The organism is Arthrobacter oryzae (assembly GCF_030812315.1).
Lineage (GTDB): Bacteria > Actinomycetota > Actinomycetes > Actinomycetales > Micrococcaceae > Arthrobacter > Arthrobacter oryzae_B.
The window spans coordinates 1-55,631 of sequence record NZ_JAUSSM010000007.1 but is presented as its reverse complement, the minus strand read 5'-3'; the positions used below and the strand labels follow the sequence as shown (position 1 = coordinate 55,631).

General features: G+C 65.8%; 50 protein-coding genes (1 of these 50 running past the window's edge). 21 read left to right on the top strand and 29 right to left on the bottom strand.

Annotated elements, in window-relative coordinates; all coding sequences use genetic code 11:
• Positions 1–622, bottom strand: the 5' portion of a protein-coding gene (locus tag J2S97_RS14740) for an SGNH/GDSL hydrolase family protein (protein WP_307050686.1). The gene continues 266 nt to the left of window position 1, outside the view; the window shows 622 of its 888 coding nt (coding positions 1–622); the start codon lies at positions 620–622; its stop codon lies beyond the left edge, outside the window.
• Positions 623–796: 174 nt separating this feature from the next.
• Here J2S97_RS14740 and J2S97_RS14735 point away from each other — a divergent pair, with 174 nt between their 5' ends.
• Both J2S97_RS14735 and J2S97_RS14730 read left to right on the top strand, forming a co-directional pair.
• Positions 797–1,249 carry a DapH/DapD/GlmU-related protein gene (locus tag J2S97_RS14735; RefSeq protein WP_307050684.1) on the top strand — a complete coding sequence of 151 codons (453 nt, stop codon included), beginning with the start codon at positions 797–799 and terminating at the stop codon, positions 1,247–1,249.
• A gap of 247 nt (positions 1,250–1,496) precedes the next feature.
• Positions 1,497–2,306 carry a hypothetical protein gene (locus J2S97_RS14730; protein WP_307050682.1) on the top strand — a complete coding sequence of 270 codons (810 nt, stop codon included), beginning with the start codon at positions 1,497–1,499 and terminating at the stop codon, positions 2,304–2,306.
• Between the two features lie 41 nt (positions 2,307–2,347).
• On the opposite strand, the gene J2S97_RS14725 is transcribed toward J2S97_RS14730, so the two are convergent.
• The 4 genes from J2S97_RS14725 to J2S97_RS14710 form a co-directional block, all read right to left on the bottom strand.
• Positions 2,348–2,932 carry a histidine phosphatase family protein gene (locus J2S97_RS14725; RefSeq protein ID WP_307050679.1) on the bottom strand — a complete coding sequence of 195 codons (585 nt, stop codon included), beginning with the start codon at positions 2,930–2,932 and terminating at the stop codon, positions 2,348–2,350.
• A 163-nt stretch (positions 2,933–3,095) separates the two neighbouring features.
• Entirely contained in the window at positions 3,096–4,604 is a 1,509-nt protein-coding gene (locus tag J2S97_RS14720) for a tripartite tricarboxylate transporter permease (RefSeq protein ID WP_307050678.1), read from the bottom strand.
• A complete protein-coding gene (locus J2S97_RS14715) occupies positions 4,604–5,251 on the bottom strand; it encodes a tripartite tricarboxylate transporter TctB family protein (protein WP_307050676.1) in 648 nt (215 codons plus the stop codon). Before J2S97_RS14715 ends, J2S97_RS14720 begins: the two co-directional genes overlap by 1 nt.
• Positions 5,248–6,228 (bottom strand): Bug family tripartite tricarboxylate transporter substrate binding protein, encoded by a 981-nt coding sequence (locus tag J2S97_RS14710; protein ID WP_307050674.1) that lies wholly within the window; start codon positions 6,226–6,228, stop codon positions 5,248–5,250. Before J2S97_RS14710 ends, J2S97_RS14715 begins: the two co-directional genes overlap by 4 nt.
• Before the next feature lie 194 nt (positions 6,229–6,422).
• Here J2S97_RS14710 and tcuA point away from each other — a divergent pair, with 194 nt between their 5' ends.
• The 3 genes from tcuA to J2S97_RS14695 all read left to right on the top strand — a co-directional run bounded on the left by tcuA (position 6,423) and on the right by J2S97_RS14695 (position 9,655).
• Positions 6,423–7,916, top strand: coding sequence for an FAD-dependent tricarballylate dehydrogenase TcuA (gene tcuA / locus J2S97_RS14705; protein WP_307050672.1), 1,494 nt, complete (start codon positions 6,423–6,425; stop codon positions 7,914–7,916).
• A gap of 57 nt (positions 7,917–7,973) precedes the next feature.
• Positions 7,974–8,663 (top strand): GntR family transcriptional regulator, encoded by a 690-nt coding sequence (locus J2S97_RS14700; RefSeq protein ID WP_307050670.1) that lies wholly within the window; start codon positions 7,974–7,976, stop codon positions 8,661–8,663.
• A 386-nt stretch (positions 8,664–9,049) separates the two neighbouring features.
• Entirely contained in the window at positions 9,050–9,655 is a 606-nt protein-coding gene (locus J2S97_RS14695; protein WP_307050668.1) for a GAF domain-containing protein, read from the top strand.
• 62 nt (positions 9,656–9,717) lie between these two features.
• On the opposite strand, the gene J2S97_RS14690 is transcribed toward J2S97_RS14695, so the two are convergent.
• Genes J2S97_RS14690 through J2S97_RS14675 form a run of 4 tightly spaced genes read right to left on the bottom strand, consistent with a single transcriptional unit; the run spans position 9,718 to position 14,763 of the window.
• Positions 9,718–11,334 carry an ATP-binding cassette domain-containing protein gene (locus J2S97_RS14690; protein WP_307050666.1) on the bottom strand — a complete coding sequence of 539 codons (1,617 nt, stop codon included), beginning with the start codon at positions 11,332–11,334 and terminating at the stop codon, positions 9,718–9,720.
• The gene (locus tag J2S97_RS14685) at positions 11,327–12,172 is read right to left on the bottom strand and encodes an ABC transporter permease (RefSeq protein ID WP_307050664.1); all 846 of its coding nucleotides are present in this window, start codon (positions 12,170–12,172) and stop codon (positions 11,327–11,329) included. Before J2S97_RS14685 ends, J2S97_RS14690 begins: the two co-directional genes overlap by 8 nt.
• Positions 12,165–13,106: an ABC transporter permease gene (locus J2S97_RS14680; protein WP_307050662.1), complete on the bottom strand. Its 942-nt coding sequence runs from the start codon at positions 13,104–13,106 to the stop codon at positions 12,165–12,167. The genes J2S97_RS14685 and J2S97_RS14680 overlap by 8 nt, the downstream gene beginning before the upstream one ends.
• Positions 13,107–13,149: 43 nt before the next feature.
• Positions 13,150–14,763, bottom strand: a complete 1,614-nt coding sequence (locus J2S97_RS14675; protein WP_373460565.1) for an ABC transporter substrate-binding protein — start codon at positions 14,761–14,763, stop codon at positions 13,150–13,152.
• Between the two features lie 389 nt (positions 14,764–15,152).
• Here J2S97_RS14675 and J2S97_RS14670 point away from each other — a divergent pair, with 389 nt between their 5' ends.
• A complete protein-coding gene (locus tag J2S97_RS14670) occupies positions 15,153–16,340 on the top strand; it encodes an ABC transporter substrate-binding protein (protein WP_307050658.1) in 1,188 nt (395 codons plus the stop codon).
• Positions 16,341–16,630: 290 nt separating this feature from the next.
• Here J2S97_RS14670 and J2S97_RS14665 read toward each other — a convergent pair whose 3' ends face one another.
• On the bottom strand, positions 16,631–17,863 hold the full coding sequence (locus J2S97_RS14665; RefSeq protein WP_307050922.1) for an MFS transporter: 1,233 nt from the start codon (positions 17,861–17,863) through the stop codon (positions 16,631–16,633).
• Between the two features lie 200 nt (positions 17,864–18,063).
• On the opposite strand from J2S97_RS14665, the gene trmB reads away from it, so the two are divergent.
• From trmB to J2S97_RS14645, 4 genes are all read left to right on the top strand, one after another.
• Complete coding sequence (gene trmB / locus J2S97_RS14660; RefSeq protein ID WP_307050656.1) at positions 18,064–19,053, top strand: tRNA (guanosine(46)-N7)-methyltransferase TrmB; 990 nt, start codon at positions 18,064–18,066, stop codon at positions 19,051–19,053.
• Between the two features lie 6 nt (positions 19,054–19,059).
• A complete protein-coding gene (locus J2S97_RS14655; protein ID WP_307050654.1) occupies positions 19,060–19,455 on the top strand; it encodes a hypothetical protein in 396 nt (131 codons plus the stop codon).
• 109 nt (positions 19,456–19,564) lie between these two features.
• Positions 19,565–20,455 (top strand): DUF1206 domain-containing protein, encoded by an 891-nt coding sequence (locus tag J2S97_RS14650; RefSeq protein ID WP_307050652.1) that lies wholly within the window; start codon positions 19,565–19,567, stop codon positions 20,453–20,455.
• Between the two features lie 32 nt (positions 20,456–20,487).
• Positions 20,488–20,967 (top strand): SRPBCC family protein, encoded by a 480-nt coding sequence (locus tag J2S97_RS14645; RefSeq protein ID WP_307050650.1) that lies wholly within the window; start codon positions 20,488–20,490, stop codon positions 20,965–20,967.
• Here the strand turns inward: J2S97_RS14645 and J2S97_RS14640 are convergent.
• Genes J2S97_RS14640 through J2S97_RS14630 form a run of 3 tightly spaced genes read right to left on the bottom strand, consistent with a single transcriptional unit; the run spans position 20,957 to position 23,434 of the window.
• Positions 20,957–22,141, bottom strand: coding sequence for a pyridoxal phosphate-dependent aminotransferase (locus J2S97_RS14640; RefSeq protein ID WP_307050648.1), 1,185 nt, complete (start codon positions 22,139–22,141; stop codon positions 20,957–20,959). The two genes, J2S97_RS14645 and J2S97_RS14640, sit on opposite strands and share 11 nt — an antisense overlap.
• A 31-nt stretch (positions 22,142–22,172) precedes the next feature.
• Entirely contained in the window at positions 22,173–22,937 is a 765-nt protein-coding gene (locus J2S97_RS14635; protein WP_307050646.1) for an anti-sigma factor family protein, read from the bottom strand.
• Entirely contained in the window at positions 22,934–23,434 is a 501-nt protein-coding gene (locus J2S97_RS14630; protein WP_307050644.1) for a sigma-70 family RNA polymerase sigma factor, read from the bottom strand. Before J2S97_RS14630 ends, J2S97_RS14635 begins: the two co-directional genes overlap by 4 nt.
• 215 nt (positions 23,435–23,649) lie before the next feature.
• On the opposite strand from J2S97_RS14630, the gene J2S97_RS14625 reads away from it, so the two are divergent.
• Positions 23,650–24,186, top strand: coding sequence for a COG4315 family predicted lipoprotein (locus J2S97_RS14625; protein WP_307050641.1), 537 nt, complete (start codon positions 23,650–23,652; stop codon positions 24,184–24,186).
• Between the two features lie 66 nt (positions 24,187–24,252).
• Here J2S97_RS14625 and J2S97_RS14620 read toward each other — a convergent pair whose 3' ends face one another.
• The 3 genes from J2S97_RS14620 to J2S97_RS14610 form a co-directional block, all read right to left on the bottom strand.
• A complete protein-coding gene (locus J2S97_RS14620) occupies positions 24,253–25,026 on the bottom strand; it encodes a hypothetical protein (protein ID WP_307050639.1) in 774 nt (257 codons plus the stop codon).
• Positions 25,019–25,576, bottom strand: coding sequence for an RNA polymerase sigma factor (locus tag J2S97_RS14615; RefSeq protein WP_307050637.1), 558 nt, complete (start codon positions 25,574–25,576; stop codon positions 25,019–25,021). Before J2S97_RS14615 ends, J2S97_RS14620 begins: the two co-directional genes overlap by 8 nt.
• A 130-nt stretch (positions 25,577–25,706) precedes the next feature.
• Complete coding sequence (locus tag J2S97_RS14610; RefSeq protein WP_307050634.1) at positions 25,707–26,354, bottom strand: protein tyrosine phosphatase; 648 nt, start codon at positions 26,352–26,354, stop codon at positions 25,707–25,709.
• A gap of 177 nt (positions 26,355–26,531) precedes the next feature.
• On the opposite strand from J2S97_RS14610, the gene J2S97_RS14605 reads away from it, so the two are divergent.
• On the top strand, positions 26,532–27,125 hold the full coding sequence (locus J2S97_RS14605) for a DUF5655 domain-containing protein (protein ID WP_307050632.1): 594 nt from the start codon (positions 26,532–26,534) through the stop codon (positions 27,123–27,125).
• 34 nt (positions 27,126–27,159) lie between these two features.
• Here J2S97_RS14605 and J2S97_RS14600 read toward each other — a convergent pair whose 3' ends face one another.
• On the bottom strand, positions 27,160–28,908 hold the full coding sequence (locus tag J2S97_RS14600) for a sensor histidine kinase (RefSeq protein WP_307050629.1): 1,749 nt from the start codon (positions 28,906–28,908) through the stop codon (positions 27,160–27,162).
• 136 nt (positions 28,909–29,044) lie between these two features.
• Here J2S97_RS14600 and J2S97_RS14595 point away from each other — a divergent pair, with 136 nt between their 5' ends.
• Together J2S97_RS14595 and J2S97_RS14590 are read left to right on the top strand one after the other, a co-directional pair.
• On the top strand, positions 29,045–30,271 hold the full coding sequence (locus tag J2S97_RS14595; RefSeq protein ID WP_307050628.1) for a pyridoxal phosphate-dependent aminotransferase: 1,227 nt from the start codon (positions 29,045–29,047) through the stop codon (positions 30,269–30,271).
• Between the two features lie 230 nt (positions 30,272–30,501).
• Entirely contained in the window at positions 30,502–33,117 is a 2,616-nt protein-coding gene (locus J2S97_RS14590; RefSeq protein WP_307050627.1) for a GH32 C-terminal domain-containing protein, read from the top strand.
• A gap of 66 nt (positions 33,118–33,183) precedes the next feature.
• Here the strand turns inward: J2S97_RS14590 and J2S97_RS14585 are convergent, their stop codons facing one another.
• The 3 genes from J2S97_RS14585 to J2S97_RS14575 all read right to left on the bottom strand — a co-directional run bounded on the left by J2S97_RS14585 (position 33,184) and on the right by J2S97_RS14575 (position 35,506).
• Positions 33,184–34,029, bottom strand: coding sequence for a VOC family protein (locus J2S97_RS14585; protein WP_307050626.1), 846 nt, complete (start codon positions 34,027–34,029; stop codon positions 33,184–33,186).
• Between the two features lie 117 nt (positions 34,030–34,146).
• Complete coding sequence (locus J2S97_RS14580; protein ID WP_307050921.1) at positions 34,147–34,440, bottom strand: putative quinol monooxygenase; 294 nt, start codon at positions 34,438–34,440, stop codon at positions 34,147–34,149.
• Positions 34,441–34,510: 70 nt separating this feature from the next.
• On the bottom strand, positions 34,511–35,506 hold the full coding sequence (locus J2S97_RS14575; RefSeq protein ID WP_307050920.1) for a LacI family DNA-binding transcriptional regulator: 996 nt from the start codon (positions 35,504–35,506) through the stop codon (positions 34,511–34,513).
• Between the two features lie 164 nt (positions 35,507–35,670).
• Here J2S97_RS14575 and J2S97_RS14570 point away from each other — a divergent pair, with 164 nt between their 5' ends.
• The 4 genes from J2S97_RS14570 (at position 35,671) to J2S97_RS14555 (ending at position 39,701) form a co-directional block, all read left to right on the top strand.
• Entirely contained in the window at positions 35,671–36,789 is a 1,119-nt protein-coding gene (locus J2S97_RS14570) for a substrate-binding domain-containing protein (protein ID WP_307050625.1), read from the top strand.
• Positions 36,790–36,813: 24 nt separating this feature from the next.
• Positions 36,814–37,860, top strand: coding sequence for an ABC transporter permease (locus J2S97_RS14565; protein ID WP_307050624.1), 1,047 nt, complete (start codon positions 36,814–36,816; stop codon positions 37,858–37,860).
• Positions 37,857–38,651 carry an ATP-binding cassette domain-containing protein gene (locus J2S97_RS14560; protein WP_307050623.1) on the top strand — a complete coding sequence of 265 codons (795 nt, stop codon included), beginning with the start codon at positions 37,857–37,859 and terminating at the stop codon, positions 38,649–38,651. The genes J2S97_RS14565 and J2S97_RS14560 overlap by 4 nt, the downstream gene beginning before the upstream one ends.
• A gap of 75 nt (positions 38,652–38,726) precedes the next feature.
• Entirely contained in the window at positions 38,727–39,701 is a 975-nt protein-coding gene (locus J2S97_RS14555) for a carbohydrate kinase family protein (protein ID WP_307050622.1), read from the top strand.
• On the opposite strand, the gene J2S97_RS14550 is transcribed toward J2S97_RS14555, so the two are convergent.
• The 3 genes from J2S97_RS14550 to J2S97_RS14540 form a co-directional block, all read right to left on the bottom strand.
• Positions 39,674–41,632, bottom strand: coding sequence for a glycoside hydrolase family 32 protein (locus J2S97_RS14550; protein WP_307050621.1), 1,959 nt, complete (start codon positions 41,630–41,632; stop codon positions 39,674–39,676). The two genes, J2S97_RS14555 and J2S97_RS14550, sit on opposite strands and share 28 nt — an antisense overlap.
• Positions 41,633–41,719: 87 nt before the next feature.
• Positions 41,720–43,360 carry a glycoside hydrolase family 68 protein gene (locus J2S97_RS14545; protein WP_307050620.1) on the bottom strand — a complete coding sequence of 547 codons (1,641 nt, stop codon included), beginning with the start codon at positions 43,358–43,360 and terminating at the stop codon, positions 41,720–41,722.
• Positions 43,361–43,725: 365 nt separating this feature from the next.
• Positions 43,726–44,661 (bottom strand): DMP19 family protein, encoded by a 936-nt coding sequence (locus J2S97_RS14540; RefSeq protein ID WP_307050619.1) that lies wholly within the window; start codon positions 44,659–44,661, stop codon positions 43,726–43,728.
• 178 nt (positions 44,662–44,839) lie between these two features.
• Here J2S97_RS14540 and J2S97_RS14535 point away from each other — a divergent pair, with 178 nt between their 5' ends.
• Complete coding sequence (locus J2S97_RS14535; RefSeq protein WP_307050618.1) at positions 44,840–48,328, top strand: DEAD/DEAH box helicase; 3,489 nt, start codon at positions 44,840–44,842, stop codon at positions 48,326–48,328.
• A 47-nt stretch (positions 48,329–48,375) separates the two neighbouring features.
• Here J2S97_RS14535 and J2S97_RS14530 read toward each other — a convergent pair whose 3' ends face one another.
• The 6 genes from J2S97_RS14530 to urtA all read right to left on the bottom strand — a co-directional run bounded on the left by J2S97_RS14530 (position 48,376) and on the right by urtA (position 53,886).
• Positions 48,376–48,762 carry a hypothetical protein gene (locus J2S97_RS14530; protein WP_307050617.1) on the bottom strand — a complete coding sequence of 129 codons (387 nt, stop codon included), beginning with the start codon at positions 48,760–48,762 and terminating at the stop codon, positions 48,376–48,378.
• Positions 48,763–49,028: 266 nt separating this feature from the next.
• The gene (urtE, locus tag J2S97_RS14525) at positions 49,029–49,721 is read right to left on the bottom strand and encodes an urea ABC transporter ATP-binding subunit UrtE (protein WP_307050616.1); all 693 of its coding nucleotides are present in this window, start codon (positions 49,719–49,721) and stop codon (positions 49,029–49,031) included.
• Complete coding sequence (urtD, locus tag J2S97_RS14520) at positions 49,721–50,524, bottom strand: urea ABC transporter ATP-binding protein UrtD (RefSeq protein WP_307050615.1); 804 nt, start codon at positions 50,522–50,524, stop codon at positions 49,721–49,723. Before urtD ends, urtE begins: the two co-directional genes overlap by 1 nt.
• Positions 50,521–51,693, bottom strand: a complete 1,173-nt coding sequence (gene urtC / locus J2S97_RS14515; RefSeq protein WP_307050614.1) for an urea ABC transporter permease subunit UrtC — start codon at positions 51,691–51,693, stop codon at positions 50,521–50,523. The genes urtD and urtC overlap by 4 nt, the downstream gene beginning before the upstream one ends.
• Complete coding sequence (gene urtB, locus J2S97_RS14510; RefSeq protein ID WP_307050613.1) at positions 51,690–52,574, bottom strand: urea ABC transporter permease subunit UrtB; 885 nt, start codon at positions 52,572–52,574, stop codon at positions 51,690–51,692. Before urtB ends, urtC begins: the two co-directional genes overlap by 4 nt.
• A 46-nt stretch (positions 52,575–52,620) precedes the next feature.
• A complete protein-coding gene (urtA, locus tag J2S97_RS14505) occupies positions 52,621–53,886 on the bottom strand; it encodes an urea ABC transporter substrate-binding protein (protein ID WP_307050612.1) in 1,266 nt (421 codons plus the stop codon).
• 277 nt (positions 53,887–54,163) lie between these two features.
• Between urtA and J2S97_RS14500 the strand changes: the two genes are divergently transcribed.
• Both J2S97_RS14500 and J2S97_RS14495 read left to right on the top strand, forming a co-directional pair.
• Positions 54,164–55,099, top strand: coding sequence for a ketopantoate reductase family protein (locus J2S97_RS14500; protein ID WP_307050611.1), 936 nt, complete (start codon positions 54,164–54,166; stop codon positions 55,097–55,099).
• A gap of 110 nt (positions 55,100–55,209) precedes the next feature.
• Positions 55,210–55,631, top strand: a 422-nt coding sequence (locus J2S97_RS14495) for a leucine zipper domain-containing protein (RefSeq protein WP_307050610.1), incomplete at its 3' end; no start/stop codon positions are given.

Sequence of the window (55,631 nt, the reverse complement as noted above, 5' to 3'; positions counted from 1 at the left end):
GGCCCTGCGGGGAGAGATGCAGGCGGTCCTGGTCCCACATCCGTGGGTCCCTGAGCTTTCTCAGTCCCCACAGATCGGCGATCACGGCGTCATGACGGGACGCGATGGAGCGGATGTTTTCGTTGAAGACGGCAATCCTGGTCCGGTTGCGGCCCAGGACGGGGGTTGATCTCCAGTCGGGGCCGGTGAAGAGCACCAGAGTGGCGCCGGAAGAACTCAAAAGCTCCACACCGCCGTCGAGCCTGTCAGCCAACTTGTCCGGATCGCCGCCGCGGAAAACCATGTTGTTGCCTCCCGCTGAAAGCGTGATCAGGTCCGGCTGCAGGGCCAGCGCGGGCCCAACTTGCCGTTCCAGAATCTGCTCCAACAGCAAGCCGCGCACAGCAAGGTTGGCGTACGCGAAGTCCTCATGACCGATGCTGAGTTCCTCTGCCACACGATCGGCCCAACCGCGCACTCCGCCCGGGCTCCGCGGGTCGGGGTCGCCCACTCCCTCCGTGAACGAATCCCCCAAAGCAACATACCGGCGCCACGGGTGAGTGCTGGCACCCGCCACGTATCCGGCGCCAGGAACACCACCGTAGGGCCGGCGTCCTGACAGATCCTTGTCATTCGCGGTCACCCTGCACCTCCTTGTGGGAAGCCTGAGCCCTTTGAATAAATAACCATCGGAACGGCCTGTATGTTCCGCAAAATTGATCCCCCGGCACGAATTTCCGCATGGAATGCACGTCGCGTTTCGGGTGTTAAAAGGAGTGTCCGATGTTATGGGTTGCTCCGGACTGACAGGAAGGTAATGAGCAGGAAAATCGAAACCGTTGAAGACGACGCCGGGAAGGTCATCACCTACCACCGGCACTCAAACGGCGGCGGTCTGATCGGGCGTGGTGCCGACGTGCACGAGACGTCGTTCATCAGTTCAAGCGCCTATGTGGAGGCCGGCGCCCGCGTGGAGTCGGGGTGCCGCGTTGGCGGTGGCAGCTGGATCGACCGGCAGGCGCACATTGGTCACCGGGTGGTGATCGGCGATGCTGTGTACGTCGGGCCGGGAGCCGTGGTTGGCAACAGGGTCCATATCGGCAGCCACTCCCGGATCGGGGCAGGCGCCGTTATTTCCCACGGGGTCCGCCTCCATGGGGATACGACTGTTGCCCAGGGCAGCCACGTGGCGGCCGGAAGCAAGCCGCCGGCGAACGCATCATCACGGTCCCGTTCGAACGGCAACCACAAAGCACGAAAGGCTGCCTGAGACCGGCGTTTTACGCTGAGCCTCCCGTCTATCCGTGTGAAGCGGAGACGAAGTCCAAGTAAGGCCGAAAGCCCCTCGTGGCCGCACCGGGGCGCGACTAATTTGGGTATTACTCACCGGCCGCGCAGCGGAGGTGAGCGCCTGTGGGGCGGCGGCCCGTGAATGACGATGATGGATTCCTGAGCAGTCCGCCGCACTTGCCGGTTCAGCGATCGAGCTGGTTGGACATTGAAAGCGAGGAAGCGTGATGGGCGGCGCAAGGGATCCTGTTGGCGGGCGAGGACGCGACGGAGTTGGGGATGACGTTCCCGAACCGGTGGGCCCACCGGATGCCCGCGCTTCGGACCGCAGTCCTGACGACGGCTACTACGAAGAGTCCGACGGCGTTGTCCCCTATGGCGAAAACGCCGTCCATGAGGACCCCGGGTACGTCGATGCCACCAGCGGCCCAATGGAAGGCTTTTTTACGAAAGACCCGGTCGCCGCTACCCGGGAAACCGTGGTTGCCCGCGAAGAGGAGCGGTTCGGCGGCATCAAGATCGGCTCAGCCTTCTTCGGCTGGCTGACCGCGACGGCAATGGCCGTCTTGCTGGTAGCTGCCGTCACGGCGGCCGGCCGTGCCGGCTTTCTGGCCGGAATGGACCTCATCGCGGAAGCCGGTATGGCATCATCAGGCGGCATGACCGGTGTGATCGTGCTCCTGACGATCCCCTTCCTCGCCTATTTTTCCGGCGGCTACGTCGCTGGACGGATGGCGCGCTTCAACGGCATCGGCCAGGGGCTCATGGTGTGGTTGTGGGCCGTGATAGTGGCCGCAGGTGTGGCCCTCTTGGCGATGTTCAGTGGTGGGCAACTCAATGTGCTGAGCACGCTCAACAGCTTCCTCCGCCTTCCCGTGGGCGAGGGTCAGCTAAGTACGAGCGGCGTCATCGCGGTCATTGCCGTGGCCGCGACAGCCTTGGTGGGCGCCGTGCTGGGCGGCATTGCCGGAGTGCACTACCACCGGAAAGTGGACCGTGCGGGCTTCACGCCGACGGAGGAGTATTACCAGTCCTAGGTTGAGGGACCGTCAACCCCAGTACCAAGGACCGTTGCGGGTCAGACCTGAACGCCAGCCACAACGCGCTCGCCGTTGAAGTATTCCAGCTGCCAGCCATCAACGGCATGGTGGTGGGCCAGGTTGAGCACGGCGTTGTCGATGCTTTGCAGGGTCCGGCCGAGTGCCCGGCTGAGGGTCACGCGGATGAGCGTGCCGTGGGCGACGACCAGGACGCGGCGGCCTCGGAACTCCTCGGCCAGCGCGTCCAGAGCGGCCAGCCCGCGGCTGGCTGCCTCGTCCTCGCTTTCGGCGCCGCGGAAACCGCCGGGGGTACGCAGTGCGTCCAGTTCCGGACCGGCCTGCAGGCCCTCCGCGGGCCCAAAGCTACGCTCGGTAAGTTCCGGCACGCGCCGGGCCACGCTGAGCCCGAGCCCGGCGGCAATCAGGTCGGCGGTTTCCGCGGCACGGCTCAATGGCGAGGACACAATGGCATCCCACTCGTAGCCGGACAGGACCGCGACGGCGTCGCTCGCCTGGCCGCGGCCGACGTCGTTCAACGGAATGTCGGTGGCACCTTGCAGCCGGCGCTGCGCATTCCAGTCCGTCTGGCCGTGGCGGACGAGGGCGAAGGTCGTAAGGGTCATGCTTTCCATTGTGCCCTGACGGCGGGCGGGCGCGGAAAACTGCGGCTACATACAGGCCAGGCGGACGGCCGGTGAGCCACCTCAGAAAACGGGGGCCCCTGCATCTCGACGACCCGTGGAGGCCATGGAGGCGCAGGGGCTCTCATGTGGTTGGGTCAGGTAACTAGACCTTCCGGCTGGCCCGGTGGCGGAGGTGCTGGACGGCGCTGAGCGCTAGGGCGGCGGCCAGGACCAGGTAGAGGGTGACGGTGATCGGGCTGTCCACCAAAATGCCCAGATCCCCCTCGGAGACGGCCAGCGCGCGGCGGAGTTCAGTCTCGGCCATCGGCCCGAGGATCACGGCGATCAGTACTGGTGCTAGCGGGATGTTGTAGCGGCGCATCAGGAATCCGATGAGGCCAATGGCGATCAGTAGCCACAGGTCCAGGACCGCGGAGCTGACCGCATACACGCCGAGCATGGAGAAAACGGTAATGCCGGCGTAGAGGTAGTGCTTGGGGATGCTCAGCAGCTTGGCCCAGACGGAGGCGAACGGGATGTTGATCATCACAAGAATCACCAGGCCGATGAACAGTGAGGCCAGCAGTGCCCAGACAAGGTTGCCGCTTCGTTCGAAGAGCAGGGGTCCTGGCTGCATTCCGTATTGCTGAAATGCGGCCAGCATGATCGCGGCGGTGGCTGATGTGGGCAGCCCCAATGCGAGAAGTGCTCCCATTGCTGTGCCGGCGGTGGCGTTGGCCGCGGCTTCGGGGGCTGCGAGGCCGCGGATGGAGCCGGTGGTGCCGAATTCAGGGTCGTCCCGGCGTTTCGCCAGTTGCTTCTCGGTGCCGTAGGCCAGGAAGGTGGGCACCTCCGCGCCGCCGGCGGGGATCAGCCCGAACGGGGCGCCGAATGCCGTTCCGCGGAGCCAGGCGGGCAGCGCCTTCTTGAAATCAGAGAGATTGAGCCGGGCCCGGCCCTTGGTTTCGATGCGGGTGGCGACGGGATCGCGGTGGATGCGGGAGGCGATGTGGAAAACCTCACCGAGTGCCAGAAGCCCGACTGTGATGACGATGACGGAGATCCCGTCGAAGAGCTGGGGCATGCCGACGGTGAAGCGGGCGGTGCCGCTAGGACCGTCAATTCCGACGAGGGCCAGAGCGAGACCGATCCCCAGCGCCGCGATACCGCGGATCACGGATTCGGAGACGACGGCGGATATGGCAAGGAATGCGAACACTGCCAGGGCGAAGTACTCGGCCGGGCCGAACACCGTGGCCATTTTGACCAGCGTGGGGGCAAAGAAGACCACTAGGGTGGTGGCGATCAGGCCGCCGATGAAGGCTCCGATGGCGCACGTGACAAGCGCTTTGGCCGCCTGTCCGCTCTTGGCCATCCGGTGTCCCTCGAACGTGGACGCGATTGCCGATGAGTGGCCCGGAGTGTTGAGCAGGATTCCTGACGTGGAGTCGCCGAAGAGGCCGCCGAAGTAGATACCGGCGAACATGATGAATGCTGCCGTCGGTTCCAGGGAAAAGGTCACGGGGAGGAGCAGCGCCACCGCCATGGCGGAGCCGAGCCCCGGAAGGACGCCGACGGCGGTGCCCAGCAGGGCGCCGATCAGCACCCAGAGGAGGTTGATGGGGGTCAGAGCGCTGGCGAAACCGCCCATGAGGAGTTCGAGTTGTTCCATTAAAGGATCCCTCCTATGAGACCGGAGGGCAGGCTGAGGCCCAGCCCGGCGCCGAAGGCCAGTTGAATGATTGAGGAAAAGAGCAGGCCCACGCCGATGTCGAAGAATCGTCGGCGGCTGCCGAGGGCGTAGGCGACGGTCCAGAACAGCATTGTCGCGCTGATGATCCAGCCCAGCGGTTCCAGCAGCGCGACGAAGGCCACGACGCCAGCGAACAGCATGCCAACGGTGCGCCAGTCTGAGTAGGTCTTCCAAGTCTTGGCCGGCGCTTGGGCTGCTTCATCGTCACAGACCTCGTCTCCTTCCTTGCCAAGGTGGCCGAGGTCATGCAGCATGTCCGGGGAGAACTGCCCGCGTCCGGGGTGGATGGCGTTGTCCGGGACCTTCGGTGAGCGAAGGATCTGGATGGCCAGGAGGGTGGCCACGAGGTAGAGGACGATGCACACGATGATGGGGAAGAACTGCGGCCCGGGGGATGATTTGCCCTGCACATGCATGGTTGCGGTGCCAATGGTGAGGAAGATGGCCACTGCGTAGAGCACGGCGACGACGACGAATTCGCTGCGGCCTGTTCCAAAGCGAGGCCTGGCCTTTTCCTGCGGCTTTACCACGGGAACTGCTTCTGGCTGGTTCTGGGTGAGGCTCATAGGCCGAGGTCCTTTACGATTTGTTGGGCCGTTGCAACTTCGTTGTTGATATACTGCTCGAATTCTTCGCCGGTGGTGAAGGTGTCCGTCCAGTTGTTGCGCTTCAGGGCTTCCTGCCAGTGGTCACTGCTGCGCATCTCGCCGACGATGCGGATCAATTCCGCCTTCGCCTCGCCCGTGATGCCGGGCGTCGCCACAAATCCTCGCCAGTTGGACATCGCCGCGTCCACGCCCTGCTCCTTGAACGTGGGAACGTCTACTCCTTCCAGCCGCTCGTCCGAAGAGATCGCCAGGGCTCGCAGCGTGCCCGCTTCGATCTGGTCGCTGACTTCGTTGTAACCGGACATTCCGGCCGAGGTGGTGTGGGATAGCAGCGAGGTCAGGGCCTCACCGCCGCCGGAGTAGGCGATGTAGTTGACGTCCCGGGGATCAATGCCGACCGTCTTGGCAACCATGGCGCTCAGAAGGTGGTCGATCGAGCCAAGGGAACCTCCGCCGATTGATGTTCCGCCGGGATTTTGCTTCCAGGCTGCCAGGAAATCGTCGAGGGTCTTGAACTTAGAATCGGCCGGAACCACGAGGGCTGCGTAGTCATCTGCCAGCCGGGCAATGGGGACAACGTCCACCATTGATTCCGGGTTGTCGCCGAGTTCGATGGCCCCCACCATCACGCCACCGGTCGCGAGAAGGGCGTCTTCGCGTCCGGGCATCTGGACAAATTGGCTCAGGCCGATGGTCCCGCCTGCTCCGGGCACGTTGACCACCTGAGCGTTATTGACCACGCCGCCGCTCTTGAGCGCCTGCTGCCCTTCACGGGCAAATCCGTCCCAACCGCCACCAGGTGCTGCCGGGGCGATCAGGGTGAGCTTGTTCCGGGCCGTGCTCGTTCCACCGGCCGTGCCGGCATTCACGAACGCAAGCGCGGCCACCAGGGCCACGACCAGGCCGAACACGGCATTGAGGAGGGGTTTTTTCATGGTTCTCGTTCCGTAACGACGTTGTTGGGCGGTGCGAAAGCACAAGGATCCACTCGGATACTGCTGTACACAATGAAATACATTTATACCTGTGATGGCAGTCACCGGCAACTTTGAACTTGCATGAATCCATCTTGCACCTAATGCATACGTTTGTATACAGTTGGATTCATCAACCAGTGAAAGGACAGCCAATGTCGATCGGTAATGGAGCCGGACCGCGGACAGCGGACAGCGTTGACGTGATTGTGGTGGGCGGCGGGAACGCCGGTTTTACGGCGGCGCACGCTGCAGCGGAGCGCGGACGGCGCGTCATATTGCTGGAAAAAGGCGAGAAGGACATGGCAGGCGGCAACAGCTTCTACACCGCCGGCGCCACCCGGATAGTGCATAACGGGCTCGATGATTTGCAGGGCCTGCTGGAACCGGATGAACGGCACGGCCGCACCGTTGTTCCGCCCTACAGTGCTGAGGAATACGAGTCGGACCTGGAAAAGGTAACAGAAGGCCGGAACGACCCCGCGCTAACCCAAGTCCTGATCGCTGAAAGTCAGTCCACCCTTCGGTGGCTCAACGGGCTTGGCCTGAAGTACCGGCTGATGTACGAGCGCCAGGCCTATGAGCGCCCGGACGGTTCCTACCTCTTCTGGGGCGGCCTGCACGTGGGTAACGTGGGCGGCGGTGAGGGCCTGATCGAGGACCACACGCGGGTAGCTGCGGAGCTCGGCATCGATGTCCGCTATGGCCACGCGGCGCAAAGCCTCGTCGTCGAGAACGGCCGCGTTGCCGGCGTCGTAGTCAAAACCGCTGAAGGCGAGCAGCGCCTTATGGCCGAATCCGTGATCCTTACTGCCGGCGGCTTTGAGTCCGACCCCCAGTGGCGGCGGGAGCACCTGGGCGAAGGCTGGCAGAACGCCAAGGTCCGGGGTACTCCGTACAACACCGGTGACATGATCGCCGCAGCCCTGGCGATCGGTGCCGCAAAGGGCGGCGACTGGAGCACCTGCCACAGCGTCCAGTGGGATGCCTTCACGGCCACGAACGAGAGCAACCGCGAACTGACCAACCGGCTGACCCGGCAGAGCTACCCGTTTGGCATCATCGTGAACACGGATGGCAAGCGTTTCCTAGACGAAGGCGCGGACTTCAGGAACTACACCTACGCCAAATACGGCAAGGAAATCCTCAAGCAGCCCGGGTCAGTGGCCTACCAGATCTTCGACGCAACCCTGCGTCCGATGCTGCGCAGTGAGGAATACGACATGCCCGGCATCTCGGTGGAGGTCGCGGACACCATCGAGGACCTGGCCGCCAAAATCGGCCTGAACCCGGAGAGCCTGTCCAAAACCGTGACGGATTTTAACAACTCGATCGACCGCTCCGTCCCGTTCGACCCCACCATCAAGGACGGCCGGAAGGCCACCACCGAACCGGTCAAGAGCAACTGGGGCGCCCCCCTCGAAACCGGACCCTTCTACGCCTACGGGGTCACCTGCGGGATTACCTTCACGTTCGGCGGCATCAAGTCGGACACCCACGGTCGCGTCATGGACGCCGACGGAAAGCACATCGAAGGCCTCTTCGTGGCCGGTGAAATGCTCGGCGGACTCTTCAGCATCAACTACCCCGGCGGCACCGGACTTGCTGCAGGCTGCGTCTTCGGACGGCGCGCAGGCGTTCTGGCGTAAAGTTCCTTTGGAATAAGCACCCTGCGTAACCACTCCAAATCCTCAAGGACCAGCCACGTGACGGACTCAGCAACTCCACGTATCGATGGAGAGAGCATCTTCCAGACCCTGCGCAGCGAAATCCTGTCCGGAGTGCATCAGCCTGGCACCGCCATTCGAGAAACTTCACTTGCCACCCGCTTTGGCGTCTCCCGGACACCTGTCCGGGAGGCGCTCTCGCGCCTGCAGCAGGAACGGCTCCTCGAGCGCGTGGCCAGGGGCCTGCAGGTTCCCCAAGTGGACCCCCAGCAGGTTATCCAAATCTATGACATGCGGATTCTCCTCGAAGAGGAAGCGGCGCGCCAGGCAGCCCGTGCCAGGCAGTTCCCCGACCTGATGCGGCTTGAAGCGTTGCTGCAGCGGGACCGGGAACTTCAGGAACCGGATGACCACACGAGGATCACCACCAACCTGGAGTTCCACGCCGCCGTGTGGAACTGTGCCCACAACTCTGTCCTCCAGGACCTGCTGGATAGGTTGTCCACCCACCTCATCCATGCACCGCGTTCCACACTCTCCACGGCTAACCGCTGGGAGGCGGCGCTGGACGAGCACGAGGCCCTAATACACGCTATTGAGCAGCAGGACAGCGACGCCGCCGGAAAAATCGCCCGAGAGCACATGGAGACAGCGCGTACCCTTCGTCTGCAGCTTCTCCGAGAAACAGCACTGCAAAATCCGCTGACCAGCCAGGGTTCCCGCCGCTAAATCCGTTGCAGACTTCGGGCGACTACCGCCCCAAAGCCCGCTGACCGCCGGACCCAGTTCCGGCATGCGTGAACCCTCGTCCTGCTTTCCATCGCAACAGGTAGCCCGAAAGACGGGCGCAGGGATAGGGCGAGCGCGTGGAGGCGGGGCGGCTCCAATGCCACCCTGCCTCCTCCACCCAAAACGTCGGAATTCCAAAATGAGAAGGCCGAAGCGGGAGACCAAGTACGGGGTTAATTGCCCGGGACGGTCATATGCTTTTCATACAGGGTTTTGCAGTGAGCCGGAGCGTCCTAATGTGAGCGTGGAACATGGCGGTAGCTATCCCATCGAACAGTCAACCGGAACCACCGGCTTTCCCGTCCGCCGTTTTGGACAGTCCCGATGTGCAGACATTCCTCAGCGAGGCAGCGCAGGAGTTCGTTGAAGACCTCGGCGGCGCAGCCCGGGGTTTCCTGTGGGCCATCACCCATGTGGGCCCTGGTGAAGTCCGGAACTGGGCCTCCGGCTCCGCCAGGGCACGGGAGGTCGACGGCGTTCAAAACTCCTTCGCGGACGGTCCTGCCCTGACCGCGGCGGCAAGCCGCGAATTCGTCCACATCCCCGATGCCGCCGTCGACCGCCTGTGGCCTGGGTTCTCCGCCGCCGTCGTCGGCCAAGGCGTGAGATCGGTGCTGTCCGTCCCCATTCTTGTGGAGGGGGAGCTCAGCGCCGCGCTGACACTTTACGCAGCCGCTCCGCACGCCTTCTCCAGCGGGGATGTCATCCACGCGGTCGCCTGCGCGCGACGCCTGTCCAGGGTGTGCCGGCTGCTGCTGGATCTGGCACGGAATGCCGGGGCGGCCATCACCCAACCGCCTCTGTCCGTGACCGAATTGGCGGTATGGTCCCTGATCCGCGACTACGGCCTCACCAAGGAATCGGCCATGCAGTACCTGCAGGCAGTGGTACGTGATGGGACCGTGACTTCCCCATACCCCCGGACCGGGTGAGGTCAGCGCCGCTGGGAGCGAGCTGGGTGCTGAGCAGGGTCCGCGTTTCAGTTCGTTAGCCACTAAACGGCATGGATTTCTTCCACGTGCTGACCTGCCGGGGCCGCCTTGGGGGCGGGGAGCACCGCTGCCACGAGTTCCTTGCTGTGCCGGTGCCGGGGATCGGCGAAGAACTCTGCGGTGGGCGCCACTTCCACCAGGGCGCCCTGAAAGAGCACGGCCACGCGGTGGCTCATGTAGCGCAGGACGTTCATGTCATGGGAAATCATGATCAGGGAAAGCCGGCGGTCGCGGTGCAGGCGCAGCAACAGGTCCAGGACCTTCCGTTGTGTCACCGCGTCCAGGGCCGACGTGGCTTCGTCGCAGATGAGGACTGCCGGTTCCAGCAGGAGTGCCCTGGCGATGGTGAGCCGTTGGAGCTGCCCGCCTGAGCACTGGCTCGGGTACCTATCCAGCAGCGCAGGGTCGAGTTCAACCTCGCGAACCACCCCTTCGATGAGCACAGCGCGGTCCTCCGCGTTGCAGTCCCGCCGCTGCAGCAGGGGCGCCTCCAGGCTGGTGCGCAGCTTCATCCTGGGGTCGAACACATCGTGCGGTTCCTGGAAGACGAGCTGCACATCAGTGCCCGCGGTTCCGGACGGGTTGTCCTTCCCACCGAGGGACCGGGTGATGCTTCCGCTGTCCGGGGTTTCGAGTCCGAGGATCAGCCTCGCAAGGGTGCTCTTTCCGGATCCTGACTGCCCCAGGACCCCGAGGATCTCGCCTTCCCTCAGATCAAGCGACACGTCCTCCAACGCGGGCCGGGCGCCGCGCCGGGTGGACCGGAACCGCTTGGTGACCCTGTGCAGGTCCAGGATGGTGCGCGACGAGGTGGCCGCGGACGCCGGCGCCGCGGGAAAAGCCGATGCTCTCACGAGGTCCTTGGTGCAGGTGGCCAGAGGCGTGTCCAGCACCCTTCTGACCGGTCCCGACTCCCGGACGCGGCCGGCTTCCATCACCACCACCCTGTCCGCGAAGGCGGAAACTGTGGCGAGGTCATGGGTGATGTACAGGACGCCCAGCCGACGGCTATGCCTCTGCCGGTCGATCAGCACCAGGATCTGCCGCTCGAGCACCTTGTCCAGGGCCGAGGTCGGCTCGTCCGCGAGCAGCAGTTCGGGCCGCCCGGCCATGGCGACGGCGAGCATGGCCCGCTGGGCCATTCCTCCCGACAGCTGGTGCGGATAAGCCCGGGCGCACCAAGCCGGATCCTCGAATCCTGCGCCGGCCAACAGATCCAGCGCCTCCCTCCTGGCAGCGCTCCCCCGAAGCCCGCGGTGAAGCTTCAGCGGCTCGGCCAGATGGTTCCCAACGGTCTTCCGGGGGTTGAACATGCGCTTGGGCTGCTGATACAGCATGCCGATCCGGCCTCCGCGCACGCGGTTGAGCTCCGCTTCGCCGGCCGCCCGCAAATCCGTCCCGCCCAGCCGGATGGAGCCGGTCTCAACATGGATCCTTGGCGGCAGCAGGCCCATGACGCTGAGGGCCGTCATCGTCTTGCCGCTTCCCGACGTTCCCACCAGGGCTACAAACTCCCCCGGGGCTACAGTGAGGTCCAGCTCGGACAGGATCGACGGGTGACCTCCCGGGCTCGAGCCGGTGCCCACGCTCAGCTTTTCGATAACCAGCCCCTCAGGCATCCGCCACCGCCCGGGAAGGAGCAGCTGACAGCAGCAGGCGGCTTCCGGTCATGCGCGACACATGCTGCCCGATCAAGGTGACGCAAAGAGCGACGACGAAGATCACCAGACCAGGGGCAAGGATGGTCATCGGCGCCCTCACCGCATACGGCTGGGCAGTTGCAAGCATCGATCCCCAGTCCGACTGCGGCGGCTGCACCCCGAGCCCCAGGTAGGAAAGCGCGCCAACGTTGATAAGGAACTGCCCGAACCGCAGGGCGGCCTGTCCGAGCAGCGGCCCGGCCAGGTGGGGCAGGATGTGCTTGAGGACGATGAAGGAAGGCGGGCAGCCCACCACGCGGGCTGCCTCGATGAACCCGCGGGCCGAAACGTCATAGGCGAGCGAGCGGGCGAGCCGGGCAAACGGTGTCCAGCCGGTCACGGTAAGGGCCAGCAGCAGCGAGTGATAGCCGGTACCCATTGCGGCCACCAGGAAGAGGGCCACCACCATCTCCGGCATGGCCAGCAGCACGTCGTTGGTGCGGGTGAAGAACTCGTCGAGCCAGCCGCGCCGACGCGCACTGAGCACGCCCACCGCGGTGCCCGTTACGGCCGTGAGCACCGTGGCCAGGGCGGCGATTGTCAACGAGAACTGGCCGCCGTCGAGCAGCCTGCTCAAGGTGTCCCGGCCCAGGTTGTCAGTGCCGAGCCAGTGGGCGGCACTGGGCGCGGCCAGCCGGGCGGCGAGGTTCTGTTCGGCGGGCGGATAAGGCGCTATCCAGGCGGCCAGGGCCACGGACATCACGATAAGGACCAGCAGCGACCCGGCGGCCAGGACGTGAGGAGGCAGTTTACGCATGGCTCATCCTGATTTGGGGGTTGAGCAGTCCGTGGACCAGGTCCGCCGCTGTGGTCAGCAGGACAGCAAGCCCGACGACGACCACCACCGCGCCCTGTGCCAGGGGAATGTCGCTGTTCAGGACGCCGTCGAAAAGCAAGCGTCCCATGCCCGGGATCGAGAAGATGACCTCGACGATGACGGATCCGCCCAGCAGCCCTGCGAACCACACTGCCACCAAGGTGGTGAGGGGCAGCAGGCCGTTGGGGATTACGTGCTTCCATACGGTCTGAAGGTGGGAGAGTCCCCGGCTCCGCGCGGCCACGACATGCTCCGCGCTCAGCGCCTCGAGGACACCCTCGCGCACCGCCGACGTGAAGTAGCTTGTGGGCCGCAAGGCGAGGACGGCCACTGGAAGGACTGCTGAGTGCGGTCCTTCCCAACCCGCAGAGGGCAGCAGGGAAAGCTGCAAGGCGAAGACCAGCACCAGCATCGGCGCCAGCCAGTACTCGGGAAGGGCAATGAACGCCTGGGTGACGGCCGTGATCACCTTGTCCGCGGGGCGTCCCTCCTGCAGGGCAGCCGTGACCCCGAGGGCCACGGAGATGGTGGCCGCAATGGCCAGGGCCAGGACCACCAGGCTGAGCGTAATCCAGAGCGCCGGCAGCACTTGCTCGGCCACCGGAGTGCGGCTGGTGTAGGACAGGCCCATGTCGCCGCTGCTGAGCCGCCCCAGCCAGCGCAGGTACTGCGCCCACAGGGGATCGTTGAGGCCCAGCTGGAGGCTCAACGCTTGGACGGCGGAGTCGTCGATAACATCGCCGGCCACGCGGGAGCGGATGATTTTCCGAACGGGATCGCCCGGAGTCACGTAGGGGATGAGGAAAACTACAAAGGATGCCAGAAGAACGGCTGCCACCAGGGCAGCCGTTCGCCGGGCGAGGAACGGTATCACTCCGCGCCTCGCTGATCTCGTCTGTTAGCGGGGACGGCCACGGTCAGGATCCGGGCTTGGCTGTTTCCGCCCTGACCACGTAGCGGGACAGCGGGTCCTGGACGTGGTTCTGAACGTCGGCCCGGACGGCATCGATGGCCTGCTCGTTGACGAGCCAGACGTTCACGGCCTGGTCCTGGAGGATCTGCCCGGCCTTGGCGTAGAGCCGGTACCGTTCCTCGGAGTCCGCCGTCGTGGCTGCCTGGGCGATCGTCTTGTCGTAGTCGGCGTTGCAGAAGTGGCTCAGGTTGTAGGTGCCGTCGCAGGTGTAGTCCGCGGTGAGGAAACCGATGGGGTCGGCGATGTCGATCAGGCGGTTGCGCTGGCTCAGCACCATGTCGTAGTTGCCGGACAGCAGGTCCGGTTCAACCGCGGCATACTCCTTGGTCTGGATCTTCACCGGAACGCCCACGGCCTTCAGGTTCTCCTGGATGACGGTTGCCACGTCCGCGAACTCCGCGCGCTCCACGATCGCGATGATCTCCAGCGGCCGGCTGGCGGTGTAGCCGGCGCTGGCGAGCAGCTTTCGGGCGCCTTCAACGTCCTGCTTGGGTGCCTCGGCGCCCTCGATGGCCCACGGCTCGGACGGCGCGAAGGGCCCGTTGGCGGCGATGGCCGCGCCTTCGTAGACGCTGGCGGCCAAGGCCTCCAGATCCAATGCCGAGCTGACTGCCTTCCGGAAGTCGACGTCGTCGAACGGCGCCCTGCCATTGTTCATGTAAAGCGTTGCCGTCCTCGGAGAATCGGCTTTGAGCACCTTGACGTTGCCATCCCCTTCCAGGGCGGGCAACCCGGAAACGGGAATGGACAGGGAAATATCGGCTTCACCCGTCTGAATCTGCGCGGTCCGGGTTGCGCCGTCCGTGATGAAACGGACTTCGGCACCGGCAAGCTTCACGTCCCCGCCCCAGTAAGCCTCATTGCGGTCCAGTGTCAGGGACTGCTTCGGCTTTTCGGATACCGGTTTGAAAGGTCCGGTGCAGTGGCCGAAAGGATCCACCGTCCCGCCCTTGAAAGCGGCCGGGGACAGAACGCCGGTGTTGACGCTTGCTAGGCGGTACGGAACCAGCGGGCTCTCGGTCGGGGTGGTAACCCGTACTGTGCGGTCGTCGAGCGCCTTGACCCCGCTGACCACCTTGGGGTTGAAGGCCCGCGCCGGAACCGCTGCTCCCAGGACGCTCTGCAAGGAGCCCGCAACGGCCTCAGCGGTCAGCTCGCTCCCGTCCTGGAACTTGACCCCTTCGCGGATGGTAAAGTCCCACTCCAGGGGAGAGGACTGCTTCCACTCCGTCGCCAGCAACGGCACGATCTTGCCCTGTGACTCGTCATAGCGGGTCAGGGTCTCGAGACATCCGGACAAGGACAGGATGTAGGCGGCGTCGCTCTCCAGCGCCCAGTTCGCCACCGGGGCCCGGAAGTTGTCCACCACGATCCGCTGATTTGTGTCGGCCGCCTGCTTGTTTCCTGCGGTAGGACCGCTGAAGCCACAGCCCGACAGTGAAAGAAGCGCCACGAGCCCCAAGGAAAGAGATGACGAAAGGGAGAAGCGCACGGAACCACCTAGATTCAAAGTCTCTGCAGACGGGCAGACGGAAATAATGGGGCCGATGACGGCCATAAATAGTTTAGGCTAACCTAACTTCGTACGCCAAAAAGGGCGGGTCCGGGGGCCCGTCACATTGGCGGCTCACGCGAAACGCCACGTGACGTCCCGTTACGTTTCGGGCGCCCCGCACGGCCTTTCCAGGGCCGCAGATGACGCCACGAGTCACCCCGTTACTGCCGATGAACGCAGGAGTCGCGGGGCATTGTTTCCGCCGGATGCCGGACCGTAATCTCAGTCCAAGCGCTGGGACCGGGGCACCGGACAAGCTTCACAAGAGCAACAGGCCCAGGCGCTGGCCCCAACGGAGGGCGGCAGTAGACTGCCGCCGCGAGCCTCCGTTCCCCCGACTTTTGTCCGGCGGCTGCCCTTTACCGGGCTGCCCCGTTCTTGAAGGAATCCCCATGTCATCGCATCAGAACCCCGAAGGATCCACCCGCATCGTTGCGGGCAAAACCCCCAAGCCACAAAACTCCGCAGCAAAGCGCAAGCGCGCCCTCGGAATCGGCATCGCCGCAGGCCTTGTGGCCCTGATCGCCGGCGGAGCGGTTGTGGCCTTGAACCTCAACAGCGGCACCCAGTCACAGCCGGCGGCCGCCGTGGCCGCCGCCCCCGCAGCGGAACTCAAACTCGGCTTCTTTGGCAACGTCACCCATGCCCCTGCCCTGGTGGGGGTCAAGGAGGGTTTCATCGCCGAGAGCCTGGCCGGGACGAAGCTGAGCACGCAGGTGTTCAACGCCGGCCCGGCCGCGATCGAGGCGCTGAACGCCGGAGCGATCGACGCGACCTATATCGGCCCGAACCCGGCTATCAACTCGTTCGTCAAGAGCCAGGGCGAGTCGGTCAGCATCATCGCCGGCGCCGCGGCCGGCGGGGCGCAGCTGGTGGTCAAGCCCGAGATTGCCGCCGCGGCGGATCTGAAGGGCAAGACCCTGTCCACACCGCAGCTGGGCGGGACCCAGGATGTGGCGCTGCGGGCCTGGCTGGCCGGGCAGGGCTACAAGACCACCACGGACGGCGGCGGCGACGTGGCGATTAACCCGACCGAGAACGCGCAGACTTTGAAGCTGTTCCAGGACGGCAAGCTCGACGGCGCGTGGCTGCCTGAGCCGTGGGCGTCCCGCCTTGTTTTGCAGGCCGGGGCGAAGGTGCTGGTGGATGAGAAGGACCTGTGGGACGGTTCGCTGACCGGCAAGCCGGGCGAGTTCCCCACCACCATCCTGATCGTGAACAAGAAGTTCGCCGCCGAACATCCGGACACCGTCAAGGCACTCCTGAAGGGCCACGCCGAGTCCGTGGCCTGGCTCAACTCCGCTGCAGCAGACGAGAAATCCACCGTCATCAACGCCGCCCTGAAGGACGCGTCCGGTGCCGAACTGAAGCCGGACGTCATTGAGCGGTCCCTGAAAAACATTGTCTTCACGGTGGACCCGCTGGCCGGAGCCTACAAGAAGCTGCTGCAGGACGGCGTGGACGCCGGCACCACCAAGCAGGCGGACATCAACGGCATCTTCGACCTCACCGCCCTGAACAGCGTCACCGCCGAAACCGGTGGAGACAAGGTCAGCGCCGCCGGACTGGGCAAGGAATAGCTCAGCCAAGGACTGACGCCCAAGAGCTGAACAAGTGCACCAAACACCAGAGGCGCCCGCCGGAACTTCCCGGCAGGCGCCTCTGGTGTTTCCCTGGCGTGGCGCCGCCCGGTCAGCGCTCAGTACTCGACTTTTTCGGTCCGTCCGCTGTGCAGGGAACGGGTGGTTGCCTCGGCGATGGCCTGAGCCTTGGGCCGTCATCCAGCGAGGGCGTAGGTGCCGCCCGTCCTCCAGGGCGGAAACGAAGTGCGAGAGTGCGGCCGCGTAGGTGGGCTGCCCGCCGTCGAACATCAACCGCCGATGAAACGGTTCCGTCCGGCCCGGTACCCGAACACTGCGGCGAGTGCCCCCACCACGAGGAACAGCACGCCGGCTGCGGCAAAGGATCCCGTGGCCTGGTACAGCTGCCCCACCATGAGCGTTCCCGTGGAGCCGAGGCCGTAGCCCACGCCCTGCATCATGCCGGACAGGTGTGCTGCCGCGTGCCCGTCCCGGGTCCGCAGCATGATCATGGTCAGCGCCACCGCGGTCAGGCTGCCCTGCCCGAGGCCCAGTAGCCCGGTCCACACCCAGACGAAGTCGAGCGGCCCGAAAATGCTCAGCGCGAACCCGCCGCCGGTCATCAGGGCCACCACCGTGTTGATCGCCCGCTGGTCACGGAACCTCGCGGCCAGAGCCGGCGCGAACAGGGAACCCAGCATCTGCAGCACGATGGACGCGGAGACGATCAGCCCGGCCGTTCCGCCGTCCACTCCGCGCTCCCGCAGGATGGGCGCCAGCCAGGCGAACACGCTGAACGACATCATGGCCTGCAGCACCATGAAGATGGTCACCTGCCAGGCGACCGCCGAGCGCCACACGTTGACGCCGCCGGCCACGGCCTGGTGCCGCGGGTGCCGCTGCCTGAGGGCCAGCGGAAGGAACAGGAAAAGTACGACGGCGGCGGGCAGCGCCCAGAACCAGAGCGCCACTGTCCACTCCCCCGACGCGGCGAAAACCGGGTAGGTGAATCCGGCACCCAGGGCCGCCGAGGCGCAGATGGCGGTGGTGTACAGCCCGCCCATCAGCCCCAGCCGGTGCGGGAAGTCGCGCTTCACCAGCCCCGGCAGCAGCACGTTGCAGAGGGCAATGGCGGCGCCGCACGCAGCGGTTCCGGCGAGCAGCGCGGGCAGGTGGCCGGCGCCGGGCAGCTCGACCGGGCGGAGCAAAAGACCCGCGGTAAGCACAGCCATGGCCCCCAGCAGCACGCGTTCGGCGCCGAAGCGCCGGGCGAGCACCGGCGCCAGTGGTGCGAATACCCCGAGCAGGGTCACCGGCGCGGTGGTGAGGACCACCACCGCCCAGCCCGGCAGCCCGGCGTCGGACCGTATTTCCGGCAGCACAGCCGCGAAACTGGAGAACACCGTCCGCAGGTTGAGCCCGATCAGCACCAGGCACACGCCGAGGTAGATCAGCCCCCGGCGTCCGCTGACGCGGGTGGGCTCCGCAGCGGGCAGCTCATCGACTTCGGCATCCACCAGCACGCCGGATGTGCCACTCCGGACGCCGCCGGGTGAGGTTGTTTTCGGGGCAGTGTTCGCGGTGGTCTTCGCGGTAGCGTCCGCGGCTGCGTTGTTGGCTTCGGTCACCGGCCCATTCTCGCAGGAGTTTTTGTCCAGATAACGCGGGTTGGAGCGCTCCCACCCCGCGTTATCTGGACAAAAACTCAACTATTCTGGAAATGATGAGTGAATCCCCAGAAACCCCCGAACCGACGCACGCCCGGACGCCGGATGCAGCACCGGAGTCTTCCCCGTCGCGGGATGCCGCGCCGGAGCAGTCACAGGGCAGCCGCCCAGTGACCCCCGGCAGCCAAGCCTCCTTCGGAACCTACGGCGGCCGGCCCGTCAGCTTCGTGCGCCGCGGAACCCGCCTGCAGGGGCGACGCCAGCAGGCCTGGGAAGAGCACTCGGACCGCTGGGCTGTCGACGTCCCGCGGCACATCGCCAACACTTCGGTGCACCCGGACTACGTTTTCGACGCCGAAGGGGAGTTTGGCCGCACGGCGCCACTGATCGTGGAGATCGGCTCGGGCCTGGGCGACGCCGTCTGCCACGCGGCCGAGGAGAACCCGGACTGGGATTTCCTGGCCGTGGAGGTCTACACCCCGGGCCTCGCCAACACCATGATCAAGATCAACAGCCGCAAGCTCAGCAACGTCCGCGTGGTCGAGGCCAACGCCCCGGAGGTGCTGGCCACCATGCTGCCGGCCGGATCCGTCAGCGAGGTCTGGGTCTTTTTTCCCGACCCCTGGCACAAATCCCGCCACCACAAGCGCCGCCTGATCCAGCCCGAGTTCGCCGCGCTCGTTGCCACGGCGCTCAAGCCCGGCGGCCTGTTCCGCGTTGCGACTGACTGGTCCAACTACGCCGTGCACGTCCGCGATGTCATGGCCGGCTCCGCCGACTTCGTGAACCTACACGACGGCGAGCGGCGGGGCCCCGAAAGTCCCCTGACCCAGGTGTGGCAGTCCGGCGTCGAGTCCCTGGTGGGCGGCGCGCCCGTCAAGGAGGGCCGCGCCCCGGTGAGCACCGAGCACACGGGGCCGAACGAGGGCGTGGATGAGACCGGCGGCTGGGCACCGCGGTTCGAAGGGCGCATCCGGACGAGCTTCGAAAACAAGGCCCACGAGGCCGGCCGCCTCATCTTCGATCTTTGCTACCGGCGGCTATGATGCACCATGGCCTCCGCACAACCCGCGACCCCGCAGCGCCGATCCGCTGATTCGCGCGGGCTGGCGGCCGGCATCACCAGCTTGGCGTCCGCCGTGCTGGCACCGGTTGCGGCCATGTTCAGTCTGTCCACGTTCATCATGGCCGACGCCGAGCCGCTCCTGGCCAACGTCCCCTTGCGGGACACCAGCGGGTACTGGGTCCTGCTCATCGTCCTGGTGGGCATCCTGGCGGCACTGGTCCTGACCTCGGTGGTCACGGGAATCGTGGCCATCAGGCGTTCGCACCGGATGGGCGCCGGGCGGATTACCGGGCTGCTCGGCCTGGGGTTCACCGCTTTCAACCTGGCCGGCGGCCTCTGGACGTGGGCCGGCGCTGCCGGGCCCTGGTTCACTTTCGGCTAACCAGCCCGAGGCCGTCCGTCGCCAGTTTCCGGCCGCGCTGCCGGCAGGGGACGCCGGAGAGGCTGGCTGAAGGGCTGCCGCAAACGGACCTGTTCCCGAACCCGTTCCCATGGCACGATTGGCCTTTAACACCCAGGGCGGGATCAGCCCGCGGCCACGAGAACTGCGCGAGGAACCGGAAATCAAAAGAGAACTGAGATCGGCCGCTGGTACGGCCGAGGAAGTCACCAATTCGCGGCCCATGGAGCTCATGGCCCGCGCCGGGTTCGCAGTAAGCGGCCTTCTTCATTTCCTGGTGGGGTCCATCGCCATCCGCCTGGCCATGGGCGGGCAGGGCCAGGCGGACGTCAGCGGTGCTGTGCAGGAGCTGGCCAGCCAGCCGGCCGGTCCCATCCTGCTGTGGAGCAGCTTCGCAGCCTGCGTGGCCCTGGCCATCTGGCAGGCGAGCGACGCGATTTTCGACTACAGCAACCTGCCGCAGCCCGAGAAACTCAAACGGAAGCTCAAGGCTGCCGGGCAGGCTGTGGTTTTTGCCGCCTTCGCTGTCACACTTGCCTCGTTCGCCATCGGGAGCGGCAAGGACAACAGCCAGTCCACCAGCGACTTCACCGTGGCCCTGATGAAGGCCCCGGGCGGTGTTGCGCTGCTGATCGTCATCGGCGCAGCCGTAGCCGTCACCGGAATCGTGTACGGGATCCGCGGCATCCGGAAGTCGTTTGAAAAGCACCTCAGGCTGCCTGCGCCAGGCACGCAGCGCACCGCCGTCAGTGTGCTGGGGGTAGTGGGCTACGTCGCAAAGGGCTTTGCGCTCCTGCTGGTGGGCCTGCTGATTGTCGTTGCCACCGTCCAGGCGCACCCGGAGGAATCCACCGGGCTCGACGGCGGCCTGAAGGCCCTGCGGGACCAACCGTTCGGACTGTACCTGCTGGCCGCCGTCGGAATCGGCCTGATTGCCTATGGCGTGTTCCAGATGGCAAGGGCAAAACTGGCCAGGATGTGAGCCGGCTGCGCCCGCCCGGCTAGGGTGGACGCATGCCCCAGGTACGCGCCGAGCGCTTCATCCGACTCGATCCGGAGACCGCCTTTGCGTTCTCCCAGACCACAGGCGAGTTCCGGCTGAAATGGGATCCATTCATTTCGGCGCAGGGCTGGCTGGACGGCGCCCGGGCCGCCGGCAAGGGAGTCCGCACCCGGACGGTCTCGAAAATGGGGCTGGTGATGGTGAGCGAATACGTCTCCTACGCCCCGCCCCGGAATGTGGGCATGACCATGGTGTCCGGCCCGTGGTTCTTCGGCAACTTTGGCGGCGGGTGGCGGTTCACCCCGGCCGACGGCGGCACCCGCGCTGTCTGGAAGTACACCTTTTCCTGCCAGCCGGCGTGGCTGCGGCCCGTGGCTGAGCGGGTGGGCGGCTGGCTGCTGGGCCGCGAGATCGAAAAGCGCATCGAAGCGTTCGCCCGGGCATGCGAGGACCCGCAGCTCGTGGCGGAGTTCCGCACCCTTAACGCCTGAGCACCCGCCCGGAGTCTTCAAGGGCAGCCCGGACACGCGCCCCGAGTCCCTGCAGCCGGTCCATCGGTTCCGTGGCGTAGACAAGCCGCACATACCGCGGCGCCACGTCCTGGCCCCACGCCGTCATGGGCGTCGCAGCGATCCGGCCCGCTTCGAGGAGCCGCCGGGACAGGTCCGGCGCCCGCATCCCCAGCGCCTCGGCATCCAGCAGCAGGGACCAGCCGCCCTCGGGAATCACGATAGGAAGGCCGGCCAGTTCATTTGCAACCAGGTCCCGGCGCGACTGCCACTCCCGCACGGCACCGGCAATACCGTCGTCGGTTGTGGTGAGGGCGGCCAGGACACCGGCCTGGCCGAAGCCGCTGGCCACTGCCGTGTTGTAGATCGCGGCGAGGGCAACGTCACCCATGACCTCCGCCGGACCCGCAGCCCAGCCCACGCGCCAGCCGATCATGCGGTAGTTCTTGGAGACGCCGCCCAGGGTGATGGTCCGGTGCGCCAGCTCCGGGAACGATGCCGGATGGCGGTACGGCAGGCCGTCGAACAGGATCCGGTCCATGGCGGCGTCGTACAGCAGCCAGCAGTCCGCGTGCTGGCAGGCGTCGCGGACGGCACCCCATTCGGCGTCGTTGAACACGTGGCCGGAGGGCATGGACGGGCTCATCAGCAGGATGGCGCGGGTGCGGGCGGAAACCGCTGCAGCCAGCCGCCCCGGGTCCAAGCGCCAGCGCCCGTCGGAAACCATCAGCGGGACAAAGACCGGCACCGCCCCGGCAAGCCGGACCCGGTTGATCATTCCCGCATAGGTGGGGTCAGTGAGTATCACTTCGTCGCCGTGGTCCACGGTGGCCAGGAGCACGCTGAGCATTCCCGCCAGCGCCCCTCCGGTGATCACCACCTCGGAGCGCGGATCGTAGGAGAGCCCGGTTTGCTGCCGGAGCCGGTGCGCCACCGCCTGGCGGAGGGCAAACGTCCCGATGAAGGGCAGCCAGCTGTTGGCGGCTTTGTTTCCCACCGCCTCGCGGGTGGCGATGATGGCCGACGGCGGCGGCGCGATGTCCGTGTCCAGGTTTTCCATGCGGAGCACGTCGGGATCACCACCGACGGCGGCTGCCACCCTGTCGATGCCGAAGGGCTGAATCCGGGCGAACCGCCCGGTCCTGCCGCGGACCATGTGCCCAGCGTCCCACCGGGTGCGGACCGCGTCAATGGGCGCCGGACGTGCCGTCCACCATGGAAATGACAGCCACTGTCTGCTGCCCCTCGTTACGCAGTTCCACGCTGCTGATCCGGCCGATCTGGGTGGGCGTCGCGCCAGTGATCCTGGACCGGCCGCCGGGCGTCGCCGACCAGCTGCAGGCGCGGTCCTCGGTGCCGTCCTGGCCCTTGACCCACAGGGACAAGGTTCCCTGCGTGGGCAGGCTGGTCCCGGTGAACGAGACCTCGGTCCCCCACGCCTTCCGCATCAGGGCAAGCTGGACCTGCAGCCCGCCCGGCGCCTCCACCGAATAGCTCGCGTCCGGCTTTGGCGGCTGGTTGAACAGCGGAGCGGCCAGGACTCCCAGCGCCAGGCACGCGGCGGCCACAGCGCTGACGAACGCCGTCCACCGCCGTCGGGATTTCCGCCGCCGCACTGCCACCTCGTCCAGCAGGCCGGCGAGGTCGCCCGCGGGAGCCACCTCCCCCAACGAAGTGGCTTCCACGGATACAGCGGGGGTTGCGGGAGTGCCGTCCCCCTCTGCGCTGCCGGTCCCCAGGGTTGCCGGCGCCGCGGAGGCAGTGCCCGTGAGGGCGACGGCGTCGGCAACGGGCAGTGCGTCCAGCAGCGCAGGCAGGCTGGCGAGTTCGTCCAACTCCCGGCGGCAGTCCGCGCACGCGGCGAGGTGCTGCTCGAAGCGAGACGCTTCAGCCGGCTCCAGCCCGCCCAGCAGGTACGCACCCAGCAGTTTGTGCATTTCCGCGCCGCTCACCGCTGCACCCCCATTTCGTCAAGGATGGTCCGCAGCGCCCGCACCGCGTAGAACGCGCGGGACTTCACCGTCCCCGCTGGGATGTTGAGCTCCACGGCCGTTTCCGTAACAGTGCAGCGGCGGTAGTGCAGGGCTACCAGGACGTCCCGGTGTTCGGCGCTTAGCCGCAGCAGGGCTTCCTCCATCAGGACGCGGTTGAGCAGTTCGTCCACACGTTCGCTGGCTTCCGCCGGATCCGCCACGTCCCGCTCGGTCGCCTCGATGGGACGGCGCTGGGCCTTGCGGTAGTTGTCGATCATGATGTTCCGCGCGGTGCGGAAGAGGTAGCTCCGCAGGCTGCCGGTGATCTCCGGGGCCTGTTGCCAGACGCGGAGCACGGTCTCCTGGACAACATCGTCGGCCAGTTGCGGATCCCGGGAGGCGCTCAGCACAAACCGCCGCAGGGCGGCGCCGTGCTCCCGGTAGATCGCTGCCACCACGTCTTCATCGAGCGGCATCCGTGCCCCTCCCGCTGTGCTGATGGTGCCCTGCATTGTGTGTGCTGCCTCGTGCTGCTGCGGCAGGCCGAACGCCCGCTGTCCACCATTACGACGCCGCGGCGGCGCAAACGGTTCAGGGAGCAGCCGCTGTGAACCATTCTCCGCCCAAGTACGTCGTACCGGATAGCGCCGGACCCACCGTTTTGGCCGGCACGAATCCAAGGGAGCTGGACATGAAAAAGCAACTGGGTGCAGGGCTGTCTGCCGTGGCAATGGCCGTGCTTCTCACAGCCTGCGGCGGCGGTACCGGAACGTCCACGCCAACTACTGCGGAGGGAACGACGACGGCCTCCGCCCCTGCCGAAACGTCCGCACCGGCGTCGTCCCCCGTCCCCGCAGGCGCGGCGGAACTGAAAACGGCATCATCCGGTGCCGGCCAGATCGTGGTGGATGCCAACGGCATGAGCGTCTATTTCTTCACCAAGGACGTCAAGGACTCGGGAACCAGTGCCTGCACGGGCGCGTGCATTGCCGCCTGGCCACCGGTCCTCACGGAATCGGACTCGCCGGCGGTTGACGGCGTGACCGGAACAGTGGGAACCATCGCGACGCCGGAGGGTAAGAAGCAGGTCACCATCAACGGGCTTCCCGTGTACTACTACATCCAGGACAAGACCGCCGGGGATATCACCGGGCAAGGCGTGAACGACGTCTGGTATCTGGTCAGCCCGGCAGGCGAAATGGTGAAGACCGCGGCCAGCGGCTACTAGCCCTGGCCTCCGGGTGGCTAGCGCCGCGCGGACTCAGCCAAACGTGGGCTGAGCTGCCCGGCGTGGCTAGTGCCCCGGCGGCGGACTCGGCAGTTCGGGAGTCGGCACTTCCACGGGTGGCGTGGGAACCAGCCCGGACGGATCGGGGCTCACCGGCGGAGACGGAAGCGGCTTCACGGTGGGCAACTGGCCATGCCGCGGAATGCTGCCCGGGTTCCGGGGATCGGGTTTTGCGGGCAGCGTGAGCCCGGGGGTGCCGGATGCGCCCGGTGAGGGCGTGGCGGGATCTGCAGGCGTTCCCCCGCCGGGGACTGACCCGCCGTCCGCAGGAGATGGGGCCGGCGACGTCGGTGCAGGCGCGGGCGTGCCGGGCACCGTTCCTCCGGTATCCGGCGCGGGCTGCGCGGGTGTCTTTCCCCCGCCACCGGGCGTCATGGTCCCCACGAAGAACGTCACGGCATGACGGACGTTTCCCAGGGTGTGGCGGAAGTCTTCATCCGAAGCCGCAGCGGCGGCCCCGCCGGCGGCCAGGGCAGCCGCGACGGTGAGGGCGGTGAGCGGAAGTCGGCTTTTGCGACGGCGCCGGGCGGCAAGTTCGTCGACGGCGGGGATGGCGGACGTGGCTGCGGCGCTGGCGGCTGCGGCGGGCGCGGTGGGGACCGCAAACATGGCGGCCGGTGCCATCAGAGCCTCCACCGCTGCGGACGGACGGGGGCTGTCGGCTGCCAGGGCACGCAGTTCCAGCAGGACGGGGCGAAGGTCACCGTCGTCGTCCATGCCGGCGTCGGCCAGCAGTTCGTCGATGATCCGCTGGTCCCGGGATGAGGAGATGTCACTCATGATGTGCCTGGCTTCCTATTGAGGCGCGTTCCCTGAGGGCGCTGAGCGCCCGGCGATGCAATTGTTTGACTGCTCCCGGGGTTCGGCCCATGACGTCGGCGGCCTGTTCCACGGAGAGGTCCGCGACCACCCTGAGTGCGAGCACTTCCTGGTGGTCCGGGCTGAGTCCTTCAAGGAGTGCTCCGGCGCCTCCGCCGTCCACTTTCGCGAGCGCCAGTTCCTCGGCGGAGGCCGAACTGCGCCTGTCGAGGTCTGACTCATAGGGACTGAGGGCCGGTGTGCGCTCGTGGCGGCGGTAGTGGTCCACCATGCGTGCGTGGGCAATGGAGAAGATGAGCGACTTGGCACCCTGGAGTCCGCCGGTCAGGCCGTCAAGCTTCGGATAGAAAGCCAGGAACACGTCCTGGGTGACCGCCTCCGGGTCATCCACGCCGCGGGCCCTCAGGTAACCGAGCACGGCACCGGAGAACTTTCGGTAGACAAGGGTGAACAGCACGGCGGGGTCGTCCCCGGCCGTGTGCACGTATTCATCTGCCAAAGTGTCGAGCACCGTCAGGCTCCTCCATCCCACGCAGCGTGGTCACATATCCGGGTTCCGGAAGGCTGTGGACTGGCGCCTGTTGCACCGCGGGACTCCTGCCAAAGCGAAGGAGTCCCGCGATCCACCATAGGCGGCTGTGTTACGGACGGCCAGCTGAGGTGGGCAGCTCGGGGAGCTGCGTGGGGACCTCGGCGGGGAGTTCCGGTGCGGCCGGAACGGCAGCCTGGGTGGGCAGTTCCGGTGCTTCCGGAACCTCCGGGACCTCCGGGACGTTGACGTCGGCCGAGGCGTCGCCCGAGCCGGCACCGTCAACCTTGTGGCTGTCGGACTTGCCTGCGGCAACTACGTCGGCGCAGTAACCTTCGATGTTGGCTGCGCCCTCAGCGGCGATGGCCAGCGATGCGAAACCGGTGGAGGACGCTGCCAGGCCACCGTTGGTGAAGGCAGTGCACAGGCCGTAGGCGGCGGGGCCCGCGGCGTCCGGGCCAACAGCCGTTGCCGAAGCGTCGGCGTTAGCCTTCTCGTCCTCAGCGGCGGCGGTTGCGGCGGCATCAGCGGAAGCGGACGGCGTGGCGGATGCGGAAGCGTCGGCGTCAGCCGTGGCAGTCTCGGAAACGCCGCCTACGTGCGGGGCCGGGGCACCGAGCAGTTCATGGGCGCTCTGCTGAACGTCAGAGGGAAGCGCTCCGGCGAATGCGGCTGCGCCGGTGCCACCGACCGCCAGCGTGCCGGCCGCCAATGCGCTCGCGGCAATCTTGCTAGTGGCAAAAACAGTGAACAAGGACATGGAACCCTCCGAAAACATATACAACAGTGTCAGTAACGGCCAGGTTGGATCCGGCCACTCAAGCGGTGCGGACGCGGTCCGCACTCCCCATACATCGCTGCGGGTTCCGGAAAAGTTACGCGGTTCCCGAATTCTTTTTTCAGGACGTGCCGCAGCGGGCCGCATTAGGATCGGAGCATGGGCAATCCGACCGATCTGAAGAACGCCGCCAAGACCTGGCAGACCATGGTGGAGAACAACCAGTCGCTGCTCCTGCGCAAGTCCGGCCACGACGTCGGATGGTGGGCTGAACGGGGCCGCGAGGCGGGGCTGAAGAACGACGGCGAGCTCCGGGACTGGATGCGGGACGCACACGGGATCACAGGCTACGCGCAGTACGCCGTGTCGTGGGAGATGTTCGGCTACCCCGAGTTCATGCTGCGCGACGCCGATGAACTGATCGACGCCCAGTACGCGAGCCACCCCGCGCTGCGGCCCATTGCGGATGCGTTCCTGGCGTGGGCGGCCGAAACAGCGGGTGTGGAAATCCAGATGCGCAAGGGTTACGTGTCCCTCCACTCTCCACGGCGGAAGTTCGCCCAGGTCACCCGGGCCAACACCACCGCGGTGGACGTCGCACTCCGGCTGGACGCCCCGGCCGGGGGCAGGCTCGAGGCCGTCAAGGTGCGTGCCGGCGATTTCTTCGACCGCAAGGTGCGGATGACGTCGGTGGAGGAAGTGGACGATGAAGTCCTGGGCTTCCTGACGGGGGCTCTCCAGCAGAACAGCTGACCGGAACAGCCGATTGGGCGTCGGCTGGTCGGGGTCAGCGCGGGTCAGCGGGAAGGGTGAAGGTCACGGTGGTGCCCATTCCCGGTGCGCTGGTGAGGCCGATCGACCCGCCGTGTCCTTCGATGATGGTCTTGCTGATGGGAAGGCCAAGACCTGCTCCTGGAATGGCCGTATCGCGGGACCGAGCGGAACGGAAGAACTTGGTAAATGCCTGGTTCTGGTCCTCCTCCGTCATGCCGATACCCGTGTCGGTGATCGAGCAGACCAGCTCTTTGCCGTTCCTGCGGGCGTGGGCAGTGATCCGTCCGCCGTCCGGTGAGTACTTCACCGCGTTCGATATCAGGTTGCCCACCACCTGCCGGATCCTGGCGGGGTCCACCCGTGCGGTCAGGGGTTCCTCCGCGTCGAGCAGCAGGTCCACTCCGCAGAGTGCAGCCCGCGCCTGGTTGGCTGCCACGGCTGCGGCAAGGAGACCGGCAATGTCCGTGTCCTGCAGGACGAGCTCCACGTTTTCAGAAGCGACGGCAATCAGGTCATTAACGAGGCCCAGAAGATGCCCGGCATTCCGCTCCACGATCCTCAGCTCAGCCGCTATGTCCTCGTGGCCGGGCTCGTCCAGGACAAGTTCCAGGTAGCCGAGTATTGATGTCAGCGGCGTGCGCAGCTCATGGGACACGGTGGCGACGAAATTGTCCTTGGCCGCGAGCGCATTGATCAGTGCCGTCACCTCGGCGAAGGTGACGACAGCCCCTCGGCGGCTCCCGTCCAGGGAGCGGATGGCTCCGCCGCTGACGGAAAAGGCACGTTGCTCGGTATCCTCGCCTGCCCAGTAGAGCTCATTGGTGAACGCCTCGCCGCGGGAGGCCCGGGCGGCTGGGAACGCGTCCGGCGGCACGAGGGTAGTCCTGTCGCCGTGGAAGAGCTTCGCAGATCCCCCGGCCGAGGCGACGCGGGCCAACGAAGGATCGCTCCGCAACGCCCTGTTGGTCAGCACGTCCTGGCCGTTTTCGTCCACCACCCAGACGCCCACATCGACCGTTGAAAGCACCGCATCAAGCAACTGCTGCCTTTGCATGCTCTCGGCGAGTGTTACCGCCAGATCGCGGTCCTTGCGGACCAGTGTCATGCGTTGCCGGTAAAGTGCACCTGCCACAACGCGGGCCGTCACGGCGATCGCGCCCATCACCAGCGGCAGGAAGATTGTCCGGATCATCGAGCCCTGGGCCAGGTCCGATCCCAGGGCGGCGGCAGGGATAACGGTGCTGAGCACTGTCGCGAGGACGGCGAGGACAACCCGGTGCCTGTGCCGGCTCACAGACAGCCAGACCACCGGGAACACCAACAGCAGGCTCAGGACGTTGAAACTGGGGCCGCCTGCCTGCCGCGTAAATCCGATGGCCACGCAGTCGAGGATGGGAATCAGCGTGAATGCTTCGGGATGCAGCCTTCCCCAGGGGACAGCCAGGCAGAGCCCGAACAGCGCGGCATGCGCCAGCAAGGCAATCCTGAACGTGTCGTCCGCCAGGGTTGCCGGGCTGAAGATCGCAGCGGCAACCACAACCAGGAACAGGGTGACCGAAAGAGGCAGCTGGCTCATCACCACACGGCCCCGGACTCCGAGCCTGCCGAAAATCCGGTCGATCCCGTCGGCCAGCGGCGCGTTGTCGACTAGGGATGTAACCCCTGCTGGTAATGCGACCCCGGCAGGCGGTCGGTCATTGCCCAGCCCTGCCACCCGCCGCAGCACTCGAAGCGGGCTGTTCGTTCCCTTGATACCGTTCATCGCTCTGTCCCCCGACACAGAAAAAAATCCCCCGGGCTGCTTCAAGGACGCTGCCCACAGTGTAGACCGCCGCGGCAACGGGCCGGGAATGCGACGCAGGCGGTGCCGCTCGTCCGGCGCTGTGAAAAGATCAAGCATGCGTCCGATGCAGCACTCCAGCAAACTCCAGAATGTCCGCTACGAACTCCGCGGGCCCATCCTCCAGGCAGCAAAGGAGATGGAAGCCGAAGGGCACCGGATCCTCAAGATGAACCTTGGCGACACCGCGCCGTTCGGCCTGGAGGCCCCGGAGTCCGTGGTGGTGGACATGATCCACCACCTGCGTGGGGCGCAGGGCTACAGCGATTCCAAAGGGATCTTTTCGGCCCGCACAGCGATCTCCCAGTATTACCAGACCCGGGGCCTGATGCAGATCGGCGTCGAGGACATCTTCATCGGCAACGGCGTGAGCGAGCTCATTTCCATGTGCCTGCAGGCGTTTATGGAAAACGGCGACGAGATCCTCATCCCGGCGCCCGACTACCCCCTCTGGACTGCCGCCGTCACGCTGACCGGCGGCAAGCCCGTGCACTACCTCTGCGATGAGGACGAGCAATGGTGGCCGGACATGGCCGACGTCGAATCAAAGATCACCAGGCGCACCAAGGCAATCGTGATCATCAATCCGAACAACCCCACGGGGGCCGTCTACCCGCGGCACATCCTGGAGCAGTTTGCCGAGTTGGCGCGCAAGCACCACCTGGTGCTGTTCTCGGACGAAATCTACGAAAAGATCCGGTACGAGGACGCCGAACACATCCATACGGCCTCGGTGGCCGAAGACGTCTGCTGCCTCACCTTCAGCGGGCTTTCCAAGGCCTACCGGATGCCTGGATACCGCGCCGGCTGGGTGGCCGTGACTGGTCCGCTCGCCGCCACGCAGGCATACCGGGAAGGGCTGGAGCTGCTGGCCTCCCTCCGCCTGTGCCCCAACGTGCCTGCACAGCACGCGATCCAGACCTGCCTTGGCGGCTACCAGTCCATTGAGGCACTGATCCGGCCCGGCGGCAGGCTGCGCGAGCAGCGCGACCGCGCTCTCAAGCTCCTGACCGCCATTCCCGGCGTGACATGCGTTCCGGCCGCCGGAGCAATGTACCTGTTCCCGCGCCTTGACCCGGAGCTTTACCCGTTCAAGAGCGACGAACAGTTCGTCCTGGACCTGCTGAGGGAACAGAAAATCCTGGTCTCGCACGGCTCTGCGTTCAACTGGCCCCGGCCGGACCACTTCCGCTTCGTCATCCTGCCGTCCGTCGAAGACATCGAGGAAGCCGTGCGCCGGATCGCCACGTTCCTCGCCTCCTACCGGACCAGCGCGGCGGACTAGACGCCAGCACCGCTGAGGCACCACGCTCCCCGGCGCCCCACTCCCCCGCGGTCATCGGTGCGGCGCCCCCTCCCCCGCCGGCCCCGCTGTCCGGGCGGCCCTGCCACTCCCTCGGTCAATTTCTTCGCAGTCCGTTGACTTGTCTCGTGGACTTAATTTAGCGTTCCCTCCACTGACAACGTTGTCTTTCTGGGGGAAAGGCACGCGCGATGAAGGGCGACCTCAGCACTATGCACACAACACGAACCATTGGCTTGCGGGCAGTCACCGCCGTGGCACTGGCGGGCCTGGCCCTTGGCAGCGCCTTGGCCGGGGCCATCCCGGCTGGAGCAGCCACCACTCCGGGCGAAGAGCAGTACCGCCCGGCCGTCCATTTCTCGCCGGAGAAGAACTGGATGAACGATCCCAACGGAATGGTCTTCTACAAGGGCGTCTACCACCTCTACTACCAGCACAACCCGTCCGGAAACACCTGGGGGAACATGTCCTGGGGGCATGCGACGTCCACTGACCTGGTCCATTGGAAGGAGCAGCCGCTGGCGATCCCCACGGATGAACAGCAGGACATCTTCTCCGGCAGCGTGGTGGTGGACAAGAACAACTCCTCCGGCTTCGGCACCGCGACGAATCCTCCCCTGGTGGCGATTTTTACCAGCGCCTACAAGGACGCATCCCCGCACCGCGGGCTGCAGGCGCAGTCCCTGGCGTATAGCCTGGACCAGGGCCAGACCTGGACCAAGTACGGCCAGAACCCTGTCCTCAACCGCAACTCAGCCAACTTCCGCGACCCGAAGGTCTTCTGGTACGACGCCCCCGACGGCGGCGGCTACTGGGTGATGACCGCCGTGGAGGCGCTGGACCACAAGGTGCTCCTGTACAAGTCCGATAACCTCAAGGACTGGACGGAGCTGAGCTCCTTCGGGCCGGCGAACGCAACTGGCGGCCTATGGGAATGCCCTGACCTGTTTCCATTGGCCGTGGACGGAAACCCGGACAACGTCAAGTGGGTCATGGTGGTGAACATCAATCCCGGCGGCGTAGCGGGCGGTTCTGCAGGGCAGTACTTCGTCGGTGACTTTGACGGCACCACGTTCACTGCGGACACCACAGACCCTGTGGATTCCCTCCCGGCCGGAACTCCGCTGGCGGGTTTCAACGACGGAAGTTACGGCGGCTGGACGGTCAACAACGAACCTGGAAACTGGAAGAACGGGCCGTTTGCCGACACACCGGCACAGGGAGCACTGGGAGGACAGAACCAGGTCACCGGCTACGCCGGGGCCGGGCTGGTCAATTCCTTCAACGACGGCGACTGGCCGCTTGGCTCCATGAGTTCACCGGAGTTCACGGTCGGCAGTGACTACATCAACTTCCTCGTGGGCGGCGGACAGCATCCCCGCATCTCGGACAAGCTGGACAACAATGCCCCGGCCGGAGACCTGCTGTTCAACGGCTTCGAAGTTCCGGACGGCAGCACACTGGCCGACGCCGGCTGGACCGGAACCGCGGACCTGGAGCCCGCCTTCCAGCCGGCCACGGCAGGCGGCGACTACTTCATCGGGGCCAAACGGATCAACACCTTCGAAGCAGGCGGCGCCCCAGGCGATGACCGCCAGGGCACCCTCACGTCCCCGGTCTTCACCGTCTCCCGAAACTTCATGAGCATGCTCGTCGGCGGCGGGCAACGCGCCGCTGACTCCGGGGAAGTCCTGGAAGCCCAGCTCCTGATCGATGGCAACGTTGTCAGAACGCTCAGCGGAGACAACGCCGGCGCGCTTAACTGGAAGGGCTGGGACGTTGCGGAGTTCGCCGGCCGGAGCGCCCAGCTGAGGGTCGTGGACCAGGCTGCCGGGGGCTGGGGACACCTCACTCTTGACCACGTCATGCTGACGGACCATGCGGCCGTCCCCCGCTCCGACGAAACCACAGTGAATCTGGTGGTGGACGGGCAGGTTGTCCGTTCCGCCACGGGAACCAACAGCGAAGTCCTGGACTGGGCATCGTGGAATGTCGCTGAGTTCAGGGGCCGCCAGGCCAGCCTGCGAATCGTGGACAACAACCGGTTCGGCTGGGGGCACATCCTGGCCGACGAGTTCGTTGCCTCTGAACGGCCGGCCAAGCCCCGCCTGCAGGGCTATGACTGGCTGGACTACGGCCGCGACTATTACGCCTCGGTGTCGTTCGGCAACATGCCGCAGAACAAGCGCGTCATGCTCGGATGGATGAACAACTGGGACTACGCCAACCTCGTCCCCACCTCCCCCTGGCGCAGCGCAATGTCGCTGCCGCGCGAAGTTGGCCTCACCCAAACGGCCGACGGTCCCCGGCTGACGCAAAAGGCGGCAAGGCAGGTCGACAAGCTCGCCTCCCGCGCTTCCTACAGCGAGAAGTCGGCCCGTAACATCGCCCCGGGAATCCACCCGCTTCCGGCCGCAGCGTGGGGTGATGTCCAGCGGATCGATGTCACGTTCGCGCCCGGATCGGCCACGAAGTCCGGCATCACCGTCCTGGGCGACGGAACAGCATCCACCGAGATCGGCTACGACGCAACGACGGGTGAGGTCTACGTGGACCGGAGCAACTCCGGGAACACCGGCTTCCACCCGCTGTTTCCCTCGGTGGACGCGGCGCCCGTGGTCGCCGACGCCAACGGCAACGTGACTCTTCGGATCTACGTGGACCGGGCATCGGTGGAGGTCTTCGCCCAGGACGGCCTGCGCACTATTACGGATCAGGTGTTCCCGGGTGCCGGAGCGGGCCAGGTGGCGCTCTTCGCCGAGGGCGGCACGGCGAAGGTCAAGGCTCTCACGGTCACTCCCCTGGCAGGGTCGATGTTCACGAGGTAGACCCGGGGTGGTCGAGCCCGTCTGATGTTGACAGGCTCGACCACCGGCAGGGCCCGCTCTCCGGAATCAGCCCGACGGCGGCGTGAACTGGCTCGCTGTGAACTCTGCTCCCCAGGGGTCGCGGATCCGTGCCGAGCGTGTCCAATCGGTGTCGTACCGTTGAAGGACGGTGGCTCCGAGGCGCTCGGCCAGGTCTGCTGTCTGGTCCCGGTCAGCGATCGTGAACGAGACGTGCCAATGCGCCGGTTCATTGGGATCCGCCGGCATGACCCAGGCAACCGCGTCCTCGAAGCCTGCAGGAGTAAAGTCCCCGGCCTGCCGTGCCCTGATGTCAGGGTCCACGGTGGCCTCCAAGTGGTCGCCGTACCCCGGCCTTCGGATCATCGTCCCGTAATCCAGGTTGTCGAACTGCCAGCCGAATGCGGCGGCGTAAAAGCCCGTTGCCGCTGTGATGTCAGCTGTGTGAAGGTCACTGAAATTCCAACTGCCGGGCACGTTGACCGCCTGGGCGCCTGGCCGCGCCCCTGCTTGCCACAACCGGAAGCCGGCGCCTTCAGGGTCGGTCAGCACCGCCCGCACGCCGCCGGCCCCGCTTTCAGCCGGCACCAACTGAAGAGCCGCTCCGAGAGACACAAGGTGCCGCACGGCGGCATCAGCATCATCGACCGCCACATAGGTATTCCACGCGGCGGGCCCATTGCGTGGACCGCCGACCGCTCCGACTTCCTGGCCGTTGAGCGTGGCCACGGCGTACCTGCCATGTCCATCGGGAGCCAGGGCTTCTTCGAATTCCCACCCGAACAGCCCGCCATAAAACCGGATGGCAGCATCTACGTCAGGCTGCTCGGTGTCCACCCAGGACGGGACACCTGGCGGATATGTCCGGCCGGTCACATCAGGAAGTCTTTCCATGCACACGACCCTAGGCATCCCGGCCGGATCCGGCAACGTTCCTCCGGGATAACAACCCGAGGGCTCTCCGAGGCGCTAGTAGCCAGTGGCCGTCAACCGGCGGATGCCAACGGGCTCTCAGCCGACACGCTGGAGCCAGGTCAGGACCGAGCCATCCTCTTCGATGTGGTGCGCCAGCTCCCCGTTGAAGGCCGCACCGTAGTCTGCAGTGATGTGCTGTTGGAACGCGGCATCGTCCCGGTACACCTCGAAGACGAAGTACTCCCTGGGGTTGGACTCCCGCGTGCAGGGCAGGAACAGCTCGTTGCCCGGCTCGGCGCGGACTTTTTCGGTGAGCTCGCGCATCATCTCTGCCACGCGGGCTTCGCTGCCGGGCTTGACCGTGAATTCGGCATAGAGGGTTTTGGTCATCATGATCCCTTTCAAGGATGGGTTGGCTGTGGGACTGCTGTGCGAAAGGCGGCCGGAAGGACGCCGGCTCTCAGGCGGGTGCGATTTCGCCGGACCCCCGAGCGATGAGCTCGGAGGGCACCACGTACGTGGCGGGAGCGGTCCGGTCTCCGTCGATGCGGGCCAGCAGGCGCTCCGCCGCGAGCTTGCCGATCCGCTCAGGGTGCTGGGCAATAACCGTGATTCCCGGCTCCATCATGTCCGCCAGCGTGAAGTCGTCAAACCCCACGAGTGCCACGCGCTTGTTGGCACCGAGCTCCTTGAGCGCCCGCATCACGCCGAAGGTGATCAGGTTCTGGCTGGAGAAGATCGCCGTGGGCGGGTCGTCGGAGGCCAGGAGCTCCCGCGCAGCCAGCCTTGCTGATTCCTCGTCATGCAGCCCTTCACGGACCGGAACGGCCGACGTCGCGACCCCCGCCCGCCCCAGCTCCTCCAGGAATCCCCGCCGCCGCTCCCTTGCGGTCTGGATTTCGGTACGGTCGCCCAGGTAGGCGAGCTTCCGGTGGCCGCGCGCCAGCAGGTGGGCGGCGGCCTTTGCACCGCCCACGGCGTTGTCCGTCACCACGGCATCGGCTTCGATCCCTACTGGTTCGCGGTCAATGAAGACCATCGGCAGGTCGCGTGAATGCTCGGGAATGACGTACGCCTGGCTTTTGGCGATCGGCGTCAGCACCAGGCCGTCCACACGTCGGCCCAGGAACGCTGCGACGAGGGCTTTCTCGCGCTGGGGGTCGTCGTCCAGGCTGGCAGCAAATACTGCGATGCCGCGTGCAGCGAGGGCGTCTTCGAGCGCACGGTGGATTTCTCCGCTGAACGGGTTGGACACGCTGGGCAGTACCAGCCCGATACTCAGCGTTCGCCGGCCTGTCCGCCGCAGGCTGCCCGCTGCCATGTCCAGCTGGTAATTGAGCTGCTGCGAGGCGCCGAGGACGCGGCGCCTCGTGGCCTCGGAAACGCCCGGTTCGTCATTCATGACGCGCGACACCGTCTTGATGCCAACGCCGGCAAGCGCCGCCACATGGCGCATCGTGGGCCGCCCGTTGGCGACTTCTGATTGGTAACGATTAGACATCGTTGTCAAACCTCGTCCTTCATTGTCTATTTATCCCTTGACTGTACGTTGTGAGCTTGGTTACATGTTCCATGACATCGTTGTCAGGCACAACCCGTGCCACGGAAACAGGAGATTCAATGTTGAGTTCCACAGCACCACGGTCCGTCGCAACCCGTTTGTTCGCCCTCGGCGCCGTCCTGACCCTCGGCACGCTCAGCCTGACGGCGTGCGGCGGAAACACCTCCTCCACCGGCTCCACCGGCGGTTCGTCGTCGGACAAGATCGGCGTCTCCCTGATCGTCAAGACCACCTCGAACCCGTTCTTCGTCTCCATGCAGGACGGCGCCAAGAAGGCCGCCGAATCCGGCGGCGTGGACCTCAAGCTGGCAGCCGGCAAGGCCGACGGCGACGAGGACACCCAGATCCAGGCGATTGAAAACGCCATCTCCAAGGGCGACAAGGGCATCCTGATCACCCCCAACGGCCCATCGGTTGTCGACGCGCTCAAGAAGGCGCGCGAAGCCGGCCTGTTCGTCATCGCCCTGGACACCCCGCCGGACCCGGCCGACGCCGTGGACATCACGTTCGCCACGGACAACTTCGCCGCGGGGGAGCTCATCGGCAAGTGGACTGCCGCGCAACTTGACGGCAAGAAGGCCACGATCGCGCTCGTGGACCTCTTCGACGACAAGGTGGTATCCGTGGATTACAACCGCGACCAAGGCTTCCTGACGGGGCTCGGGATCGACACCGCAGACGCCAAGAAGAACGGGGACGAGGCCAAGTCCGGCAAGTACACCGGCGGTAAGGGCGGCGAATACGAAATCGTCGGCAACCAGGCCTCCCAGGGTGCCGAAGACGGCGGCCGCACAGCGATGGAGACGCTGCTGTCCAAGAACCCGAACATCAACGTCATATACACCATCAACGAACCGGCAGCCGCCGGAGCATATGAGGCGCTGAAGGCCGCCGGCAAGGAAAAGGACGTCCTGGTGGTCTCCATCGACGGCGGCTGCACCGGAGTCGACAACGTCAAGTCCGGCGTCATCGGCGCCACTGCCCAGCAGTACCCGGTCAAGATGGCCGAATTGGGCGTGAAGGCCATCGTGGACCTGGCCAAGACCGGCAACAAGCCGTCCAACTCGGAAGGCCTGGACTTCTTCAACACCGGCGTGGAGCTGGTGACGGACAAGGCCGCCTCCGGCGTAAAGAGCATTTCGACGGCGGATGCTTCCCAGATCTGCTGGGGCAAGTAGTCCGGAACCGTGACAGGAGCTACAGTGACACAGCAAAAAACCGCGGGACCGCCCGGCGCGGGGCACGTTGACCTGGCCGAGGAGTTCCTGGACCGCCAGACAACCCTCAGCCGGATCCGCAACGTCCTGCACCGCTACCCCGCCCTCAGCCCGGCCATCGTCCTGCTCGTGGCCGTGGTCGTCTTCGGACTTCTCAACGACCGCTTCCTGCGGGTGGAGAACCTGTCGCTGATTACGCAGCAGGTGGCCGTGGTCGGCACCCTGGCCATCGCGCAGACACTGATCATCCTCACCGCAGGCATCGACCTCTCCGTGGGCGCCGTGATGATCCTGGCCTCCATGGTGGTGGCCCAGCTGGCCGTCGGCAACGGGATCCCCGGGCCGCTGGCCCTGCTGGCCGGACTCGTCATCGGCCTGGCCGCCGGCGCGCTCAACGGTTTCCTGGTGACAAGGTTCAGGCTCCCTCCGTTCATCGTGACGCTGGGAACCCTGAATATCTTCATCGCCCTGACCTTGCTGTATTCCTCCGGGTCCACGGTCCGCGGCTCCAGCATGCCGGCCCTGCTCACCTGGACGGGAAGCACCTTCCCGGTGGGTCCGGTGCGGATCTCCACCGGCGTGGTGATGATGCTGCTGCTGTACGTGGCGGTCGCGTTCATCCTCGGCAAGACAGCCTGGGGACGGCACGTGTACGCCGTGGGCGATGACAAGGAAGCCGCCCGGCTCGCAGGCATCCCGGTTAACCGCGTCCTCATGAGCGTCTATCTTGCTGCCGGGGCCGTCCTGGCCATCGGCGCCTGGATCCAGATCGGCAGGACCAACGCCGCCAGCCCCAACGCCGGCGTTGACCTGAACCTGGACTCCATCACCGCCGTCGTCATCGGCGGGACCAGCCTGTTCGGCGGCCGCGGCTCAGTCTGGGGATCCCTCCTCGGCGCGCTCATTGTGGGCGTGTTCCGCAACGGGCTCTCGCTGGCCGGCCTGGATGTGCTGTACCAGACGCTCGCCGTTGGCATCCTGATCATCATCGCTGTGTCGGTTGACCAGTGGATCCGAAAGGTCAAGTCATGACCGCAACAGACATGCAGCCCGCCAAACCGGAAACCCGCCAGCCGATCCTCCAGGCCCGTAACCTGGTCAAGACATTCGGCCGGGTGGTTGGCCTGGACGGAGTCAGCCTGGACCTCTACCCCGGCGAAGTACTGGCCGTCATCGGCGACAACGGCGCGGGCAAGTCCACACTGATCAAGTGCCTGACGGGCGCCGAGATCCCGGACTCCGGGGAGCTGATGGTTTCCGGACAGCAGGTCCATTTCAAGCGGCCGCAGGACGCCCGGGTGCACGGAATCGAAACCGTGTACCAGAACCTGGCCGTCTCGCCCGCCCTGGACGTGGCCTCTAACCTGTTCCTGGGCCGGGAGGAACGCCTGCCCGGCCCGCTCGGCAAGATCTTCCGCGTCCTCGACACCAAGGGCATGCGCCGCAAGGCCAAGGAAGAACTGAACCGGCTGGGGATTTCCACGCTGCAGGACGTGACGGTACCGGTGGAAAACCTTTCCGGCGGCCAGCGGCAGGCGGTGGCGGTGGCCCGGGCAGCGGCGTTCGGGTCCAAGGTGGTGGTCCTGGACGAGCCGACGGCGGCGCTCGGCGTGCGCGAATCGAACCAGGTCCTGAAGTTAGTCCGCGACCTTCGCGACCGCGGGCTCCCCGTGATCCTGATCAGCCACAACATGCCGCACGTGTTCGACGTCGCGGACCGCATCCACATCCAGCGCCTCGGCAAGTGCGCGGCCACCATCACGCCGCAGTCACACAGCATGACGGACGCGGTGGCCATCATGACCGGCGCGGCCACGGCCTAAACACCCCGCAGTAACCCCCAACTCCGTCCGCGGACCGGATCACCGGTCCGCGGACGCCTTCACGAAAGAGATCCAATGTCCAACCCCGGTTCGCACTCCTCCCCTGCCGAAAGCCTCGACGTCATCGTCGTCGGCGAGGCGCTGATCGACGTCGTCAGCCGTCCCGACGGCGTCGTGGAGCACCCAGGCGGCTCGCCGGCCAACGTCGCCTACGGGCTCGGCCGGCTGGGAGTCAGCACGGGGCTGCTAACGGCGATCGGCAACGACGCCCGCGGGGCTGCGATCGAAGCCCACCTGTCCGGCGCGGGAGTGGTGCTGCTGCCGGGGGCCCGTTCCCTCGAACGCACCGCCTCGGCAACGGCCACGATCGCCGCGGACGGTTCGGCCAGCTACGTCTTCGACATTGACTGGCGGCTCGAGCCGCTGGCGCCGGCCTTTTTCCCGAAGGTCCTGCACACCGGCTCGATCGCCACCTTCCTCTCACCCGGCGCCGCCGCAGTCCGGACCCTGCTGGAGCAGGCACACCGGGACTGCATGGTCACGTATGACCCCAACATCAGGCCGGCGCTGCTCGGCAGCCACAGTGAAGCGAAATCCCTGTTCGAGGAACTCGTCCCCCTGACCGACGTCGTCAAGCTCAGCGACGAAGATGCCCGCTGGTTGTACCCGGGACAGGACCTGGAGCAGACCGCGGAGAGGATCCTGGCCCTGGGCACCGGACTGGCCGTCATCACGGCCGGAGCCGAAGGATCACTGCTCCGCGCGGCTGAGGGCAGCCTCCACATTCCGTCTGTGCGCACCGCCGTGGCGGACACCATCGGCGCCGGCGACTCGTACATGGCCGCCCTGATCCTGGGTCTCCTGATGCGCGGCACCGCCGGCCTGGCCCCATCCGTGCTTGAGTCCATCGGCCGGACAGCATCGGCGGCGGCCGCCATCACGGTGAGCCGCCCCGGCGCCAACCCGCCCACCCTCGACGAGCTTCGGGCGGCCCAGGACCGGGTGGCTCAGGACCGGGTGGCTCAGGACGCGGCGGCCATCGGCGTGTAGCTGAAGGACTTCAGCGTCAGCGTCCCGTCCTTGGTCAATGCCTTCAGGCCCTTGGGAGCGCCCGCGGGAAACGCCAGTGACGTCAGGGTCCTCTCCCCGCCGTTGACGAACACCTCAACGGAGCTGTAGTCCACATAGATGGTCAGCTGGACCTTGCCGTCGCGGGGAGCGGATTCCGCCCGCCGGACCGTGCCGTAGTCGGGTGCGAGTCCGGCGGTTTCCTTGGCTGCGCCGTCCCGGGCGACGAAGGCGGTTTCCGATTCGAAGTCATAACCGACTGTGGCGAAGACCCCGTTATCGGCCAGCAGTTCCACCTTGGCCTCAGAGCCGTCGTCCCCGTCCCCGCGTTCGAGCGTGAGGTCAAGCCGGTACGCCCCGCCGTCGGGCCCGGGAAGATCGGCAGCACCGTCCGGCGTCAGTTTCCGGTCCTGCACGGTGACAGTGTCGCCTTCCAGTGACCGCAGTGCTCCGGTCGGTGTGGAGACCAGCGTGGGCTTTCCGGAGACGGTCTTCAGCCGGATGTCCCTGACCAACGTATCGGTGCCCCCGTGCCAGTCGTCCGTGGGCAGCTTTCGCGCATAGGCCCAGTTATTCAGCCAAGCGATGGCGTGGCGGGAACCCATACGCTGGCTTTCCGTGAGCCGCGGGTCGTCCCAGGTCACGGCGGCGTAGAAATCGGAGCCGTCATCGAGCCACTGGTGCTTCTCTTCCGACGGCGTGAACCGTGTGCCATCCCAGGTCCCGGTCCAGTAGGCAACGCCGGTGGGCTTTCCCTCCTCGGCGCCATTGGCGCTGGCGGCGAGCACCCATGTCCGCTTGGCGGGATCGCCGTCGACGTCGAGCTGGAAGAGTTCGGGGCATTCAAGAATCCCAAGGCCTTCACGCTCAAAACCGGACAGGAAGCGCCATTCCTTCAGGTCGGAGGAGGCGTACAGTCCGATCTTCCCGCCCTCCGCCAGGGCCATGACCCATTGGTCGTTGGCTTCATCGCGGATGATCTTGGGGTCGCGCCAGTGCTGCTCCCCGGGGTTGTCCATCACCGGGTTGCCGTCATAGGCCTTGAACGAATACCCCTTGTCGGTGGAATAGAACAGCGACTGCCGCTGCACGCCCTCGTCCTGCTGGGTCATGACCGCGATGACGGCGTCCTTGCCGAACCCTGCGGAGTTCCCGTGGTCCACCACCGCACTGCCTGTCTCGATGTCGCCGAGGCCGTTCTTGTACTTTTCAATGGCCACGCCCTCGTCCTTCCAGTGCACCATGTCGGTGCTGGTGAGGTGATACCACTCGGTGCCGTTCTCCTCGGGGTAGCCGGAGTTGTAAAGGTAGTAGTAGTGCCACTGGCCATCGAGCCAGAAGGGCCGCTGGGGATCGTTCATCCAGTTTTCCCGGGGCGTGATGTGGTAGCTGGGCCGGTAGCCGGAGGCGCCGTCCGGCCGTTCGAAAGCCGAAGCCGCAGGCCCGGGCAATTGCGGTCCGGCGCCCAGGTCGGCCAGCATGGCGTTCACAGCTTCGGGAGTGATGCAGTCGGGCCGTGGAATATCCGCGGAGCCCGCCAGCGCAACCTGGTCCCGCACGCTGGAACGCGCATAGACGTCCTCCCCCACGCGGGCTGCTGCCACCCAGCCGTCGGAGCACTCGATGGTGCGGAGATCAGAGACGCCGTCGGTCCGCAGCGGATGCGCGAGGCGCTCCAGGCTGCGGTCTCCCCCGGCCAGCCAGAACGAGCCGTAGCGGCCCTTGGACTCCTTCGCTTCCGACTGCGCCTTGGCCACGTCAGCAAGCGCTTCGTCGGCCGGACTCGGCGGGGCCGGCCGGGACCCCACTCCCACCACTATGGCCACGACCACCAGCACCAGGGCAGCGGCAGCGGCCACCGCAGCCCAGAGGGCGCGCGGCGTGAGTTTGTTGGGAAGAAACCTGAGTGACATGTCCACCGATCATCGTGATGCACGAACGCCGGCGCCGGGTTCAAGCCGGCGCCGGCGTTCAGCATGCTGGTCTGATTTCATTCAATTTTACAGGGGACGCACCTCCGTGTTCCCGCTGCGGTCGCCGCGGGGGCCGACGTGCACGTTGGTTGGCAGGTATCCGAACGGGCCAAGGCCGTTGAGACCGAACGTCCGGTCCACCTCGGAAACGCCGTTGCGGAAGTTGATCTTTACCGTTGGCGAGAGGCTTCCGCCGCGCCGGGCGTCAACGTTGTCGATGAAGGACTGCACCAGGCCGCCCGGCTGCACATAATGCGAGTAGGCCTGGAACTGGCGCGGGTTCTGGTTCGGCGTCGGAGCCTCCGGGGACTCTGACGGGAGGTTCAGGTCCGTCGGCGAGCCCAACACCAGGCCGCTATTGTTCATCGGCTGATAGTCGGACCGGATGGCGTCTCCCACGAAGCCATAGACACCGTCGGGGCCACGCATGCCGGCAGCATAGGTGAACTGGTGGCTGATGGTGTACAGGTAATACTTGAGCTGGCCGCCTTCACGCTGGATGAAGATCTGCGGACGCTCCGTTTGGTCATTCACACAATTTCCGGACAGCAGCGGGGGCAGGAACTTCCACTTGGTCAGCTCCTTATTCTCGGCGACGGCCAGCCCCACGTTTGCGGTCTGCAGATTAGCTCCGGATGCGTTCACTTGCTCCACGGTTTCGGCATAGGGATCGCCAGCCTGGTAACCGAGGTCCTCGGCCTTGCACTGGTAACCGCCGCGGTTTCCGCCGGTGTTGCCTTCAAACACCATGTAGGTCTTGCCGGGGTGGGCCGGATCCTCGAAGGTGTACGGGTCGCGGAAGGCAAAGCCGGGATTCTGCGCCTTGGTCTGGTACATCACGCCGTCCGGCTCCAGCAGCTTGGTGTGCTCGAAGCTGGAGAACCGGACGCCGCTGGAGTCCGCTTCGATGTTCCCCAGTGCCGTGGCAATGGCTGCGTCAGGCGGCGCACCTCCACCACCGGCGTTGCGTTCGGCAACGTCCGTGAAGGTTGTTGCCGTGTAGAACACCTGGACCTCGTTACGGCCCACCAGACGGGTTGAGCCGGACCATTCCGTGTTGCCGATGGACTGTCCGTCAGGGAACACGTGGCCGCCGTAGATCCACTTGTCTTTGTAGGGATCCGAGTCGGTCTTCCGGAAGAAGTAGCCGATCCGGGCGTTCCAGTGGCGCTGATCAAACCCATAGCCGGCCCGACGGTCGGCGACGAGGGAGAAGATCACATCCCAGCCCTTGTAACTGAGCTGATTGGCATCCTCATCCGTAAGCGACCAGGTGTCCCAAACCCACACGTCGGGGTTCATCTCGGGAAAGTCACGCGGGATCTCAGGCATGGTGACAGCGGGACTCATCGAATTCTGGCCCGCTTCCACGGTGGAGTCGCTCTGCGCCATGATCTGGCGGGCGTCAGCCCGGGTCCACTTCGACGTGAAGTTCTCCTCCGGGTCATGTGCCTGCTGAGTATGGACTGTCGGCAGCGCAAAGCCGGGCGTGGGCGCAGGCAGTTGCGAGTTGGACGGCGGGTCAGAGGGAATGTTGGCGTTTGCCGCTGGAGCCGCTAAAAGCGACGTCGCAACCAGCGACGCCGCTGTGGCAAGAACAGCCAGCGTTTTTGCTCGTCTGCTACCGGGCAGGTTGATTCCGGGCAGGGTGGAGTGATCAGAGGGCATGGGAAATTCCTCACAGGTGAAACTGCTTTGAAGACGGCGTCGGCGGTGCGAGGTGCCGAGCGAATACCGGCCAATAGCGCTGGCTGCAGTGGCAGCGGCGGAATCCGGCGGATTTTGTTGTCAACCCGGTCCATGATGACCGGGCCCCCATGGGTGCAAGCCTTCCCCAGACGCTTGGCACTCATAGGTGTAACAGCTGCTGGAGACGCGGTCAAGGGTCGCTCCAAACCCTGCGGGACTACCCGGGACGGCCGATCGGTACTACTCTCTTCACCACGCGGACTACTTGTACGTTCGACGGTCGGGGCTGCCGAATTCCGGTCCGACAGCCCCGATAATCTGCTGCTTTGAGGCCTGGAAGTGGCCTAGGCGTCAGCCTCTTCGAACTCCACGGCGGCAACAATTTCCTTGGTTGAGGGGCTGATCATGTACGCCTCCTCGTCCTCTTCCACCATGATGAAATCACCGTGGTCCGTGGTGAAGTGCCATGCCAGGACAGTTTCGCCGTTGTGCTCGTAGTTGGGATCGCCCATGGTGATCTTCTGCAGTTCGTGGCCTGCGATATCGCAGAGTTCGCGGATGATCAGTTCGAACTCCGGCGCATTCTCAAGGGCCTCTTCGGCGGCCTCGGCCTGGCGTTCGGCCAGGTTGGGGATCTGCGCCACGCGCTCGGCGATGTGCACATCCAGCTGCTCGCCGTCCAGTAGCAGCAAGCCTTCCTGGCTGCGGAGCCACGCGGCGTTCAGCGCAAGGATGTCCTCGGTCTCAAGCAGCGACTCGAATTCGTCGTCGAGCCGTTCGAGTTCCCGGACTGCCTCGGCAGACCGGGCCGCCTCCGCGGAGGCGCTCCCGCCGTCGTCGTCGTTGCTGTCGTCCGTGCTGGCGTCGGTGATGTTATCGCCGCCGTCGACGTCGTCAAAATGCTGCGTGTCCCCATCCAAATAGGTGTCAGCGTCGTCTTCGGAGAGGGCGTCGAAGGCCGCGGCGGTGCGGTTGAACAGCGCCAAGTGGGCGGCGGCGCCCATGCCTTCCAGGCCTTCGCGGACGTAGGCGTCGATCTCTTCGCGCTCCGGCACCGTGAAGACGTACTGGGCGAAGCCGCCGGCCAGCGCCTGGGTGAGGTAGAAGTCGACGTAGTAGCTGCGCAGGGCGTTCGGCGCGATTTCCGGGGCGTCGAGCAGTTCCGCGTACATGGCGTTGACCACTGTCACGTTGGAATCAACAACGTCCTCGTTGGGCGCCTCGGCGCTTTCGATCGTCAGGACAACGGGGTGCTTGCTGGCGGGCTGACCGGTGCTCATGGGAAATCCTCACTGCTGAAAAGCGGGTGGTGCTCAGGACCCTTTCACGCTATGCCGCGGACCGGTCCGCGGGTTGAGGAGGAGTTGAACGTTGGGCGAAGTTTCAGGGCCTGTCCCGGCTCGGTAAGATGGATCAGATAACCTGCAGATTTTTGACCTGCTGAAAGTAGCGCGCACCATGCCATCCCAACCGGACGAGAGTGCGGCACTGGCAATACAGACCCCCGCGATCAACGACCGCTCCCTCGCGGCCGGGCTCGCCTACGCCATGGGCAGCCGGGTCTCGGGGATTTCCTTCGATGCCGCCACCGGCCTGATGCTCGGCAAGGTCCGCGGCGGCTCGGACGCGCCCTATTCAACCACTGCGAAGCTGGTCCGGAAGGCGGGCGGCTGGAGCTGCACCGTTGGTGTGTGCAGCTGCCCCGTGCGGAAAGACTGCAAGCACGTGGCCGCGCTGCTGTTCGCTGCAGAGGACAACCCGGCCACCCGCGTCCAGTTGCTTGCCCCGGCCGAGACCACTCGACTGTCCAGTGAGCCCCTGGCCCAGGAAATGCCGGACTGGGAACAGGCACTGGGCCCGCTCATTGCCCGGCCAGGGATCACTCCATCCACCAACGGCATCCCGCTGGCCCTGCAGTTCGACATCGAGGAGCCCGCCCCGCACTTTTCCTACACGGGCCGGCGTGATCCGCTCCGCAGCGTGCGCCAGCTCAAGGCACGCCCCGTGATCATGGGCGCCAAGGGCAAGTGGATCCGCGGCGACGTCTCCTGGAACACCCTCAGCTACCTCAACTACCGGCGCGAATGCAACGAGGCGCACGTGGAGTGGATGCAGGAGTTCCTCGCATCCCACACCGCCCTCGCCAACCGCCAGCACAATTCCACCGCGCCCTGGCTGGGCCTGAACACCTACGCCGGAAAGAACTTCTGGAGCCTTCTCACCCAGGCACGGAAGATCGGCGTCGCGCTGGTCGACGCCAGCGGCCAGGAACCCGTGCGGTTTGTGGAGGACCCTGCCGCCGTCGGGCTTAATCTCACCCGGTCCGGCACTTCCGGCGGGGATGAAGCCGGCGCCGCCGCAAACGGGAAAACGCCCGACGACGGCGGGCTGACGCTCGCGCCCACCATCACCGTTGAAGGCGAAGTGGTTGATCCGGCGTCCGTGGGGACAATCGGTCGCCCCGCGCACGGGATCTTCCTGACGTCCGGAGGCGATGCGCTTCCCGGCGTGGGCACCGGATCGATCATCACGCTGGCTCCCCTGGAAAGCGGCCTCAGCGAGGAACTCCTGACGTTCGTCACCGCAGGCAGCACCCTGCACATTCCTGCCCGGGACGAGACCCGCTTCCTCACCGGCTTCTACCCCAAGCTCAAGCAGGCCGCCCGGGTCACGGCGTCGGACGAGTCCGTGGAGCTGCCCACACTGGCCGTTCCCACCCTGTCCCTGCTGGCCAACTACGGCACCGACCACAAGGTGCGGCTCCACTGGGAATGGCATTACGCGTCCGGGAACCTGGTCACTGCCCAGCCGCTGTGGCGCCACCCTGGCGACCACGGCTACCGGGACGACCCCACGGAAGCACGGATCCTCGAGGCCGTGGGGCAGCCGTGGGAGGTTGTGCCCAAGCTGGGCGAATCCGCGACCGGCGGCTGGGGCACCCCCCGCCTGGCGGCTTCAGCAGAACTGAGCGGGCTGGACACCCTGGCCTTCACCGAGGAAGTCCTGCCGAGGCTCCGCAACACCCCGGACGTCGTGGTGGACACCGCGGGCGACATCGCCGACTACCGCGAGGCCGAAGAGGCCCCCATTGTGGCCATCTCCACCAAAGCCACGGACAGCCGCGACTGGTTCGACCTGGGCATTGTGATCACGCTCGAGGGCCAGCCGGTTTCCTTCGCCGCGCTGTTCTCCGCACTAGCGGCCGGCGAGACCCGGATGCTCCTGCCCAGCGGCGCGTACTTCTCCCTGGACCTGCCGGAACTGCATCAGCTGCGGGCCCTCATAGACGAAGCCCGTTCCCTCCAGGACAACAAGGATGCACCGCTGCAGATCAGCCGGTTCCAGGCCGGCCTCTGGGACGAACTGGCTCACCTGGGCATCGTGGACGAGCAGGCCGCCGCCTGGCGCGAGGCCGTAGGCGGGCTGCTCGAGGGCGGCATCAAGGGCCTGCCCCTGCCGGCGACGCTGAACGCCGAGCTGCGCCCGTACCAGCTGGAGGGTTTCAACTGGCTGAGCTTCCTTTACCGGCATGGGCTCGGCGGGGTGCTGGCCGACGACATGGGCTTGGGCAAGACCGTGCAGGCTCTGGCGCTGATGTGCGCCGCGAAGGAAGCCACCCGGGTCCGGGACGGCGCCGTCCCGGACGGCGCAGGTGTTGACGGAGCCATGACATCCGACGGCGCCGTACCAGCCGCGGTACCGGGCGCCGCACCCTTCCTGGTCGTGGCCCCTACCAGCGTGGTGGGCAACTGGGAAGCCGAAACGGCGCGGTTCGCTCCCGGGCTCACCGTCCGGGCCATCGGCGAGACCTTTGCTAAGAACGGCGTGGACCCGGCCGAGGCCATGGCGGGTGCGGACATCGTCATCACGTCCTACGCCCTGTTCCGGATCGACTACGACGCGTATGCGTCCCGGGAATGGGCCGCCCTGGTGCTGGATGAGGCCCAGTTCGTGAAGAACCACCAGTCCAAGGCGTACCAGTGCGCGCGCAAGCTGCCTGCGGCCTTCAAGCTGGCCATCACCGGCACTCCGCTGGAAAACAATCTGATGGAATTCTGGGCCCTCACCTCGATTGTGGCGCCGGGCCTGTTCGCCAGCCCCAAGCGGTTCGCCGAGTACTACCAGAAGCCGGTGGAAAAGAACGGCGACAGGGGGCAGCTGGATAAGCTCCGGCGTCGGGTCCGTCCGCTCATGATGCGCCGCACCAAGGAGCAGGTCATCCACGACCTGCCGCCCAAGCAGGAACAGATCCTCGAGGTGGTGCTGAACCCGCGGCACCAGAAGGTGTATCAGACCCACCTGCAGCGGGAGCGCCAGAAGATCCTGGGCCTCATTGACGACGTCAACAAGAACCGCTTCACCATCTTCCAGTCGCTGACCCTGCTGCGCCAGCTCAGCCTCGACGCGTCCCTGGTGGACCCTTCACTGTCCGGGGTCCGTTCCAGCAAGCTGGACGTGCTGTTCGAGCAGCTGGAGGACCTCGTGGCCGAGGGGCACCGGGCACTGATCTTCAGCCAGTTCACCGGATTCCTGGGCAAGGTCCGTGAGCGGCTCGTCGAGGAGAAGATCGAGTTCTGCTACCTCGACGGCGGCACGCGCAACCGTTCCGATGTGGTGAATGAGTTCAAGAACGGCTCCGCCCCCGTCTTCCTGATCAGCCTCAAGGCCGGCGGCTTCGGACTGAACCTGACCGAGGCGGACTACGTGTTCCTGCTGGACCCCTGGTGGAACCCGGCCTCCGAGGCACAGGCTGTGGACCGCACCCACCGTATCGGCCAGGCGCGGAATGTGATGGTCTACCGGCTGGTTGCCAAGGACACCATCGAGGAGAAGGTCATGGCCCTGAAGGCGAAGAAGTCGCAGCTGTTCGCGGACGTGATGGAGGGCGATGCGCTTTCCGGCGGTTCCCTGACGGCCGAGGACCTGGCCGGCCTGTTCAACGACTGACTGGATATCGACTGAGGGCTGGCTGCCGGCGTTCCGACGCCGGACAGTCAGCCCATAGCGGGCGCCAGGGACCTTCCGGACGAGAGCTGCTTCCGGGCCCAGCGGGCGAGTTTCTTGCCCTTGCCCTTCCACCAGTTGTCCTCGTCCTTGTCATGGTGCAGACGGAAGACGATCATCACCATGACAAAGACACCCATGGCGACGTCCATCCAGGACCAGAAGGCGGCGTCAACCAGCACGCTGATGCCCATGACCAGGACGGACGGCACTGCCAGTGTGCGGAAAACGGTGCTGGCCACGTAACGCCGGTGCGACCTGGGCACGGACAGGGCACGCACCATGTCGAAGCAGACGCACACCACCACCATCGCCTGGCCGAGGGACAGCAGCACCTGCCCGGACATCGAGCCCGCGAACATGGCTACGGACTCCATCCCCGCGCTCATCGGTCGCCGCCGCTCGTTGCAACGCCGGGAAGTGTCGCAGGGCACGGAAGTGACCCGCCGCAATTGCAGAAGACAAACATGAGAAAACCCCCAGAGACCAGAATCAAGCTGTGAGACCTAGCTGTGCTCCATTCAAGCCGCTGCCTCTCCGGTCCGTCACGAGTAGCGTGTACTCTAATCCGCCCGCCCGGGGTGCCGGGGATCCGTGCTGAGTACTCATTCCGGCGCACCGCACCCGTGTTGTGGCGGGGCGGTCAGATCAGCATCGCTTCGCGCACTTGAGCCGCGGATTCTGCACCGCCGGTGCCCCGCGAACTGACCCGTCCAGCGGCCAGCACGTAGTAGCTGTCGGCGGCGTTCAGCGCAAAGCCAATGTGCTGCTCCACCAGCAGGACCCGCATGCCGCTCCGCCGGGACAGCATCATGATGGTCTCCTGGATTTCGGCCACGACATTGGGCTGGATCCCTTCCGTGGGCTCGTCCAGGATGAGCAGCGTAGGTTCGGTGATCAGGGCCCGGGCGATTGCCAGCTGCTGCCGCTGCCCGCCGGACAGGAGGCCGGCACGGCGCGCCAGCAGCGGGGTGAGCGCAGGAAACATGTCCAGTGCTTCAGCCACGCGTTCCTTTCCGTTCCGGCGGCCATCAGCCACCAACTGGAGGTTCTCCAGGGCGCTCAGCTGCCCGAAGGACTGTTGGCCCTGCGGAACGTACGCCATGCCCCGCGCCACCCGCTGGTGCGGCCTGAGCGCCGAGATGTCCTCCCCGTCCAGGGTGATGGTGCCGCGGGTGGGTTTGAGAAGCCCGACGACGGCGCGCAGCAGCGTGGTCTTCCCCGCACCGTTGTGCCCCAGGATGGAAACCAGCGAACCGTCTGGGACGGCGATGGTCACTCCGGAAATGACCTGTGTACGCCCGTAACCGGTCTGCACATCCGTGATTTCCAGCATCAGTGCCCTTCCATTCCGGCAGTGCCCAAGTAGACGTCCTGCACCTTCTTGTCGGCCTGCACCTGGGCCACGCTGCCTTCGCTCAGGACCTTGCCGGCTGCGAGGACGGTCACCGACGTGGCGAACTCGCGGACGAAGTCCATGTCGTGTTCGATCACCAGGGTGATGCGGCTCGCCGCGATCCGGCGGAGCAACTGCCCGGTTTCGTCACGCTCGTCTTGGCTCATTCCGGCGATGGGTTCGTCCAGGAGGAGCACGTCCGAGTTCTGGACCAGCAGCATGCCGATCTCCAGCCACTGTTTCTGCCCGTGTGCCAGGGTTCCGGCCTGCTTGTCCGCGGCCTTGTCCAGCCCGATGATCTCCAGGGCTTCCTGCACCGCCGGGTCCATGCCCTTCCGCCGCCTCAGCAGTTCCTTGGCCTTCCTCCGGGTCCCGGCGGCGATGTCCAGGTTCTGCAGCACCGAAAGGTTCTCAAAGACGCTCGCCGTCTGGAAGGTCCGGCCCACACCCAGCCGGGCGATCTTGTGGACCTTGCGGCCCAGGATCTCGGTGCCCGTGTGGTTCACGGACCCGGTGGCCGGCACAAGTCCCGTGATCGCATCGATGATGGTGGTCTTGCCGGCCCCGTTTGGTCCGATCAGGAACCGCAGGTCGCCCTGGGTGACGCTCAGGTTGACCTTGTCCACGGCGACGAAACCGTCAAAGGCCACCGTGAGGTCGCGGACCTCCAGGTACTTCGGCCGGCCGTGGCGAAGGCCGCCGGCCTGCGGGTCGCCGTCGGGGAGCAGCGTGGGGGTTGTCATCGGCTTGCCTCTTCCGGGACCTCGGTTGCTGTTGCAGGGGGTGCGGATTCCGGTGCCAGGATCGGACGTGGAGGCGCCGGTTCAGTCTTGCGCTGTTCAGTCGGGTGCTGTTCAGCCCGGTGCCGCCTCAGCCTGCTGACGAGCCCCGGCAGCGAGGCAAGCCCGCCGGGCATGAACCCTATGACCAGGACGAAGAGCAGGCCCTGGAAATAGACCCAGAACGACGGGAAGGTGGAGGACAGGCTGGCCTGGGCGATTGCCACGCTGAGGGCTCCAAGGACGGGGCCCAGCAGCGTCGCCCTGCCGCCGATGGCCACGCCGATCAGGAACGCGATGGACGGAATGACGCCCACGTCGGCCGGTGAGATGATCCCCACGATGGGCACGAACAGGGCACCGGCGATCCCCGCCATGACAGCTGCGATCACGTAGGCCACCGTCTTGATGGTCGCCGGGTCGTAGCCCAGGAACCGGACCCGTTCCTCCTGGTCGCGGACTGCGATGAGGAGTTCGCCGAACCGGCTGTTCATCAGCTGCCGGGACGTCCCCACCGCAAGTAGCAGCACCACAGCGGCAATCGAATACAGCATGAGCTTGTTGGAGGGGTCCTTCAGGTCGAAGCCGAAGAAAGAGCGGAAGCCGCTGAGGCCGTTGGACCCACCGGTGGTGGCCTGCTGGCCGATCAGGAAAACTGCGAAGGCGGCCGCAAGTGCTTGGCTGAGGATCGCGAAATATGCTCCCTTGACGCGCCGTTTGAAGACGGCGAGACCCAGGACCAGCGCCACCAGCCCGGGAACAAGGACGACGGCGATGAGGGTCACCACCGGGCTCCGGAACGGTTCCCACCACCCGGGGACCTCGCCGCTGCCGTACAGGGACATGAAATCCGGTACGCCGGACCCGCCGAAGAGGAAGGCGTCCGCCAGCTTGAGGTGCATGGCCATGATGTAGGCGCCGAGCCCGAAGAACACCCCCTGGCCCAGGGTCAGCATGCCGCCACGCCCCCATGCCAGTCCGATCCCCACGGCCACGATCGCGAAGCAGATGAACTTCCCTAATAGGGCGAGGTTGAATACCGACAGCCCGGTGGGAGCCAGCACGAGCAGCAGCACCGCACCCACGGCGAAGCCGGTCAGGACACCCCAACGGGACTGTAGGAAAGTGCTCATGTCAGGCTCCTTGTCTTGAGGCTGAAGATGCCCTGCGGCCGGAGCTGCAGGAAACCCACGATCAGCACCAGAATCAGCACTTTGCCGATGCTCGCCGTCGTCGAAAATTCAAAAACGGACTGCAGGACGCCCAGCGCGAAGGCGGCGATGACTGCCCCCTTGATCTGGCCGACTCCCCCGGCCACCACCACTAGGAAGGCGTCCACGATGTAGTTGGTGCCCAGGTACGGGCCAGTGGACCCGATCAGGGTGACGGCAACACCCGCGACCCCGGCCAAGCCAGAGCCGATGAAGAAGGTCAGCTGGTCCGTGCGCCGGGTGGAAATACCGCTCGTTTCGGCCAGGTCGCGGTTCAGTACCGCCGCCCTGATGCGGCGTCCCAGCGGCGTCGCTTTGAGGACCAGCACGAGGCCCGCCAGGCAGAGCAGCGACAGCAGCAGGATGAACAGCCGGGTGAGCGGAATGGGTGCTCCCAGCAGTTCGATGTTGCCCTGCAGCCAGGCCGGTGCCCGGACATCCACGCTGGGAGCGCCGAAGATGTCCCGGGCGGCCTGCTGCAGGATAATCGCCACCCCGAACGTGACCAGCAGAGTATCCAGCGGCCGGTGATACATCCGCCGGAGGAGCACAGCCTCCAGCACCAGCCCCAGCAAACCGCCCACCAGGAAGCCCAGCGGGATGGAAACGAGTAGCGAGACGCCCGCATCGGAGATGCTCCGCTGCACCACGAAGGCCGTATACGCACCGGCCATCATGAACTCGCCGTGGGCCATGTTGATGACCCCCATCTGGCCAAAGGTCAGCGACAACCCCAGCGCGGCCAGCAGCAGCACCGAGCCGAGACTGAGTCCGGCAAACATCTGTCCTATCAGCAGTTCCATTCCAGCGGGCCTTTCCTCCGGGTTTCTGCAGGGGCGGTGGAAGCGGCTATTTGCCCAGGTCCTTGGCCCAGTCGTAGCTGGCCAGGAACGGATCGGGTTCCACGGCGGCCGGCGAAGACCAGACCGTCTCGATCAGGCCCTCGGAGTTGATCTTTCCGATGCGGGGGGTCTTGGTGATGTGGTTGTTCTCCCCGTCCACCGTGACCGTGCCCTCGGGGGCCTCGAACGACACTCCGCCGGCAGCCGCCTGGACCTTGTCCACCTCAAAAGAGCCGGCCTTTTCCACCATGGCCTTCCACAGGTACAGCGACGTGTAAGCCGCTTCCATGGGGTCGCTGGTCACGCGCTCGGCTCCGAACTTCGCCTTGAATGCGGCGACGAACTTCTTGTTGGCCGGCGTGTCCAAGGTCTGGTAGTAGTCCCAGGCGGTGAGCTGCCCTTCCACGTTTTCCAGGCCGACGCCGGGGACTTCCTCTTCCGCAATGGAAACCGAGACCACGGGCATTGACGCGGCGGTCAGGCCGACGCTCTTGTACTGCCGGAAGAAGGCCACGTTGCTGTCGCCGTTGAGGGTGTTGAATACGGCGTCAGCCTTGGAATCACGGACCTTGTTCACGATCGTGGAGAACTCCGTGGAGCCCAGCGGGGCGTATTCCTCGCCGAGGACCTCCATTCCGTGCGCGGCGGCGTAGGCCTGGATTATCTTGTTGGCAGTGCGGGGGAACACGTAGTCGCTGCCCACCAGGAAGATGGATTTTGTGCCCTGTTCAGCAAGGTAGTCCAGCGCCGGGATGATCTGCTGGTTGGTGGTCGCCCCGGTGTAGAAGATGTTCTTGGAAGCCTCAAGCCCTTCGTACTGAACCGGGTAGAACAGCAGTGCGTCGTTGGCTTCGAAGACGGGCAGCATCGCCTTGCGGCTGGAGGAGGTCCAGCCGCCGAAGACCGCGGCCGTACAGTCCTGCTGGATCAGTTTCCCGGCACGTTCGGCGAACTTTGTGGGCTCGCTGGCGCCGTCTTCACTGATCACCTGAAGCTGTTTGCCCATGACGCCGCCGGCGGCATTGATTTCCTCGGCGGCCAAGCTCAGGGAATCGAAGACGGTGTTTTCACTGATGGCCATCGTGCCGGAAAGCGAGTTGATGAATCCCACTTTGACGCTGCTGCCCGATGTGTCGACGCAGGAACTGCCGCCGCTGGCGGTGGAATTGGCGGACGCCGGGTCCGAAATCTGGCTTCCGCAGCCGGTGAGGGCGGTCACCATCGCGGCCGCGGCCAGGGGGATCAAAGCGCGCGTAGTTACTGAAACCCTCATGTTTACCTGCTTCTCGCTCCGCGCTGCCTCGCGGCAGCGGCTGGTCTCCAGGATCCTGACGGGGACCCCTCGGGCTCAATCTAGGAGCGAATTGTTTCCGCACGCATGATGGTTCGTTTCCGTACCATTTCGGACCGGACCTCGTCCCTGGCGCGGGAGCGCAGCGACGGTAGGTCCGCTGACAGAATGGCGGAATGTCAGGCTGGAAAGTTAACCTGTAGGAAACGTTTCCACCGTCATCTTGGGGATGATGGCGACACAATCGCTAAGGAGCAGAATGACCAGCCAGCCGAATGACCAAAGGATCCTGGTTGTCGGAGCCGGTGCCACCGGCGGATACTTCGGCGCGCGCCTGGCGCAGGCCGGCCGGGACGTGACCTTCCTGGTCCGCGAGGGGCGGGCCGCCACCCTGCGCCGGCGGGGTCTCAGGATCACCGGGCTGGGACAGGAGGACGTGATCGAACCTGCGCTAGTCACCGCGGCAGGCCTCGACGGCCCTTACGACCTGGTGCTGGTAACGGTGAAGGCCTCCGCCCTCCCCCAGGCACTGGCTGACGTGGCGCCGGCCGCGGGGCCCGGGACAGTCATCATTCCGTTCCTCAACGGCATGGCCCACATGGAAGCGCTTGAGACCGCTTTCGGCGCCGACCGGGTCCTCGGCGGGATCGTCAAGGTGGTCACTACCGTGACTGCCGACGGTGACATCCTGCAGATGAATCCGCTGGCGACACTCACGGTCGGCGAACAGCACGGCCCGCCGACGGACCGCGTCCTGCGGGCGGTGGAGCTCTTCACGGTGCCCGGGTTCAAGGCCTCGGCCACGGCGGACGCGTTGGCGTCCATGTGGCACAAATGGGTCTTCATCGTCTCCGCAGGCGCCGTGACCTGCCTGATGCGGGGACCGGTGGGCGCCATTGTCGCGGTACCCGGCGGCACGGAATTCGTGCACTCCGTCCTGGCCGAGGCCGGTGCCGTCGCAGCCGCGGCCGGCTATCCGGTGCCGGACCACGAAGTCGACATGTCCGTGGGCCTGCTTACCCAGCCGGGCTCCACCTTCACATCTTCCCTTTACCGCGACGTCATCGCCGGACTCCCCGGCGAAACGGAACACCTGCTGGGCGACTTCACTCGTCGCGCACGCCTCCTCGGAGCCGGCACACCACTGATCGACCTGGCCTTGATGCAACTCAGGGTTCACGCCGCAGCCAGCTAGCTGTATTGACCACGTACGTTAGTGACGCTCGGCGTGGTTTGGTGACATGAAGAAGACCTCCGGGTGGAGTGGGGCTTGTCTAGAGTCCAATTCCACGCACGGAGGTCTTCATGTCCCACCCTAACGCTCTTCTGACGCCCCGTGGCCGGCTATTGCTCGCGCAATGTGTCGTTGACCAGTGCTGGAGCCTGCGTCGCGCAGCTGAGCGGTTTCAGGTCTCGGTCCCGACGGCCGCACGCTGGGCGCAGCGTTACAGCGAGTACGGCCCGGAGGCGATGGAGGACCGCTCCAGCCGCCCGCATTTCTCTCCCCGGCGCACGGCGACGCGGACTGAGCGGCGGATTATCTCCGTGCGTGTGAACCGCAGGTGGGGTCCTGCGAGAATCGGCTATCTGCTGGGCATTCACCCGTCCACCGTGCATCGGGTTCTGTCCCGCTACCACCTGGCAAGATTGACCTGGCTCGACCGGGGCACCGGGAGGGTCATCCGCCGTTACGAGCACGCTCACCCCGGGGATCTGGTCCACGTTGA

What these genes read in the sequence shown, in the direction of transcription:
- J2S97_RS14710 (WP_307050674.1), bottom strand. Translation starts at nt 6,228, where the DNA reads ATGAAAAAACCCCTCCTCAATGCCGTGTTCGGCCTGGTCGTGGCCCTG.
- J2S97_RS14600 (WP_307050629.1), bottom strand. Translation starts at nt 28,908, where the DNA reads ATGAACGGTATCAAGGGAACGAACAGCCCGCTTCGAGTGCTGCGGCGG.
- J2S97_RS14655 (WP_307050654.1), top strand. Translation starts at nt 19,060, where the DNA reads ATGGCCTCCGCACAACCCGCGACCCCGCAGCGCCGATCCGCTGATTCG.
- J2S97_RS14620 (WP_307050639.1), bottom strand. Translation starts at nt 25,026, where the DNA reads ATGAGTGACATCTCCTCATCCCGGGACCAGCGGATCATCGACGAACTG.
- J2S97_RS14555 (WP_307050622.1), top strand. Translation starts at nt 38,727, where the DNA reads ATGTCCAACCCCGGTTCGCACTCCTCCCCTGCCGAAAGCCTCGACGTC.
- urtD (WP_307050615.1), bottom strand. Translation starts at nt 50,524, where the DNA reads ATGACAACCCCCACGCTGCTCCCCGACGGCGACCCGCAGGCCGGCGGC.
- J2S97_RS14590 (WP_307050627.1), top strand. Translation starts at nt 30,502, where the DNA reads ATGCACACAACACGAACCATTGGCTTGCGGGCAGTCACCGCCGTGGCA.
- J2S97_RS14500 (WP_307050611.1), top strand. Translation starts at nt 54,164, where the DNA reads ATGACCAGCCAGCCGAATGACCAAAGGATCCTGGTTGTCGGAGCCGGT.
- J2S97_RS14625 (WP_307050641.1), top strand. Translation starts at nt 23,650, where the DNA reads ATGAAAAAGCAACTGGGTGCAGGGCTGTCTGCCGTGGCAATGGCCGTG.
- J2S97_RS14670 (WP_307050658.1), top strand. Translation starts at nt 15,153, where the DNA reads ATGTCATCGCATCAGAACCCCGAAGGATCCACCCGCATCGTTGCGGGC.
- J2S97_RS14550 (WP_307050621.1), bottom strand. Translation starts at nt 41,632, where the DNA reads ATGTCACTCAGGTTTCTTCCCAACAAACTCACGCCGCGCGCCCTCTGG.
- J2S97_RS14650 (WP_307050652.1), top strand. Translation starts at nt 19,565, where the DNA reads ATGGCACGATTGGCCTTTAACACCCAGGGCGGGATCAGCCCGCGGCCA.
- J2S97_RS14725 (WP_307050679.1), bottom strand. Translation starts at nt 2,932, where the DNA reads ATGACCCTTACGACCTTCGCCCTCGTCCGCCACGGCCAGACGGACTGG.
- trmB (WP_307050656.1), top strand. Translation starts at nt 18,064, where the DNA reads ATGAGTGAATCCCCAGAAACCCCCGAACCGACGCACGCCCGGACGCCG.
- J2S97_RS14595 (WP_307050628.1), top strand. Translation starts at nt 29,045, where the DNA reads ATGCGTCCGATGCAGCACTCCAGCAAACTCCAGAATGTCCGCTACGAA.
- urtB (WP_307050613.1), bottom strand. Translation starts at nt 52,574, where the DNA reads ATGGAACTGCTGATAGGACAGATGTTTGCCGGACTCAGTCTCGGCTCG.
- J2S97_RS14735 (WP_307050684.1), top strand. Translation starts at nt 797, where the DNA reads ATGAGCAGGAAAATCGAAACCGTTGAAGACGACGCCGGGAAGGTCATC.
- J2S97_RS14605 (WP_307050632.1), top strand. Translation starts at nt 26,532, where the DNA reads ATGGGCAATCCGACCGATCTGAAGAACGCCGCCAAGACCTGGCAGACC.
- J2S97_RS14540 (WP_307050619.1), bottom strand. Translation starts at nt 44,661, where the DNA reads ATGAGCACCGGTCAGCCCGCCAGCAAGCACCCCGTTGTCCTGACGATC.
- J2S97_RS14575 (WP_307050920.1), bottom strand. Translation starts at nt 35,506, where the DNA reads ATGCGCCATGTGGCGGCGCTTGCCGGCGTTGGCATCAAGACGGTGTCG.
- J2S97_RS14580 (WP_307050921.1), bottom strand. Translation starts at nt 34,440, where the DNA reads ATGACCAAAACCCTCTATGCCGAATTCACGGTCAAGCCCGGCAGCGAA.
- urtE (WP_307050616.1), bottom strand. Translation starts at nt 49,721, where the DNA reads ATGCTGGAAATCACGGATGTGCAGACCGGTTACGGGCGTACACAGGTC.
- J2S97_RS14645 (WP_307050650.1), top strand. Translation starts at nt 20,488, where the DNA reads ATGCCCCAGGTACGCGCCGAGCGCTTCATCCGACTCGATCCGGAGACC.
- J2S97_RS14535 (WP_307050618.1), top strand. Translation starts at nt 44,840, where the DNA reads ATGCCATCCCAACCGGACGAGAGTGCGGCACTGGCAATACAGACCCCC.
- J2S97_RS14610 (WP_307050634.1), bottom strand. Translation starts at nt 26,354, where the DNA reads ATGTCCTTGTTCACTGTTTTTGCCACTAGCAAGATTGCCGCGAGCGCA.
- urtC (WP_307050614.1), bottom strand. Translation starts at nt 51,693, where the DNA reads ATGAGCACTTTCCTACAGTCCCGTTGGGGTGTCCTGACCGGCTTCGCC.
- urtA (WP_307050612.1), bottom strand. Translation starts at nt 53,886, where the DNA reads ATGAGGGTTTCAGTAACTACGCGCGCTTTGATCCCCCTGGCCGCGGCC.
- J2S97_RS14675 (WP_373460565.1), bottom strand. Translation starts at nt 14,763, where the DNA reads ATGGCCGTCATCGGCCCCATTATTTCCGTCTGCCCGTCTGCAGAGACT.
- J2S97_RS14640 (WP_307050648.1), bottom strand. Translation starts at nt 22,141, where the DNA reads ATGGTCCGCGGCAGGACCGGGCGGTTCGCCCGGATTCAGCCCTTCGGC.
- J2S97_RS14720 (WP_307050678.1), bottom strand. Translation starts at nt 4,604, where the DNA reads ATGGAACAACTCGAACTCCTCATGGGCGGTTTCGCCAGCGCTCTGACC.
- J2S97_RS14715 (WP_307050676.1), bottom strand. Translation starts at nt 5,251, where the DNA reads ATGAGCCTCACCCAGAACCAGCCAGAAGCAGTTCCCGTGGTAAAGCCG.
- J2S97_RS14570 (WP_307050625.1), top strand. Translation starts at nt 35,671, where the DNA reads ATGTTGAGTTCCACAGCACCACGGTCCGTCGCAACCCGTTTGTTCGCC.
- J2S97_RS14530 (WP_307050617.1), bottom strand. Translation starts at nt 48,762, where the DNA reads ATGGAGTCCGTAGCCATGTTCGCGGGCTCGATGTCCGGGCAGGTGCTG.
- J2S97_RS14630 (WP_307050644.1), bottom strand. Translation starts at nt 23,434, where the DNA reads ATGCCGCTCGATGAAGACGTGGTGGCAGCGATCTACCGGGAGCACGGC.
- tcuA (WP_307050672.1), top strand. Translation starts at nt 6,423, where the DNA reads ATGTCGATCGGTAATGGAGCCGGACCGCGGACAGCGGACAGCGTTGAC.
- J2S97_RS14545 (WP_307050620.1), bottom strand. Translation starts at nt 43,360, where the DNA reads ATGCCCTCTGATCACTCCACCCTGCCCGGAATCAACCTGCCCGGTAGC.
- J2S97_RS14585 (WP_307050626.1), bottom strand. Translation starts at nt 34,029, where the DNA reads ATGGAAAGACTTCCTGATGTGACCGGCCGGACATATCCGCCAGGTGTC.
- J2S97_RS14685 (WP_307050664.1), bottom strand. Translation starts at nt 12,172, where the DNA reads ATGCGTAAACTGCCTCCTCACGTCCTGGCCGCCGGGTCGCTGCTGGTC.
- J2S97_RS14560 (WP_307050623.1), top strand. Translation starts at nt 37,857, where the DNA reads ATGACCGCAACAGACATGCAGCCCGCCAAACCGGAAACCCGCCAGCCG.
- J2S97_RS14690 (WP_307050666.1), bottom strand. Translation starts at nt 11,334, where the DNA reads ATGCCTGAGGGGCTGGTTATCGAAAAGCTGAGCGTGGGCACCGGCTCG.
- J2S97_RS14730 (WP_307050682.1), top strand. Translation starts at nt 1,497, where the DNA reads ATGGGCGGCGCAAGGGATCCTGTTGGCGGGCGAGGACGCGACGGAGTT.